Source organism: Gluconacetobacter dulcium (assembly GCF_014174165.1).
Classification (GTDB): domain Bacteria; phylum Pseudomonadota; class Alphaproteobacteria; order Acetobacterales; family Acetobacteraceae; genus Gluconacetobacter; species Gluconacetobacter dulcium.
Window position 1 is genome coordinate 170115 of the sequence record NZ_JABEQN010000005.1, and the last position, 57139, is coordinate 227253.

Here is a 57139-nt window from a genome sequence, read left to right on the forward strand (position 1 = left end):
TGTCCGCCACAGCTACCGGCCGCACAGCATGGTGCTGCGGGTGGACGACGCCACCGGCATGCTGGAGCCGGTGCCGGTGGGGCGGGGCATCCAGACCGAGGCCGGGCTGGTCATCTATCGTTTCGGCGCGGACCTGTTCTACGCCAACTGTTCCCGTTTCGCCGACGACGCACGGCTGCTGGTCAATAGCGCACCTACCCCCCTGCGCTGCCTGATCGTCGATGCCAGCGCGATCACCGATCTCGATTTCTCGGCCGCCGGCATGTTGCGCGACCTGCTGGCGGAACTGCGCGGGCAGGGCGTGCGTGTGCTGTTCGGCCGCGTTTCGCCCTATCTGCGCGCCGACATGGACCGGCACCGGATCACGGCGACGGCCGGCGCGGATTCCTATTTCACCGCGCTGCATCCCGCGATCCGCACCGGCCGCGCCATCGTCCAGGCAGAAGGATAGACCGTTCCATCATACGAACATGGCAGTCCCCCTGTTTCCGAGACGGATAAGGTCGGCTATGAGTGTGATGGGGGATATACGGGGTTTGATGGCGCGTGGTGGACGATTTTCATGACGTCATGGCACTGGCGATCGAAGGGAGCGGAACCGGCATCTGGGACCGCGACGTGGTTACCGGCACGATCAGGTATTCGACCGCATGGCTCGAAATATTGGGCTATGACCGTGGCGAGATCTCCCAGCAGATAGAAGACAGCTACGACCGCATTCACCCCGACGACCGGGCCTATGTCCAGACGACCATGCAGGACCATTTCGACGGGCGAACCTCGGTCTATGAGGTCGAGCACCGGCTGCGCTGCAAGGACGGCAGCTACAAATGGGTAATGAGCCGCGGCATGGTCATCAGCCGCGACCCGCAGGGCCGCGCGCTGCGCATGGTCGGCACGACCGCCGACATCACCTCGATCCGTCTCATGGCGGAACGGCTGCGGCAGAGCACCAATCTGGTCGCCAATCTGACCAACCAGATCCCGGGGATGATCTTCGAATCCCGGCGTGCGACCACCGGCGAGGCCCGCATGACCTATGTCAGTTCCGGTATCGGCGAGATCTTCGGACTCACGGCCGCGGACGTGGGGACCAGCACGGCTTCCATTCACGCGCGCATCTATCCCGACGACCGGGCGATGTACCATGCGTCGCTGGACGCGTCGCAACGCGACCTGGTGCCCTGGCAATGCATCTTCCGCGTCGATCTGCCGACGCGGGGATTGTGCTGGCGGCAGATCGATGCCCGGCCGGCCCGTCTGCCGAACGGCGACACGCTGTGGCACGGCCTGGTAACGGACGTGACCGAGCGCATGGAAATGGAGCAGCAGCTTCATGATCTGGCGCGACTGGATCATCTGAGCGGCCTGCCGAACCGGCGCGCATTCCTCGAACGGATGGAAAAGACGTGGTCCGGCCTGGTGCAGGCGCGGCTCGACCGGGTGGCGGTGATGATGATCGACGTCGATCACTTCAAGTCGATCAACGATCGCTACGGCCACGCGGCGGGCGACGAGGTGATCCGCCACGTCGCGGCGATGATGTCGTCCGTCCTGCGGTCCAATGACATCACGGGGCGCATGGGGGGCGAGGAGTTTGCCGTCTGCCTCCCCAATGTCGGTATGGCCGAAGCCGGCCGCATCGCCGACCGCCTGCGTGTCGAAATCGCGGAGACGCAGGCCTGGTTCGAGGAAATCGCCATTTCGCTGACGGTGAGCATCGGCATTGCCGCGATGCTGCCCACCGACAGGAATGGCGAGCAGGTTCTGGCGCAGGCCGACAAGGCTTTGTACATGGCCAAGCAGGCGGGCCGGAACAGGTTGGCCTTCGCTCAGGATTCAGACTGAGCGCCTGTCTGGAAACGGCCTCCGGCGCCGATCCGGCGCGCGCCGCCCGTGCTGCGCTCCGATGCGCGGAAACACACCATGGGCAGGGTCGTGAAGGGGCGCGCGCACGCACGGGGGCCGGGTACGGCTCATGACGGCCGGGCGGGCAGCGGGGCCGGGCGTGGGGCCGAGATTGGGGCTGGGTCTGGGATACGGCGTGGCGGCCGGCGCGTTCTGGGCGCTGGGGTTCCTCGCACCGGCACTGGCGGGCGATTTCACGCCATTGCAGATCTCGATCGGCCGTTATCTGGCCTATGGCGCATTCTCGCTGATCGCACTGGCGCCGCGCTGGCCGACGCTGCGCGCGACGATCGGGAGGCGGGATGTCCGCGCCCTGTTCATGCTCGGGCTGCTGGGCAACATCCTCTATTACGTCCTGCTGTCCTACGCGGTGCGGCTGGGCGGGATCGCCGCCACCTCGCTGATCATCGGCCTGCTGCCGGCGGTGCTGACGCTGATCGGCAGCCGTGATGACGGCGCGGTGCCGCTGTGGCGGCTGGCGCCTTCGCTGCTGTTCAGCCTCGCCGCCATCGTCTGTATCGGCTGGGGGGCGATCGGCACGGCCGCCCCGGCGGCGCGGGGGGCACCGCTGCTCGGCTGGCTGTGTGCCGTCGGTGCCATGCTGTCCTGGGCGGCCTTCGCCGTCATCAACCAGCGCTGGCTGGCCCGGCTGCACCATGTCTCGGCGCAGGAATGGAACCTGCTGACCGGTGGCGCCACCGGTATTCTGGCGGTGCTGGTCGCGGGGCCAGCCTTCCTGCTCGGGGCGCCGGGCACAGCCGGCGGGCGGGACTGGGCGCGCTTCGTGGCTGTGGTGGCCGGCACCGGCTTCCTGGTGTCGATCGTGGGCAATGTCTTCTGGAACCGCATGAGCCGCCTGCTGCCGCTGACGCTGGCGGGGCAGATGATCCTGTTCGAAACCCTGTTCGCGCTGCTCTATGGTTTTCTGTGGGAACGGCGCCTGCCGGGCACGATCGAAATCGCGGCGATCCTGCTGGTCTGCGCCAGCGTGCTGTCGGGCATGGCTGTCCACCGTCCGGTTGCCGTCACCCCGGCCCCAGAGCCTTCGTGATATTGTAAATATCTTGTTGCGGCCGGCGGTTTTTCAGGAAGCCTGGTCGTCGAGCGCGCGGAACATGACGTGGCAATCCACCGGCCCCAGCGTGGCGTGGCGATAGGCACCGGGCAGGGTGCCGACGATCAGGAACCCGGCCCGGCGCCAGAGCCGGATCGCGACCTGGTTGCTGGCCACCACCATGTTGAACTGCATGGCGGTAAATCCCAGCCGCCGGGCTTCGGTCAGCGCATGCGCGCACAGCGCGGCCGCCACGCCCTGCCCACGCGCCGCCGGTGCCACGATAAATCCGGCATTGCAGACATGATCGCCCGGCCCGGCGGCATTGGGCTTGATGTAGGAACTGCCCAGAATGGCCCCGTCGCGTTCGGCCACGAAGGTGGCGCGCGGCGCCTCGCCCCACAGGGCCCAGCCCGCCGCACGGTCCAGTTCGGGGTCCAGCGCATAGGTTTCGCGCGCGCGGGCGATGTCGCGGAGGATCGGCCAGACCGTCTCGAAATCGTCGGGCCTCATCGGACGGATCAGCATGCGGCATTCCTCTGGTGCGGGGCCGACAAGACAGGCCGGTCTGGCATCACCGACTGGGCATCACCGACCGGGCATCACGGAGAAGGGCATACGGCCTATCGCTGCGCGGGCTGCCCCGGCTGGCCGCATCGCGACAGCAGCGCGCGCAGGTGGTTGACCACGGGGAAGACCTCGCGGTTGCGGTCGCCGCCCTGGGCGTCCCACGCCTGCTGCTCCAGTTCCACCACCTCGCGGTCTTCCTCGAAGATCCGGTTGGTGAACACCGCCAGCGCCGGCCAGATCAGGTCGATCAGGAACGGAATCTTCGGCCGCCGCACCGACAGCAGGCCGAAGGCGCGGCTGGTGCGCTGGTCGGCGCTCTGCGGCACGTAGGCCACCCACAGATCCATCATCAGGTCGCCGTCCTTGTCGACGATATTCAGCGTCTGGTACGGATATTCGGTTCGTACCGTCACCACTTCCTCGACCGGCTGCTCCTTGCCCTTCAGGTCGCGATGGCGGCCGAAGATCAGGGCTTCGGCCAGCGGCTGGCGGGTGTCGGTACGGCCGAAGCTGTAGCGGGCCTCGACGAAATTCTCGCCCCGGTCCTGGCCCAGGAAGCGGGCGCGGATCTGCCCCATCTGGCGGCGATGCAGGAACTGATGGTTCATGTCCATCAGGTTCTCGTGCATGAAGGTGTAGTGGCAGGCCACGCGGGGGCCGAACTGCCGCGTGCGGTATTCCGGATCGCCGACATGCGCCAGCCTGGGCATCGGCACCGAATCGGCCAGCGCCGGGTCGCCGGGGAAGACGAAGATCAGGCCGCCCGCCTCGCGGCAGGGATAGGTGCGCACGCCGTTGGGCAGCTTGCCCTTGCCCAGATAGGGCACGTCGATGCACCGGCCCGAGCGGCCATAGGCCCAGCCGTGATAGCAGCACTGCACCGCCTGGCCCTTCACCGTACCCTTGCTCAGCGGCACCTGCCGGTGGGCGCAGCGATCCTCCAGCGCGAAGACCGCGCCTTCGGTGGGGCGGACGAGGGCGATCGGCAGGCCGGCATAGCGCACGCCGATGGTCTTGCCGGTCTTGAGTTCATGCGACCAGGCCACGGGGTACCAGAAATCGGGATCGCAATCGACCGTGCGCAGGTCGGGGCTCCCGAGGCTGATGTCCGTGTCACGCTCGGTGATGGTGATCTGGTCCATGCTCATGTCCGTTCCGGTTTCTTTCCTGATCGCGCATTGTCCTCCCTCGGCAACGTCCCTGTCTCGCCCCAGTTATGAAACCGAGCCTTGCAGGAAACGAAACGGCAGGCTCTTCCCCGCTTGACACGATGCATAGCTCTCAGGCGGTTTCCGTGGTCGCGGCCATGTCCTTGCCCTGGGGCCGCGCCAGGCCGGCCGCATGGTGCGCCATGACAGCCTCGCCCGTTCCGCCGGCATGATCAATCCCGTCTCTGTCAGGCCCGGCGCCATTTATCAGGTTTCGCCGTCGAAATACCATGCGCCGGCCATGCGCCGGAACGATGGGGCACGCAGGCCGTTGAAACCGTTGGCGCCGCCCGCTGCCCGGCGGGTGGTTCGCTATCAGGGGGCTGGTGCGCATTCCCGGTCTTTCGCCTGTTCCCGATCGGTTTTATGCTCTCGGGCAGGATCTTCCGGTTCCGCCTTCGCGCCTCCGGGAAGTTGACACAGGCGGCAGACCGGCTGCCGGCGCGCCATGGTGGCGCGGGTATGGAGAAACAAGGCATGGCCGTTCGCAGTCTTCTTCTGACCGTCATGGTGGGCGCGAGCGTCGCAGCCGCCGCCATCGCGCCGGCCTACGCCCAGTCGCCTCTCTATCAGGGCCGGCGCGGCGGTGCGGTCGGGATCGCCGCTGCCGTCGCCAGCAAGGATCGGCCGGACGAGGACGTGGCCAGCGACAAGAACCGCAAGCCCGCCAGCCTGCTGGCCTTCGCCGGCCTGAAGCGTGGTATGAACGTCGCCGACATCATGCCGGGCAAGGGCTATTTCACGCGCCTGTTCAGCAACGTGGTCGGTGGCGAGGGGCATGTCTGGGCCATCGTGCCAGCCGGGCTGGTGGCGAAGAAGCCCACGGCGGCGGATGCGGTGAAGGCCACCGCCGCGATGCCGGTATTCTCCAATGTCTCGGTCCTGATCCAGCCGCTGGACGCGATTCAGGTGCCCAAGCGGCTCGACCTCGTCTGGACGGCGCAGAATTATCACGATGTCTATTACGGCGCCGGCGTCGATGCCGCGTTGGCGTTCGACAAATCGGTATTCGCAGCATTGCGTCCGGGCGGCGTGTTCATCGTGATCGACCATGTGGCCAATCCGGGCGCGGATGCCGATGTGGCGAAGCTGCACCGGATCGATCCGGCGATCATCCGCCGGCAGGTCGAGGCGGCGGGTTTCCATTTCGAAAGTGAGAGCAAGGTGCTCGTCAATCCGGACGATAACCACGACCTGCCGGTGTTCGATCCCGCGATCCGGGGCCGTACCGATCAGGTCGTGCTGAAATTCCGCAAGCCGGCGCACTGATGCGTGCTCGGGCTTTCCTGCCAGAGCATTGCCACCGAAAACCGGTTCGGTGGAAATGTTCTGGTCCAAGCCCGAGCCCTGTCGGGCCGCCAAATTCTCGGTGCGTGGCTGCCGCAGTTTTTTGCGCGGTAGCGATATTGGCTTTTCGACGTTCGAATTACTGATTGGCTGTTCCACCTGGGCAGAGCTTTAGTCTGTCGACGAGCCAGCGGCCGGCAGGCCCCGGCGGCTCGGCCGTGGGATAAACGACCGTCATGGGCATATTGGCTCCCCCCTGGGAGATGTCCTCGACGCGGAGTTCGACCAGTCGGCCGCTTTCGATATCGGCGCGAACGGTATGAAAGGGCATGCCGCCCCAACCCAACCCCCCGAGCAGAAAGTGATGTTTGGCGTAGAGATCCGCGAGCCTCCATGTCAGGGGAGACATGACGCCGCGCTCCCGCCCCGCGGATAGCGTGGTCCGGTCGGCCAGCACGAGCTGGACGTGGCGTGCCAGTTCCTCGCGGGGAATGACACCGTCGAACTGTGCCAGAGGGTGGTCGCGAGAGGCCACCATCATGAAGCGGATACCCCCCAGCGCCTCGCTGGACATAGAGCTGGGAAGATCGGGGAGCGGGCCTGCAATGCCGATACCGGCCCTTCCATCGAGAAGAGGCTGAAAGACACCGCCAAGAGCTTCGACGTACAGCCGCAAGGGCGTGTGCGGAAATGTCTCGCGGAACCCGGTCGCCACGGCTGTCACACGGTCCATCGGGAAGAATACATCGACCACGACCGACAATTCGGGCTCCAGCCCCGATGACATGCCTTTGGCCCGCGCCTTCATGAAATCCACACCCGAAACCACGCCGCGCGCATCGGCCAGCAGCACCCGACCGGCGGCCGTCAGTTGCGGGTAACGGCCGGTCCGATCGAACAGCACGATCCCCATCTGCATCTCAAGAGTGGCGATCATCTCGCTGACCGCCGATTGCGACCGGTGCAGCAGCCGCGCCGCCGCCGAGAAGCTGCCTTCATCACTCGCGGCAATGAATGTGCGCAGTTGATCCAGCGATACACCATCCAGCATGGAGCCTCTCTTCGATCCATCGTTCTGTCCGATATTATATATCGGAATATAGCGGCTTTATAGGTGGGTTCATCCATGAGACACGCTGGATCATGTTCGGAGCAATCAGAGACCTGTTCTCAGGGCGCAACAGAAAATCCCTGTCCCCTTCTTCCACGGAGACGACCACGATGAAGATCCTGCATATTGATTCCAGCATTCTCGGACATTATTCGGTCAGCCGGCAGCTTTCCGCGGAAACCGTCGCGCGACACAAGGCAGCGCACCCGGATGCCACCGTCATCTATCGGGATCTCGCTATCGATCCAGTGCCTTATCTGACCGGCGCGCATATGGCGGCGCTACAGGGGAAGCCGGTCACGGATACCGCGCTCGCCGACGATCTGGCGATCGGCGACGGGCATATCAATGATCTCCTGGCAGCCGACATCGTCGTTATCGGCGTTCCGATGTATAATTTTTCCCTTCCCGCCCAGCTCAAATCCTGGATCGACCGTGTGGTCGTAGCGGGCAAGACGTTCCGGTACGGTGCGTCGGGGCCTGAAGGTCTCCTTCCGCAGGGCAAGAAGGCGTTCCTGATCTCGACGCGTGGCGGGATCTATACCGGGGACAGCCCGGCCGCGATGCTGGATCATCAGGAAAAATATCTCGCCGCCGTCCTGGCCTTCATCGGTCTCACAGATGTCACCTGGATACGTGCCGAAGGACTGGCTCTGGGGCAGGACGCAAAAGACGCCACCATCGTGCAGGCGCAGGGTGAAATCGCCCGTCTTCAGGGCTGAACAGCGTTTTATCCAACGGGAGGAATCTCTCCACGACCCAACGTCATTTCGCCCGTGGTGCTTCCATGGTGAAGCTGGCCGATAGCGCATCCTTCCACTCGCGTGAAAACAACGCACCGTCAAATCCCGCGCCTTAACAGGCGTGTCGGACGCTGGGTCACAAACCATCGGTCGATCTATCGCGTGCGCCGGGGCCGAACATAAGCCGGGGTCGAACAAAAAACGGGGCTCCGCAGGAGCCCCGCTTTTCGTATCGTGTTCCGCCGTTCGCGGGTCAGCGCGTCCTGCCAAGTTGTGACCACAGATAGGCGTAGCTGAGTGCCTGTGTCTGGGCGACTTCCTTCTGGCTGGCACCAAAGCCGTGACCACCCGCGACCTGCTCCCAGTAGTAGTAAGGCAGCTTCATCTCGCTCATCCGCCAGGCAAATCGCCGGGCATGGACCGGACCGACGCGGTCGTCCTTGGTGGTCGTCTCGATAAACGGCACCGGATACTTCACCCCTTCCTTCAGGTTCTGAAGCGGGGAAATGCTGCGCAGGAACGCCTTCTGTTCGGGAATGGAGACGGTGCCGTACTCCCCGACCCACGATGCCCCAGCCGACATGTGCTCGTAATTCATCATGTCCAGCAGCGGCACTTCGATATCGACGGCTTTCCAGTAATCGGGATGCTGGGTGAATTCCACGCCCATCAGCAGCCCGCCATTCGACCCACCCTGGATGGCAAGGTGCTGAGGCGACGTCACCTTGCGCTCCATCAGATCCTTCGCCACCGCGGCAAAATCGTCATAGATGCGCTGGCGGTTCGTCTTCAGGCCCGCGTCATGCCATGCCGGCCCGAACTCGCCACCGCCGCGGATATTGGCCAGCACATAGACCCCCCCGCGGGCGAGCCAGTTGTTGCCGATGCCCGCCGAGTAGAACGGAAACAGCGGAACCTCGAAACCACCATAGGCATAAAGCAGCGTCGGGTTCGTCCCATCCAGCGGCATAGTCTTGCGATGGACAATGAAATACGGAATGTCCGTCCCGTCCTTCGAGCGCGCTTCGTGCTGCTCGACCGTCATGTCCGAGGCATCGAACTGGGCGGGCAACGTGCGGATTTTCTGAACCGACGCCAGGTCGCTGTTGATCTCCCACAGCGTCGTGGGCGTCAGAAACCCCGACGAGGTGGCGTAAGCGAAGGGCGAGTCCTCATCCGTGCTGATCAGATCGACCGACATGTTCTGCGGTAACGGAAGATCCCGATGCGTAAAATCCGTGCCATTGGCGGCAGGCGTGTAGATGACGATCTTGCCGCGCACATTGTCATACAGCGTGACGATCAGATGACCACGGCTCGTGGACGCGCCTTCGATCACCTGCCCCGCCGTCGGGGCCAGCAGAAGCTGCGGCGCCGGATTCTTCGCCGCAGGGTCGACCAGTACGAGCGACCCCTTGGTGAATGTCTGGCCGTTTACCGCCCAGTCCTCATCCAGAAGAACGACAAGCCGCGCATTGAACAGCGCCGAAACGCTGGATTTCAGCGGCAGGGCAAGCGAAGTGGTCTGTCCGTCACGATAGAGGAACGTCCGCGAGGCGAACGCATCCAGCCCCTCACGGATCAGCACGACCTGATGGCCCGCGCCGTCATGCAGCACTTCGGGGCCGACCTCGACATCCTTCCTGTTTCCCGCAAAGACGGTCTGCGCCTGGTCGAGAGACTGGCCGCGCTTCAGGATTTTGACGATATACGGGTAAGAAGACTCCGTCAGGTCGTCCGCGCTCCAGGGATAGCTGACCAGCAAACTGTCGCGATCAAGCCAGGATGAATCCTGTTTGGCATGCGGCAGGGAAAACCCGCCTTCGACGAACTGGCCGGTTCTGAGGTCGAATTCGCGGACGGTGCTGGCATCCTCGCCGCCATCGGAGAGGTGCAGAAGGCAAAGGTTCTGCTGGGAATGCAGGCAATCAATACCCTTATAGACCCAGTTGCGCTTTTCTTTCGCCGCCAGCGCATCGAGGTCGAGGGCGACCGTCCATTCCGGATGATCGGTCGCAAAAGAGTCCGCCGTCGTGCGGCGCAGAATGCCCCGCAGATGGTGCTCGTCGCGCCAGAAATTATAAACCATCCCGTCCATCTGCATCGGCATGGCCAGACGGTCATGCGTCTGAAGCAGCTTCAGCGAGGTATCATACAGCCCCTTGTACAGCGGGCCATGACCCAGCAGGTCCAGCGTGCGGGCATTCTGGGCTTTCACCCAGCCCATGGCCCGCGCACCATTGATGTCGTTCAGCCATGCCGGAATGGTGTCGGGCAGATCGGCGGCATGCACGGGCATGGCCGAAGGCGTCAGCAGGCTTGCGCCCAGAAGTGCGACCAGCGTGCCGCGACCGAAAATCCTGAATGGTGCCACCACGAAGCGTCCCTGAATGTTACAGTGTAACTGTTTCATTGCAGCAGACAAACCGCAAGGGGCGCGGAGCGCGGAGACGAAATGGCGGCATCCCGCCCGCGCTCATAGCGGCGAGGGCGCCTGCACGGTGCGGTCGTTGATCACATTGCCCGTATTGAGGGTCGTATTCGGTTCCAGCAGGACGACATGGCATTCGTCGCCCAGGGCCTCGGGACAATGCTCCACGCCATGCGGCACGATCAGGAATTCGCCGACTGCGACATCGATGACACGATCCCGGAAATGCATGCGCAATGTCCCCGATACGACCAGGAACAGTTCGTCCTCATGTTCGTGATGATGCCAGTCGAACATTCCCTTGAATTTCGCCAGCTTGATCTGGGAGGCGTTGATGTCGCCCGCCACGCGGGGGCTCCAGTACTCGGAAAACGTCGCGAACGCCTGCGTCAGGTTTATCTTTTCCATCGGATGCGTCTCCATCATGCTTTGGACAGGATCGTTGTGGACAGGATAGTCTGGATACAGCCGATCTGCCCCGCCAGATCAGCCGATGCCGGAAACGCGCCGTCGAAGGCCGCCGTGCCGACCGTGAAGCCGGCGGCACCCGCCAAGGCCGCCGCCCTGATCCGCTCCGCCCGGTCGAGCGACCCGGCGACAATGACGGGCTTGTCCGCCACGGCGCGGCACACCCGCCGCATCAGGGCCGGCACGTCTCCCGCGAAGCGATAGGCCAGCAGATCCAGCCCATGCACGCCCGGTCGCGCTGCCAGGGCGACGGCGCTGCGCACGATCTCGGCTTCGGTCCCTTCGAGAACGCTCGGATGCCCGTTGATCCGGCCGGGAAACGGATAGTAGCGGATCGCCGTGCCATCCAGCAGCCGCAGCACGTCATCCACATGCGTGCCGCCCAGAAGATAATCGACACCCAGGGCGATCCCGGCCCGCACCGCACGAAGCTCGCTCTCGCGATCGCGCGAGACCACTTCAAGATAAATCCTGGCCCCCGCCTGCCGGATCGCGCGTGCAAGGACCTGGAGCCCCGCAAACGGCAGCCCGATATCCTTGAACCCGATATGGCGGACACCGGCGGTCCGGACGGTCTCCACCAGGTCGGCCGCGTTCTCCACCGTCCGGTCGTGGCGGGTCAGCATGAAGATGAAATCGGGCGGGATCATGCGGCGGCTCCGGTCAGGCGAAGGGCGTAATCGAACGCCGTTTCCAGGCTGGACGGATCGGCGACGCCCCGTCCCGCGATCGCGAAGGCGGTGCCGTGATCGGGGCTGGTGCGCACGAAGGGCAGGCCGAGCGTGATGTTCACCCCCTGCGCGAGACCCATATATTTCACCGGAATCAGTCCCTGGTCGTGATATTGCGCCACCACGACATCGAAATGCTTCGCGCGCGCCTGCATGAACACGGTGTCCCCCGGCCACGGGCCGGAGGCATCCAAGCCCTCGCTGCGCGCCTGCGCGATGGCGGGCGCGATGATGCGGGCTTCCTCGTCACCGAACAGACCGCCTTCCCCGGCATGGGGATTAAGGCCCGCCACCGCAATGCGCGGACAGGCGACGCCCAACGCCCGCGCGCCCGCATGGGCCAGCCGGATCGCCGTCATCTGCGCGGGAAAATCGGCGCGACGGATCGCCTCGCTCAGCGCACAATGGATGGTCACCAGCACGACGCGGATGTCCTCGTTCGCCAGCATCATGGCGACATCCGCGCCACCGGCCTGCGCGGCAAGGATTTCCGTATGGCCCGGATAGCGCACCCCGGCGGCGGCAAGGGCTTCCTTGTGGATCGGCGCGGTAACGACGCCGCCAACCACCCCCGCCTTCGCCAACCCGATCGCGGACAGGATCGCCGCATAGGCGGCCCGGCCGCTTTCGGCGCTGACCCGCCCCACGGGCGGCAGGGCCACGCAGTCCGAGGACGCCAGCACGTTCAACACCCCATCCCCGAACCGGGCCTCGTCCGGCCTGGCCACCCGGCGCACCCGCGCGGCCGGGTCCAGCGCGGTCAGCGCATGGTCCATCACCATCGGGTCACCGATGACGATCCAGCGCCGCCGCGCCGGTCGCCGCAGGAACATCCGGGCCACGATCTCCGGCCCGATGCCGGCGGGGTCGCCCATCGTGACGGCGAGCGGCCGGGCAGGGGAAGCATTCTCGATCATGATGGTGAGCATAACGGAACGCTCCGGCAGGAAAATCGATATGAACTGACCCGTTCCGGTGATAAAAACTGACCAATGAAGCGGTCCGACATCCCCTCGCTGGACGATCTGCGTGCGTTCGAGGCCGTCACGCGCCTCGGCGCGGTGCGGGCGGCGGCGGCGGAACTGGCCCTGACCCACGGCGCGGTCAGCCGCCGGGTTTCCAAACTCGCCGCCGAACTGCATGTGCGCCTGCTGGAGCCGGACGGACGCGGCGTGCGGCCGACCAGGGCGGGCGAGCGCCTGGCCCAGGCCACGAGCGACGCGCTGCGGGGGATCGCGGCGGCACTGGCCGAAATTCGCTCGGCCTCCGGCGCGCAGCCGATCGTCCTGTCCTGCGAGCGGTCATTGGCGATGCGCTGGCTGATCCCGCGCCTGTCCGACTTCCAGGATCGCCATCCCGGCATCGACGTGCATCTTTCAACGGGCGGCGGCGCGCTGGATTTCGCGCGGGAGCGCATCACGCTGGCGATCCGGCGCCTCGATTTCCCGCTCGCTCCCGACTGGACGGTGACGACGCTGGTGCCGGAAGCGGTCGGGCCGGTCATGCGCCCCGACATGGCGCGGCGGTTCGCGGACGCGGACTACCTGGCGCTCGGGTCGCGCACCCGTCCCGAGGCATGGAAGAACTGGCTGGCCTCCCGGCCCGACATGTCCGCGCCGCGCGAAATCCGCCTGTACGACCATCATTTCATGATGCTGGAAGCCGCCGCCAGCGGCCTGGGCGTCGCCCTGTCCCCCCGCATCATCGCGGTGGACGATGTCGCGAACGGGCGCCTGCTGGCACCGGCCGGGTTCACCGCCGACGGAACGGCGTACGGGCTGATCCGACCCAGGGACGCATTGGTAACGAACAGTCTGAAAATACTCGAACAATGGCTTGTGCGGCAGGCGGAGCACCCGATCCGGCCCGCCCCCTGACCCGCAACGCCGCCACAGCGCGCGGCCGGGGAGCACAAGCCCCCCTGAATCCCCCCGCGCGCCCCCGATCCGGCGCGATCAGGCGTCCTCGCGCACCGTCCCGGCCATTGCCGCCGCCCGCGCGGCGTTCTTCTCTTCCTCGGTCCAGACCTTGCGCTCGCGCTTCTGCTGCGGCTTGACCTGCTTGACCGGCCCACCCCCCAGCACGGGCGGCCGCATGGTCGAATGCCGTGCCTCTTCCGAATGCCACGGATGGTCGTCCCGCACGATCAGGGCGCGCCCGATCTCCCGCTCCACATCGCGCAGCCACGCCCGCTGCTCGGCATCGCACAGCGTGATGGCAAAGCCGTTGCGGCCGGCGCGGCCGGTGCGGCCGATGCGATGGACATAGCTTTCCGGCAGGCTCGGCAGGTCATGGTTGAACACATGCGTGACCGTATCGACATCGATGCCGCGCGCCGCGATATCCGTCGCCACCAGAACCTGCGCGGTGCCGGCGCGGAAGGCATCCAGCGCGCGTTCCCGCTGGCCCTGCGACTTGTTGCCGTGCAGCGCCTCGGCGGTGATGCCCGCCTCGGTGATGAAGGCGCAGACTTCGTTGGCGATGTTCTTCTGCAAGGTAAAGACCACGGCCTGGCCCATCCCCGGCGTCCGCAGCAATGCCAGCAGCGCCGCCTTCTTGTCGGCCGCATCGACGAACATGACCGACTGCTCGATCCGCTCGACGGTGGTCGAGGGCGGGGCGATCTCGACCTTCGCCGGATCGCGCAGCAGGCTTTCCGCCAGCGCGGCGATGGATTTCGGCATCGTCGCCGAAAACAGCACGGTATGCCGATCCTGCGGCAGCGTCGCGACGATCCGCTCGATCGGCTTGGCGAAGCCCATGTCGAGCATCTGGTCGGCCTCATCCAGCACCAGCGCCTCAAGCTGCGACAGGTCGCAGAGCCCCTGCGTGATCAGGTCCAGCAACCGCCCCGGCGTGGCCACGATGATATCCACGCCGGCCGCCAGCGCGTTGATCTGATGAAACTGGCTGACACCGCCGAAAATCGTCGTCACGCTGGGCTGCTGATAGCGCCCGAAGCTTCCGAACCCATCGGCGATCTGCGAAACGAGTTCGCGCGTGGGCGCCAGGACCAGCACGCGCGCACCCCCCTTGGGCGCGGGGCGCGGGTTCGCGGCAAGCCGATGCAGCAGCGGCAGCGCGAAAGAGGCGGTCTTGCCCGTGCCGGTCTGGGCCATGCCCAGCAGGTCCCGCCCTTCCAGCAGCAGCGGAATCGACTGCGCCTGGATCGGGGTCGGAGAGACATATCCTTCCTCGGCCAGCGCGCTCAGCAGGGTCGGCGCCAGGGAGAGATCGGCAAACGTCATGGACATGGTCGAGCGGCGCCTCCGGCGCTGAAGTAAGGCTGCGCCTGTTCGGGCATCGCTGGTTCGGGAAGCCGGAGTTTTACGGGCGATGCCCCATCGCGTCAACGCGCGGCGGCACAGCCCGCGTTTCGCCAGAACGCCCCCAATGGGCTAGATATGTCTCTCCACCCGCCGGAGAGCCGCATGTCCCAGACGCCATCGCCCCACGAGATGATTCGCGTTCGCGGCGCGCGGGAGCATAATCTCGATAATGTCGATGTGGACCTGCCGCGCGACCGGCTGGTCGTCGTCACGGGCGTCTCGGGCTCCGGCAAATCCTCGCTGGCCTTCGGGACGATCTATGCCGAGGCCCAGCGCCGCTATCTGGAATCCGTCTCGCCCTACGCGCGGCGACTGTTCGACCAGATGCCGGTGCCGGTCGTCGCCGCCATCGAAGGGCTTCCTCCGGCGGTCGCCCTCCAGCAGCAGCGGGGCGGCAGCAGCAGCCGGTCCAGCGTCGGCAGCCTGACCACGCTCTCCAACCTGCTGCGGATGCTCTATTCCCGCGCCGGCACCTACCCGCCCGGCCTGTCGCGGCTGGAAGCGGAATCCTTCTCCCCCAACACGCCCATGGGCGCCTGCCCGACCTGTCACGGTCTGGGCCGCGTCTATGATGTCACGGAAAAGACCCTGGTCCCCGACGACGGCCTGAGCATCCGCGATCGCGCCGTGGCCGCATGGCCCACCGCCTGGCAGGGGCAGAATCTGCGCGACATCCTGATCACGCGCGGCGTGGATGTCGATCGTCCGTGGCGCGACCTGCCGAAGGAAACCCGCGACTGGATTCTGTTCACCGAAGAAACCCCGACCGAGCCCGTCTATCCGGGGCGCACGCACGCGCAGGTGCAGGACGCCATCCGGCGCGGCATTCCGGCGGACTATAACGGCACGTTCAGCGGGGCGCGGCGCTACGTGCTGCACACCTTCACGCAATCGCAGAGCGAAAAGATGCGCCGGCGGGCCGCATCGTTCATGCTGTCCACCCCCTGTCCGTCCTGCCACGGCCAGCGGTTGAACCCCGATGCCCTGCGCGTGACATTCGACGGGCTGAACATCGCCGCCTTCGCGAACCGCCCGCTGGAAGACATCGCGTCCGCCCTGCGCACCTCCGCCAGAACATTGGAAAGCGGCCAGGACGCGACCGCGGTCGCTGCGCGAGGCATGGTCGAGGCCATGATCGAGCGCATCGGCGTGCTGCTCGATCTCGGGCTGGGCTATCTCCAGCTCGACCGGGGCGTGCAGACCCTCTCTCCCGGCGAATACCAGCGCCTCCGCCTGGGCACGCAGATCCGCTCCAACCTGTTCGGCGTGGTCTATGTGCTCGACGAGCCGAGTTCCGGCCTGCACCCCGCCGACACGCAGGCCCTCCTGCGCGCGCTGGACGGCCTGCGCGCGGCCGGCAATTCCCTGATCGTGGTGGAGCATAATCCCGATGTGATCCACCGGGCGGAATGGCTGGTCGATGTCGGCCCCGACGCGGGCGAGCGCGGCGGGCGCATCCTGTATAGCGGCCTCCCCGACGGCCTGCGGAACGTCAAGGCATCGCGCACCCGCCCCTATCTGTTCGATGCGGTGCCCCCCCGCACCACGCCGGTGCGCCAGCCGGGCGGACAGTTGAAACTGACCGATATCTGCTGGAACAATCTGGACCATTTGTCCCTCACGCTTCCCCTCGGCGTCCTGGTGTCGGTCACGGGCGTCTCGGGCTCGGGCAAATCCAGCCTCGTCGGGCAGGCGCTGGTGTCGATCATGGCGCGCGCCCTGGGCCAGACGATGGAGATCGACCCCGAGGAAGACAGCACGGACGACGCCCCCCCGCCGGAACGGCGCGAACCGACCGGCACGGTTTCCGGCGGCACCGGCCCGGTCAAACGCATGGTCATGATCGACCAGAAGCCGATCGGCCGCACCCCGCGCTCCAACCCGGCCACCTATACCGGCCTGTTCGATACGATCCGCCGCCTGTTCGCCGAAACGCCCGAAGCGAAACAGCAGAGTTTCGATGCGGGATGGTTCTCCTTCAACGTCGCCAAGGGACGATGCCCGCGCTGCGAGGGCGTGGGCACGGTGGATGTGGAACTGCTGTTCCTGCCCACGGTGCAGACGCCCTGTCCGGTCTGCCACGGCAGCCGGTACAAGGCCGAGGTGCTGGAAATCCGCTGGAACGGACACAGCATTGCGGATGTGCTGGGCCTGAGCATCGACGAAGCGTGCGCTGTTTTCGCCGATGTGCCGGCTCTGGCCAGGGGGTTCGAGACGCTGCGCCGGGGCGGCCTGGGCTATCTGCGGCTGGGCCAGTCGGCGACCACGCTGTCGGGCGGCGAGGCCCAGCGCATCAAGCTCGCGACCGAGCTTCAGAAACAGCGCGGCGGCCACATCCTGTATGTTCTCGACGAGCCGACCACCGGCCTGCACCCGGCGGATGTGGACCGGCTGATGCGCCAGCTTCAGGCGCTGGTCGACCAGGGCAATACGGTGGTGCTGGCCGAGCACGACATGCGGGTCGCGGCGGCCAGCGACTGGGTCATCGACCTCGGCCCCGGCGCCGGCCGCCGGGGCGGCACCATCGTCGCCGCCGGCCCCCCCGCGCAGATCGCGGCCTCGGAACGCAGCGTCACCGCGCCATTCCTGCGCCGCTATGCCCGCCCCGACGAACCATGAAGGGATCGGCAGGAAGAAATCAGGACAGATGCCGGCGAATGACGGACGACAGGCCCTCGACGGCGATGACCATCACCAGCGTCATCAGCAGCAGCAGCGAGGCGGTGCGGTACTGAAAAAGGCTGATGGCGGTATAAAGCTGGAACCCCAGCCCACCCGCGCCGACAAAACCCAGCACCAGAGACGAGCGAAGGTTTTCGTCGAACCGGTAGAGCACCAGCCCGAACATCGACGGGGCGAGCATCGGCACGACGCCATGCGCGAAAATCTGCAGGCGGTTGGCACCGGCCAGTTCCATCGCCTCCATCGGCATCACGTCCATGTCCTCGATCATTTCGGCCCCCAGCCGGCCCAGCATGCCCGCCGTGTGCAGCGTCAGCGACAGCACGCCGGGAAACGGCCCCAGACCGACCGCGGTGACGAAGATCAGCGCCCATACCAGGTCGGGCACGGCGCGCAGCAGCCCGACCACACAGCGCGCGGCCATCCGCACGGGGGCATGGCGCACGATGGTGCGCGAGGACAGCAGGGCCAGCGGGCAGGCCAGCAGGGCGCCCAACGCCGTGCCGACCAGCGCGATGTTGAAGGTTTCCCGCGCCGGCTTCCATTCCATGGGCAACTGGTGCCAGTCGGGCGGGCAGGCGCGCCGCACGATATCGACGATCCGCCCGGCGCCCGACAGCAGGTTGGCCGGACTGACCTGGGTTTCGCGCGCCGCCTGGACCAGCAGCAGGGCCAGAACGGCCATGCCGCCCCAGAACAGGAAGCGGCCGGAGCGGGGGAGGGCGAAGCGGGCGCGTTCCGGCGGGGCGGCGGTCATGGTGCGGGGCATCAGGCGGCCTCCCTCATCGTTTCCCTCGCATACAGGTCGGCCAGGGCCTCATCGGTAACGTCGGCCGGCGGCAGGTCGAAGGCCAGCCGCCCGGCCTTCAGCCCGGCCAGGCGCGTGGCGTGGCGCCGGGCCAGGTCGATCTGGTGCAGCACGCACAGGATCGCCAGATTCTGTTCGCGGGCCACCCGGCGCAGCAGCACCATGACCTCTTCGGCCGCATCCGGGTCCAGGCTGGCGACGGGTTCGTCCGCCAGGATGACGGCGGGCCGCTGGGCCAGCGCCCGGGCGATGGCGACCCGCTGGGCCTGCCCGCCGGAGAGGGTGGAGGCACGCTGGGCCGCCAGGTCGGCCAGCCCCACCTGTTCCAGACAGTCCATGGCCAGCCCCCGTTCGGACCGGGGCAGGATGCCGGCCATCGAGGCAAGGTCCTGATGACGGCCCAGCGTACCGCACAGCACGTTGGAGAGGACCGCCCGCCGCCCGACCAGACGCGGGCTCTGAAAGACCATGCCCAGCGCCATGCGCGACTGGCGCCGCATCTCGCCCTTCAGGCCGCCGATCGGGGTGTCCCCGATCCGGATTTCCCCGCTGGAGGGCGGAATCATCCCCGATGCGATCTTCAGCGTCGTCGATTTGCCGCTGCCGTTGGCGCCCAGCAGCACGACGATCTCGCCCGGACGGACGGCCAGGTCGATGCCATGCAGCACCATCCTGCGCCGCCCGGCGGTGTCGTAGGATTTGGTCACATCGCTCAGGACCAGGGACTCGCCGTTCATTGCGCACCTTGCATGTCGAGGCCGATCACCGGCGTCAGGCTGCGGATGCCGTCATAGGCGGCATCGGTCTGCGGGGTCAGACGGGTCGTGGGCTCGGTACCCGTCCCGACATCGTTGGCCCGGATGTGGCTGACATCGACCGCCATCAGGGCATCGACCAGCTTCTTGCGAAAGGCGGGCGGCAGGCCGGGCGCCACGGCGATCGGCCCCTGCGGAATGGGGGGCGATCGCCACAGCACGGTATAGTCCGCGGCATTGTATTCGCCCGCCGCCTGGGCATCGGCGATCGTCTCGCTGTTCAGTTCCGCCGCATCGACCTGCCCGTTGCGGATGGCTTCGAAGGACGCGGTATGGGTGCCGGCGAAGCGGGCGACGAGATCCTGCTTCGGGTCGATGCCGGCGTTCTTGAGCGCCGCCGCCGGCAGCAGATGGCCCGAGGTCGAGCCGGGATCGGAGAACGCGAAACTATGCCCGCGCAATCCGGCCAGATCGTGAATGCCGGTGGCCGGCCGCGTCACGATGCTGGCGGTGTACAGCCCGGCACCCCCCAGCCTGGTCGAGAGCACGGCGACGGCCTCGGCGCCCGCCAGCTTGTGGGCGATGACGTAACCCAGCGGGCCGAACAGCCCGAGTTCGGCATGACCGGAGCGCATCGCCTCGATCTCGGCGCTGTAGGACACGGTAATCATCATATGGACCGGACAGTGCAGCCGCCCGGACAGATCCTGCGCGATGGCGTTGAAGACCGGTTCGAGCGTATTGATCGGCTCGTAAGGCTCGATCACCAGCGTAATGCCGTCGGCATGGGGGCAGGGGATGTCACTGTCGGCCGGGGGCGCATCGGCCCGCGACGGGCTGGCCCAGGCCAGGCAGGCGATGGCGGCCCCCAACAGCATGGCAGATGAAGTTTTCATGACATGTCTAGACATGTTAGAGGCCCTTCCTGAAACTATGTCGCGGTGCGTGTCGTACCGTGCGTCGATCTCGAGGCTTTGGCAGATGACAGAAAAAGTTCCGCGCTGGCGGGAAGTGGCCACTGCGCTGACCGAGGGCATTCGCGGCGGGATCTACGAACCCGGCAAGAAGCTGCCGACCGAGCATGACCTGGCGCGGCATTTTCAGTTGAACCGCCACACCATCCGCCGCGCGCTGGAGGAACTGGCCAATGCCGGGCTGATCCGTACCGAGCAGGGGCGCGGCAGCTTCGTCAGCGACGATCCGGTGGAATACCGGATTCATGCCCGCCCCCGCTTCAGCGAATGGATGCAGGGCGTCAACCGCCACGCGGCCCGTCGCAAGCTCGTCCTGCGGCGCATGCCGGCCGACGAGGTCCCCGACCGCGCGCTCGTGCAGGCGGCCCTCGGCGCGCCGCGCGAGGTCATCCTGCTGGAACGGGTGGGATATGCCGACGAACGGCCGGTCTCCTACTCGCGGCATGTTTTCGACGCGGCGTTGCATGACGGGCTGCTGGCGGCGCTGGAGGCGCAGGATTCGATTACCGGCGCACTCAACGGCCTGGGTATCGAAAGCCTGCGCCAGCGCACGCAGGTCACGGCCCGCTGCCCGGACTCGCACGAGGCGTCGCTGCTGCGCATGGAGCCGACCGATCCGCTGCTGCGCACCGTCGGCTACAACGTCACCCCGGCGGGCCGCCCGATCGAACTGTCGATCGGCCACTACCCGGCCCGGCGGATGCAACTGGTCTTCGAACTGCTCCAGCCCGACATGACGGACATCATGCACGACGCCAGTCCTCGATAAGCGCGATCAGCCGTTCGCCCGCCTCGGCCAGTTCGCCCTCGTTGCGAATGGATATGTCGGGCAGGCAGGTCGCAGGCATCGCCCGTTTCAGCCGCCCGTCGATCGCGGCGGCCGTCTCGCGGCCGCGCGTCGCCAGCCGCGCGCGGCGCAGGTCGGCATCCGCGTCGATGCCGACCACGCAGCAGGGAAAGCGCGCGCGCAGTTCGGCAACGATCCCGCGTGAGACATTGGCGACAAGCTGCCGCCCCTGCGCGATATCCTGCGCCATCGACGCCGGCAGCGCGTAGGCCAGCCCATGCGCGCGCCAGGCGACCAGGAAATGCCCGTCGGCTTCCGCCCGGTCGAAGCGCGCGTCGTCCATCGTATCGGGCGTTTCGGTCGCATCGGCGGGCCGGGTGATGATGCGGCGGGGAAAGAGCACGTCGTCCCGGCCGTCCAGGCGGGCGCGGGCGTACCCGATCACGGCATCCTTGCCCACGCCGGAGGGGCCGGTGACCAGGACCAGGCGTCCCGTCCTCATGCCCTGCCCTCCAGCGCGCAGCGCGCCAGCAGGGTAAAGGGCGCGCCGGGCCGGGGCTCGTGAAAGACGCACAGCGAGGCGACCATGCGCTCCCGCGCCAGCGCGGGGGTGAACAGCGCCTCCATTTCGCCCCGGATATCCGGCGGTAGCACGCTGTCGGCCAGCGTCATGTGGAAATGCCATTCGTCGAACACATAGGGGTATCCCCACCGATGCAGCAGCGCCTTCTGCCGGTCGGTGCAGCGCCAGGCGCGCTCTGCGGTGCGCTGCGGGTCCTCGGGTCGCCGATGGGTATCGAAGACCCGCACGCAATCGTCGCCGAACGCCTGCAAGGCCGGGCAGGGCGCGGCCGGCCGCAGGGCGGTAAAGCCCCCTTCCTCCACGATACGCAGCGCCGGCAGAGCAAAAGGCGAGGACGAGGCGGCAAAGGCCGCCACATCGTCCAGAAAGGCCGTGACGGGGCCGTTCAGCGCCATCGGGGCCTTCAGCGTGGCATGGAAGCCGTAGCGGGTGGCCGACCGGGTCAGCGGGGCACGCCGCGCCAGACCCGGCATCTCGACCGGCAGGCCGGTCGCCGGGTCGCGCCCCAGCCAGGCACACCCCGCGCGCCACAGGGCGTCAGACGGCTCCGGCGCGTAATAGAGGGCGTAGCGGGCGCCGGTGTCAGACGACACGATGCCCTCCCACCCACACGCGGCGAATGACCGGCAGGCCGTCATATAGCCGGACCTGCACCAGGTCGGCCCGCCGCCCGGCCTCGATCCGCCCCCGATCATGCAGGCCGACGATGCGGGCCGGCCCATCGGTGACCAGCGCGATCGCTTCGGGCACCGGCAGAATGTCCTGCGCCACGCAGGCGAAGGCGGCCTCCAGCATCGCGGACGGGACGTAATCGGACGCCAGCGCCGTCACCAGGCCCGCGCGGATCAGGTCGATGGCATTGACGTTGCCCGAGTGCGACCCCCCGCGCACGATATTCGGCGCCCCGGCGATCACATCCATGCCCAGGGCATGGGCACCCCGCGCGGCGGCCAGCGAAACGGGAAATTCGGCAATCGTGATCCCGTCTTCGTGGTTGCGCGCAACCTCTTCCTCCAGCCGGTCGTCATGCGAGGCCAGGGTGATGCCGTGGGCGCGGCAGTATTCGATGACATAGGCGCGGTTGGCTTCCAGATGATGCGCGCGTTCGGCCGCGACGCGGGCCTGCATGGCGTCGATTTCGGCCTCGGTCATGCCCTCCTTGGCCCGGCCGGCCCGCCAGCGCGCGATATCGGCGTACTGGCCGACGCCGGGCGAATGGTCCATCAGGCTGGCCAGCCGCAGCAGGGCGGTCATGCGCGGATCGTGCAACGCCATCTCGAACAGCGGCTGCATGTCGGGCGCGATCAGCTCGCAGCGGAAATGCAGCAGATGGTCGGCGCGCAAGGCTCCCGCTTCCGACAACTCGACCAGATCGCGGATTCCGTCCTCGTAGGTCTGGATGCGGTCGCGGCCGTTGATGTCGCCCAGGCTGAGCGAGTCGAACACGGTCGTCACCCCGGCCACGGCGCATTGCGCGTCATGGGCCAGAAAGGCCGAGCGGGAGGGCCAGCGCGCATTGACGCGCGGCAGGACCTGGCGTTCCAGATTGTCGGTATGCAGGTCGATGATGCCGGGGATGATGTAATCGCCCGCGCAGTCGATGACGGTCGCATCCGTGCTGGCGGCCGGGACGAAGGCGCCCGGCGCGGACAGGCCGTCGGTGCTGAAATGCAGTTCGGTTTCGACGACCGAGCAGGGCAGGACGATCCGGGCGTTGGTCAGCAGGGTCATGGCTGGCTTTCTTCGATGGTCGCGCCGCGTTCCAGCAGCACGGTACGGTCGGCGATGCGCGCGCGCAGCGCATGGTCATGGACGATGGCGACGATCGCCGAGCCCCGCGCGCAGGCTTCGGCGATCAGGGTGCAGACGCAGTCGCGGCTGACGGGGTCGAGCGAGGCGGTCGGTTCGTCCAGCAGCAGCGTCGGCCAGTCGCAGATAAAGCTGCGGGCCAGGTTCACGCGCTGCTGCTCGCCGCCGGAAAAGGTAACGGGCGGCAACGCATGCAGGGCGGAGGGAATGCGCAGCCGCTCCAGCATCGCCGCCGCGTGGCGCCGGGCCTTTTCCAGGTTCATGCCGCGCGCCACGGCCGACCCGGCGACGACATCCAGCGCGCTCAGGCGCGGAATGGCCCGCAGGAATTGCGAGACATACCCTAAAGAGCGCTGGCGCACGTCCAGAATCGCGCCCGGCGACGCGGTGGCGATATCGACCATCGCGCCGTCATGACGAATGCGGACGGCGCCGGAATCGACGCGGTAATTGCCGTAGAGCGCGCGCATCAGGCTCGATTTGCCCGCTCCGGACGGACCGACCAGCGCGACGCACTCGCCGGGCCGCACCCGCAGGCTGGCCCCGCGCAGGACATCGAGCGCGAGCCCGCCTTGCAGATGCAGGACGAAACGCTTGTGCAGGCCGGATGCGTCGATGGCCCAGCCATTCTGGTGGGAGGTCATGAGGGCAGCACCGATGAGACGAGAAGTTGCGTGTAGGGGTGATGCGGGTCGTCCAGCACCTGGTCCGTCAGGCCCTGTTCGACGATCGCACCGCCCTGCATGACCACCGTGCGGTCGGCCAGCAGGCGCGCCACGCCCAGATCGTGCGTCACGATGATGGCGGCGACATGCAGCCGATGGACCAGCGTGCGGATCAGGTCGAGAATGCGCGCCTGCACCGAAACGTCCAGCCCGGTGGTCGGCTCGTCCATGAAGATCAGTTCGGGATTCGTGACCAGCGTGGCGGCGATCTGCAATCTTTGCAGCATCCCGCCCGAGAAATGCATCGGCAGGTCGTCGATCCGTTCGCGCCCGATCTCCACTTCATCCAGCCAGCGGGCGGCGGTCTCGCGGATCTCGCCATAATCGCGGGCGCCGTTCATCATCAGCCGCTCGCCGATATTGCCGCCGGCCGTCACATCCAGCCGCAGGGCGGCGCGGGCATTCTGGTGGATATAGCCCCAGCGCGTGCGTTGCAGCCGGCGCAGGCGCATCTCGTCCATCGCGGCGATATCGTGCGGCCCCTCCGCGTCGCGGTAGAGAACATGGCCGGAATCGGCGGGCGACAGGCCGGCCAGCGTGGCGAGCAGGGTGGATTTGCCCGACCCGCTCTCGCCGACGATCGCCAGGATCTCGCGCCGGTTGACGGTCAGCGAGACATTGTCGAGCGCATCGACATTGCTGAACCGCTTGTTCAGGAAACGGGCTTCCAGAAGAAGGCTCATCGTCCGCCCTCCTCGGCCCGGCGTTCGGCCTCTTCGATCCGGCCGGCGCAGTAATCGGTGTCCGAGCACAGGAAGCGGCGCGTGCCATGATCGTCGATGATGATCTCGTCCAGATAGCTCGACGTGCTGCCGCAGAAGGCGCAGGTGCCGTCCGCCCGGCCGGGATGGAACGGATGGTCGGTGAAATCGAGCGAGCGCACCGGCGTGTAGGGCGGCACGGCATACAGGCGCCGCTCGCGCCCCGCGCCGAAAAGCTGGAGGGCGGGCATGGCGTCCATCTTGGGATTGTCGAAGGCGGGAATGGGGCTGGGCGACATCAGGACCCGGCCATTGACCATCACCGGATGGTCGTAGGCGCTGGAGACACGGCCGAAGCGGGTGATGTCCTCGTACAGCTTCACATACATCATGCCGTAATCGTTCAGCGCATGGGCGCGCCGCGCGACCGGGCGTTCCGGGATCAGCTTCCACAGCGGCTCGGGCTGCGGAACCTGATAGACGATCACTTGATCTTCCGTCAGCGCCTGCTCGGGGATGCGGTGGCGCGTCTGGATGATCGTGGCCTCCGCCGTGCGGGTGGTGGTCTCCACCCCGGTCATGCGGCGGAAGAACGAGGCGATGGCGACCGCGTTGGTCGTGTCGTCCGCGCCCTGGTCGATCACCTTCAGCCGGTCGTCCTGCCCGATGATCGCGGCGGTCACCTGAATGCCGCCGGTGCCCCAGCCATAGGGCAGCGGCATTTCGCGGCTGGCGAAGGGCACCTGCCAGCCGGGGATCGCCACGGCCTTCAGCAGCGCCCGGCGGATGCCGCGTTTGGTCTGTTCGTCGAGATAGGCGAAATTATACGCGATCATCGCCATCCTCCTTCTTGCGGTCCGTCCCGTCTTCGGCACGCTGTTCGTCGGCCTGGCGGCGAATGGCGCGGATAATTTCCAGCTCACTCTGGAAATCGACGTAATGCGGAAGCTTGAGATGCTCCACGAAGCCAGTCGCCTGGATATTGTCGCAATGCGACAGCACGAATTCCGGGTCCTGCGCCGGGCTGCCGGTCGCCTCGCCCAGTTCGTCGGCGCGCAGGGCGCGTTCCACCAGCGCCATCGACATGGCGCGCCGGTCGGCATGGCCCACGCTCAGCCCATACCCGCGCGTGAATTGCGGCGGCACGGTCTTGGACCCGGTGAACTGGTTCACCATCTGGCATTCGGTCACGACGATGTCGCCGATCTCGATGGCGAAGCCCAGTTCGGGCGGCACGACCGAAACCGCGACCTCGCCCATGCGCAACTCGCCCACGAACGGGTGCGTGTTGCCGTAGCCGCGCTGGGTCGAATAGGCCAGCGAGAGCAGAAACCCCTCGTCGCCCCGCGCCAGGGCCTGGAGCCGGATCGGCCGGGAGGCCGGAAAATCCAGCGGCATCGTGGTCAGGTCGGCCGGCGGGGCGTCGTGCCCGGCGGCGGGAATGGCCTCCAGCAGCGTCTCGCCCCCCAGAATGCCCATCGCGCCGGGCAGCGGGGCAACGGGCTCGGCCGCCACCGGGGCGGGCGCGGATTCGGACTCGGGCGCCGTCTCCCCGGTATCGAACAGCCGGTGCGAATAATCGGCGGTCGGACCCAGCCGCTGCCCGCCGAGCACATCCTTGAAGATCGCCGACACCCGGCGCTGGACGCGCATCGCCGTGGTATCGATCGGCCGGGCATCGACCAGGCGCGGCTGGGTGGCCCGGTACGACCGCAGCAGGAAGGCGGCTTCAACCAGGTCGCCCTCGGCCTGCAACAGCGCCCGCGCGGCGAGGTCGGGGTCATAGAGCGCGCCTTCGGCCATCACGCGGTCGATGGCCCGGCCGAAGCTGGTGGTCGCCTGACGCAGCGTGCAGCCTTCGCCGTCGCCCCGCCGCCGGTCGGCGCGCCAGGCATGGGCGGCGGCGATCGCGTCCTCGCCGCCCTTGGTCGCGACAAATGCCATGGTCAGGCCTCCGTGATGCAGGTGCTGCGCGGCAGGCCGACGATCTCGGCGCCGCACAGAAGAAACACATCGACCCCGCGCGGAAACAGCGCACCCTGCTGCTGCCATTCCGCCACGAACGCGGCATCCAGGGTGGGGGCAATGGTCTGGGTATGCGCAATGCCCGGCCCCGACAGCGTCAGCGGCGCGCCGTCGGTCAAGGATGCGATGTCGAGCAGCAGGGTGGCGCTTGCCTCCGGCGCATCGAACGTGCCCTGGCGCAGCGACGCCAGCACGGGCCGGGCGGAACCATGGGCCGGCCCGGCCAGCACGAACGCCGCCGCCTCGGCCGGGGCCGCGGGCGCGCCGGTATGGAATGTCAGCCACGCCGCCGTATCGCGGTCGGCCTCGGGCAGCGCGACCGGCGTGGTCGCGTCCACCAGCGTCAGCAGCGTGATGGCGGCGGCCGGGGAAAGGCTGCCCGGCACCTGCGCCAGCCGTGGCAGGCCGTAGCGTCGGCCAGGATGGGCAATAGCGTCGAGAATGGCGCGGAAGGTGGCCTGGGCCATGTGCGAATCCGCAAGGCCCGGAAGAAGAACAGACATCAGCGCCCCGTTGCCATGGTAAAGAAGCGGACTTCCGTGCCGGCGGCGCGGGCTTCGATCGCCGCGCGCCGCCGCGTCTCGATCGCGGCCAGCGGATCGACGACCGAGGCCATCAGCGCCGCATGGCGGGTGTCGGACTGAAGCGCCGCATCCAGCCGGGCGATGGCGACGGCGCGGGCTTCGTCGCGGCCCAGCACATAGGCGTGGCCGGTATGGCCCTCGTCATCGACGATGCTGGCGCGGGTCAGCGTCGCCTCGATCAGGTTGAAGCCCTCGCCCTCCGCGCCGACGCGCCCCCGCACCATCGTCAGCCCGATTTCGGGCTGACGGAGATGAACGAACGACGGCAGCGGGTCGGTTTGCGAAAGATGCCGGTGCAGAAGCCCGGCGTCGGCACGGGCGAGAATGCCGAGCCAGGACTGGCGCGCGGAATGCGCGGATGAATCAGCGGTCATCGTGACCTCACGAAAAGCAGGTGCATGCCAGATGGCACGCAAAAAAATGGATCGGGTGTGAGGCCAATAAAACAGAACAAATGCCGGATTAAATAATTAAACTTATGTGAAAGAAGAGAGATTAGACAACATGCTCTTGTTGTCCGCAATAGACAACAAGGGAGATTTATATAGTAATAAATCCATATTAACAAAAGCTTCATGCACAACTTCATGCGCCCACGTATTTTCCGGTCGGTCCAAATCGAAATCCTTTCATTTATTACGTTATATATGGAGAGTTCTGATGCGCAGGGCCGTGTTTATGTTGGTCGCGACGTCTGCTTGTACACCTCTGCCATTGATGATCGGGGCGGCACGCGCGGCCACGCCCGCAACGGCATCACCCGCCCTGTCCGCGCCGTCGCCGGGCAAGGCGGCGGCGAAGGCGCGCGGCCGGCACCACGCTGCCCGCCCGGTGGCGGCATCGGCATCGGCGGCGGCGCCCCGTCCGGTCGCATCCGGCCATGCCGCCGCACCGGCGGCGCGCGGCGCGGTTGCCAACGCGGCCGACCGCTATGTCGCCCCGCCCCCGGCCAGGGACGAGCAGGTGATCGTCACCGGCACGCGTGCCTCCAACGTACGGGCACGCGAGAGCATCAGCCCGGTGGTGGTCCTGTCGGGAAAAACCCTGACGCAGTCAGGGTTCCTCAACCTGTCGGACGCGCTGACGCGCACCTACCCGTCGATCGAGGTCACGCCGCGCGGGCATAATACCAACGCCCTGACCTCGTTCGTCGAAATGCGCGGCCTCGGCCCCAACGAGGTCCTGGTGCTGGTCGATGGCAAGCGCCGCCACGGCACGGCCAACATCGTGCAGAAGGCGGGTCCGGAATTCGCCGCCTCCTCGGTCGATCTGAACATGATCCCCGCGAACATGATCGACCATATCGAGGTCCTGGAAGACGGCGCCGCGGCGATGTACGGGTCGGACGCCATCGCCGGCGTCGTCAACATCATCACCAAGAAGCAGGATCACGGGCTGACGCTGAGCAGCCAGACGGGCGCCAATGCCTATAGCGGCGATGGCTGGCAGTATCAGTTCGCCGCCGATGGCGGGTTGAAGCTGGGCCATGACGGCTTCATCCATCTCAGCGGCCAGATGTACCATAGCGACCATATGGTGGCCTATTCGCCCGATCACGGCATGCTGGGTTACTGGCCGGCCGGCGCCGATACCTCCGGCTACTATGCCGGCGTGGTGCCGGGCGCGAAGGCGAATACCGGCAAGGTCAACAACTACACCAACACGCCCGAGGAAACGCGCGAGAATCTCGGCATCGATTTCGAAAAGCCGCTGACGGACAACATCTCCCTCTACGGCCAGATCGTCTATGCCCACCGCCATGCCGAGATCCTGGAAGGCTACGAATACCCCGATCTCGACTGGGCGCCCGGCGCCGTGAACATGTATCCCAACGGCGTGGAGCCGATCACCCAGATCGACGAGAACGACTATTCCGCCACCATGGGCCTCAAGGGCGGCCATCTCTTCGGCTTCGACTGGGATCTGTCCTCGACCTGGGGCGCGGATTCCGATCGGATTTCGGAAAAAAGCTCGGTCAATCTCGGCATGTTCGCGTCGAACTGCAACGCGACCGACACGGCGTCTCCCCGCTATTCGGCCGATGGCTGCGGCTATTCGCCCAAGACATTCTGGGATTACACCGAAAAAAGCGCCGAGTGGACCAACAATCTCGATTTCCGCCGCCAGTTCATGGTCGGGCATTCCTTCCCCATCGGGCTCTCCTTCGGCGCCGAACAGCGGTATGACGAATATCAACTCGTGTCCGGCAACCCCGATTCCTACCAGACAGGCGGCGCGGAAGGGCATGCCGGCATCCCGCCGCAGAGTGCGGGAAAATGGTCGCGTGATGTCTGGGCCGGGTATGTCGACGTCAACCTGCATCCGATGAAGCGCCTGCAGATCGACCTGGCCGGACGCTACGAATATTATACCGACACCCAGGATACCGAGACCGGAAAGATCTCGGCCCGCTATGATTTTTCCCGGCGCATCGCCATCCGTGGCACGATCAGCAACGGCTTCCGCGCACCCACCTTGCAGGAAGAACATTTCAGCCGCATGAATGTCTATACCGACAGCGTGCGCGGCCTGCTGCCGGTCAATTCCGCCGCCGCGAAGATCCTCGGCGCGTCGCCGCTCAAGCCCGAGCGTTCGACCAGCATCAGCGCCGGCATCGTCACCGAACCGGTCGACGGTTTCCATGTCGAGGCCGATGTCTACCAGATCAACCTGCGCGACCGCTTCGTGCAGGGCGGAACGGTGTCCGGCGTCACCGCGCTGGAAGCGATCGAGAATTTCGGTTTCGCCATCCCGGCCGCCGCCACCAAGGTGTCGGATTTCAACGCCTATTACCTGTCCAACGGTGCGAGCACCCGTACGCAGGGCCTGGACATCAAGGCCGATTACACATTCAGGTTCCACGAATACGGCGATCTGAACCTGAGCATGGCGCTGAACCTGAACCGCACCCGCCTGCACCATAACGGCCTGTCGTCCCTGGGCAAGCCGCTGTTGAACGACCAGGCGATCGGCTATCTGACGACCGCCTACCCGCGCAGCAAGATCATCCTCGATGCCCGCTGGAATGTCGGCCGGTGGGATATCAATCTGCGGCAGACCCGCTACGGCCAGACCACCGACATGCTGGAATATCAGGACTGGACACCGGCTTCGGCGACCTGCGCGGGCGGCGGCGCCCTGCGCTATTCCAGCACCTGCTTCGCGCCGTTCAACAACACGCCGCGGTGGCTGACCGACCTGCAGGTCGGTTACCAGATCAACCAGCACCTGCATGTGGCCATCGGCGCCAACAACATCTTCAACATCCGGCCGCGAAAGGTCCCGCAGGAACTCAAGGTCGCCGAAGGCAGCCAGTACGATCAGGATTCGGTCCAGGTTCCGATCACCGGCGGATATTATTTCGGGCGGCTGGACGCCCGTTTCTAAAATCCGGCAGGCCGTCCGGCAGGCATCCACCCGCGCGGTGGCTGTCGCCGGCGGACTGGCGAAACAGGGAGGAGAGAAGAAAGCATGACACAGGATTCCACGGTACGGCCCAAGATCGCGGAAACAATCGTCCATCCCACGGTCCGGCTCAGGCAGGCGGTCATCGGCCAGTATTGCGAGATCCTGGAAGGCGCGTTTCTCGAATATTGCACAATCGGCGATTTCTCCTATCTGGGCGAGCGCAGCACGGTCGCGGATGCCGAAATCGGAAAATTCTGCGCCATCGCGGCGGATGTGCGCATCGGTGCGCCCAACCATCCGATCGGCCGCCCGTCGATGCATCGCTTCACCTATTGCCCGGAATATTACTGGCCCGAGGCCGAACGCGACCAGGAATTTTTTCGCCAGCGTCGCGAAAGCCGCGTGCATGTCGGCAACGATGTCTGGATCGGCCATGGCGTGGTGGTGCTGCCGGGCGTCACGATCGGCGACGGCGCGGTGCTGGCGGCCGGCGCCGTCGTCACCCGCGACGTTCCGTCCTACACGATCGTCGGCGGCGTGCCGGCCCGCCCGATCCGCGAGCGTTTCAGCCGCGACATCGCGGCGAGGCTGGAGCGGATCGCCTGGTGGAACTGGCCGGCCGCCGTGATCATGGACCGCCTGGACAGCTTCCAGTCGGAAGACATGGAGGCTTTCTGCGCCCGGTGGGACGACGCAGCCGAAGCGTGAGCCCGTCTGTCCGTCCCGTAGTCGGCCTTCGGAAAAGGCGGCAGCGGCTTCAGCCCGCCAGCGCCTGTTCGATAATCGCCAGCCCCTCGTCGATTATGCTGTCCGGCGCGGTCAGGGGCACGAGAATGCGCACCGTCTCGCCCAGCACGCCGCAGGACAGCAGGATCAGTCCCCGTTCGGCGGCGCGGGCACAAATGATGCCGGCGCCACCTTTGCACGGTGTCCTGCCGTCGGCTTCCAGAATATCGAAACCGACCATCGCGCCGGGGCCGCGCGGCGCGCTGAACGGCACCAGCCCCGGCTTGCCGCGCAGCGCGTCCAGCCGGTCGCGGATACGGTCGCCGATCACGTTGGCGCGCTCCACCAGCCCTTCCTCGGCAATCACGTCCAGCACCGCCAGCCCGGCGGCGCAGGCCAGCGGCGCGCCGGCATAGGTGCCGCCCAGCCCGCCGGGGCCAACGGCGTCCATCAGGTCCGCGCGGCCGATCACGCCGGAGAGCGGCAGGCCGCCGCCCAGCGACTTGGCCACGCACACCAGATCGGGCGCCACGCCGGAAAGCTCGATGCCGAACAGCCTGCCGGTGCGGGCGAAACCGGTCTGCACCTCGTCGGCGATCAGCTTGATCCCGTGCGTGTCGCAGATGGCGCGCAGGGCGTGCAGCAATTCGGTAGGGGCGGGGCGGAAGCCGCCTTCGCCCTGCACGGGCTCGATGATGATGGCGGCGACCTGCGCGGGGTCGATATCCGCCGCGAACAGCAGGGTCAGCGCGCGCAGGCTCTCGGCAACCGAAACGTCACCGGCCGGGAAGGGCAGGTGATAGACGCCGCCGGGCATGGTGCCGAACGGCGCCTTGTAGGGCTGCACCTTGCCCGTCAGGGCCGAGGCCAGCAGCGTGCGGCCGTGGAAGCCGCCGGTAAAAGCAACCACGCCGTTGCGGCCGGTGGCGGCGCGGGCGATCTTCACCGCGTTCTCGGTGGCTTCGGCACCGGTCGTGAACAGGATGGTCTTGGCCGGGCCGGGGAAGGGCGCCAGCGCATTCAACCGTTCGGCCAGCGCGATATAGGATTCGTAGGGCGCGACCTGGAACGCGGTATGGGTGAACAGGTCGAGCTGCCGCCGCACCGCCGCCATCACCTTCGGGTGACGGTGGCCGACATTCAGCACCGCGATGCCGCCGGCGAAATCGACATAGCGCCGGCCCTCGACATCCCACAATTCGGCATTGTCCGCGCGGGCGGCATGGATGGTGGTGGCCGAGCCGACGCCGCGCGGCACCGCCGCCTCGCGCCGCGCCTGAAGGGCGGAATTGGTGGATGACATGGTCGCCTGTCCTCGTTGTCTGAAAGGCTTGGGTCTGAAGGCTCGGGTCCGGAGGGCCTGGTCGCAGGCGAAGGGGGGCTGCCGACGCCGTACCGTGGGCGCTTGTATCGCCCGTTCCCCCGTCGCGGGAGACGCCTTGTCGGTCATCGGTGGTGCCTTTCTGTCACCATCCTGTCATGGCGGTTCAGGTGGCCAGCCTCTGGGGGGCTGTGTATGGTGCGCCCTCTTCGGACCGGGGGTGGTGCCTGCCTCGCGCGCCGAAAGGGGGGAACGAGTCCAAGACCGCCCATGCATGACGTTATCCTCAGCCTGATCCTGCTGTTCGTCGCGGCTTTCAGCAGTCTTGCCGTCCGCCTGTTGCCGGTGGCGATCCCCTTGCCGTTATTGCAGATCGCCCTGGGCGTTCTGGGGTCGATCGCCGGGCTGCATGTCACGCTGGACCCGGACATGTTCATGCTGCTGTTCATCCCGCCGCTGCTGTTCCGCGACGCGTTTCACATGCCGATGCGCGAATTCGGCCAGTTGCGCGGCATCATCTTCGCCCTGGCGGGGCCGATGGTGCTGGCGACGACCATCCTGTGCGGGTACGCGATTCACTTCATGTTGCCCCCCATGCCGCTGCCGGTCTGTTTTGCCCTGGCCGCGGTGCTGTCGCCGACCGACGCGGTGGCGGTGGGCGGCATGCTGGGCACCTCGGTGCCGCGCACCATCGTTCACATGCTCGAAGGCGAATCCCTGCTGAACGACGCCTCGGGCCTCGTCTGCTTCCGCTTCGCCGCCGTCGCCGCCATGACCGGTGCTTTCTCTCTGCGCGGCGCGCTGACCACCTTCAGCCTGCTGTCGCTGGGCGGCATCGCGATCGGCATCGCGGTCTGCCTGGCGGCGGCGCGGCTGGACAAGATCCTGCTCGCCCGCGGCTATGACGACCCGCCGACCCAGATCACCTTCATGCTGCTGCTGCCCTTCGCCGCCTACATGTCGGCCGAGGCGGTGGGCTGCTCGGGCATCCTGGCGGCGGTGGCCGGCGGCATGACCATCAAGCTGACGGGCGTGTTGCAGGAAACCCAGATCACCACCCGCCTCCAGGCCCGCACGATGTGGGACATGGTCGGGTTCATCTTCAATTCCGTCATCTTCCTGCTGCTGGGCCTGCAACTGCCGGCGCTGGCCACCAACGGCATGGCGCTGGTGCGCGCGGCCGACCGCTCGCCATGGATGCTGCTGCTGCTGATCGTCGCCATCCATGTGGCGATGTGCATCCTGCGCGTGGCCGGGCTGGCGCTGATCCTGGGTATCGCGGCGTGGCGGTCGCGGCACGATCACGGCGTGTTCCGCTGGCCCGGCTGGCGCGGCCTGCTGGTCGCCTCCGTCGCGGGGGTGCGCGGCGCCGTCACGCTGGCGGCGGTGCTGTCGCTGCCGCAGGCGGCCGAGGGCGTGGCGGGCTTTCCGGCGCGCGACGTGCTGGTCACGGTGTCGGTGGGGGTCATCCTGGTCTCGCTGCTCACGGCCAGCTTCTCGCTGCCATGGCTCACGAAGGGCCTGATGGACGGCACGGTCGATCCCCAGGCACGCGAGGTCAGTTGGGCGCGGCTGGTGCTGGTGCGCACCATGCTGCGCGCCATGCGGGAGGAACAGCAGGGCCTGGCCACACGCGGCAAGGGCCGCGACGAAACCGCCGAGATGCGGATCGAGATCATCGCCCGGCTGATGCAGGAATATGAAAACCGGCTGAACCAGCTCCGCCGCAACAGCGATGGCGAGGCCAGCGCGGCGCAGATCACCTCGATCCGCCGCATGCGCCTGGAACTGGCCCTGCGGCTGAACAACCTGCGCACCTCGCGGATCGAACTGCGCAACCTGCGCGACGCGCAATACATCAACGACGAGACCGAAGCCGCCCTGATGCAGGAGATGGATTACGAGGAGCAGGTGCTGAGGAACCGGGCCAGAAGCCTCCCCCGCGTCACCTAAAAGGGCGCCCGTCACCGCGCGCTGGCGGCGGTCCGACGCGCGTTTCCTGCGCTTCGCTGCTCACGGCCCATAAGGCCGCTCCGCTGCGATGCTCGGAAACACACGCCGGGCGCGGCCCTGTGGGCCGCTCCCACTCGCCAGCCCACGGTGCCGGGCACCCTTTTCCCATTGTCCGGGAGGGCGGCCGGCTAGCGTGCCGGCCCCGTTATTTTAGCTCAGATCGAAATTTTAACTCAGATCGAACGCGGGCGGCGGGGCGGGCCGCCGGCTGTGCGGGGGCCGCGGCCTTCGGGGCGCGGGTTGCGCGGGCCGGTGCCGGATTCTTTCAATACCGGGGCGGCGGCCAGTTCGGCTTCAAGCTGGCGGATGCGCTTCTGCACGCTCTCGCGCAGCGTGGGGGCGGTGTGCGACTTCATGGTCGCGAGCGTCTCGCGCAGGTCGCGCAGCTGCTTCTGCTTTTCCGCGTGCGTGCGGCGGATCGGCTGGTTGTCGGACATCTGGCCGTGAAATGCGCGCATGATGGTGGTGTCCATGTCAAAAATGAAAAAGGGCCGGGCAGGGCCGGACAGAGGTGAAGAAACGCGCGAGACGCACGAACGGCTACAAGCGGGTACAACAAGTCCCTGGCCGCACGGCGCCCCCACCGGGGGCCATGTGGCCCATATTCGGTGACGGATCGGCGGTCAGTCCGCGTTTCGGTTCAGGATGGCTTTCAACGCATCGGCCAGGCTCCGACAATCCTCGTCGGTGCCCACCGTAATGCGCAGCCATTCCGCGATCCGGGGCGTCCTGAAGTGGCGCACGATGATCGACCGCTCCCGCAGGGCGGCGGCCAGAGCCGCGGCGTCACGATCAGGGTGGCGGGCGAACACGAAATTCGCCTGCGAGGGCAGGACCTCGAACCCCAGATTCTTCAGGCTGGAGACCAGCCCGCTTCGCGTTTCTATGATCTTTCCCGTGGTTCGCGCAAGCCATTCCCGATCGGCGATCGCCGCTTCCGCGCCCGCCTGGGCCAGACGGTCCAGCGGATAGGAATTGAAGCTGTCCTTCACGCGGTTCAGCGCCTCGATCAGGTCCGGCTGGCCGATCGCATAGCCCACGCGCAGCCCCGCCAGCCCGTGCGATTTGGACAGGGTGCGCACCACCAGCAGGTTCGGGTACTGGCGCACCAGCCCGATCGCGGTATCGGCACCGAAATCGACATACGCCTCGTCGATCACCACCACCCGCTCGGGGTGCGCGCGCAGCAGGGTTGCAATCTCGTGCAGCCCCAGCGCAATGCCCGTCGGCGCGTTGGGGTTCGGCAGCACGATGCCGCCGCAGGGCCGGCGATAGGCGTCCACATCCACGCGCATCGCCTCGTCCAGCGGCACCGGCTCGTGCGCGATGCCGTACAGGCCGCAATAGACGGGGTAGAAGCTGTAGGTGATGTCGGGCGTCAGCAGCGGCGCGTCGTGTTGCAGCAGGGCCTGGAACGTATGGGCCAGCACTTCGTCCGAGCCGTTGCCGATGAAGACCTGCTCCATCTCCACCTCATGCGCCTGGGCGATGGCCGCGCGCAGCCGGTCCGACCCCGGATCGGGGTACAGGCGCAGCGTATCGTCGGCGGCGGCGCGAATCGCGGCCAGCGCGGCGGGCGAGGGGCCGTAGGGGGATTCGTTGGTATTGAGCTTGATCAGGTTCGCCAGCTTCGGCTGCTCGCCGGGGACGTAGGGCGTCAGGCTGTGGACGATCGGGCTCCAGAAACGGCTCATGACGGGTTCCGCTGACGCAAGATAAGGAATGGCCCGGCAAGACGCCGGGCATGTTCGTTCTAATCCAACCCGCGCCGGACGGAAACGCCCGTCCGGGAGCGGCCCTGGTGGCCGAGCGCACCGCAGCACAGGACGCGCGCGGCGGATCACCGCCGGCGCGCATATGCGCTCAGGCGGCCGGCATCAGGGCGGTGATGTCGGCCAGCCCCAACTGTGCGGCCAGCAGGCGCGCGCTGTTGCCCTCGCCGTCGCGCAGGTCGGGGTCCGCCCCGCTTTCCAGCAGGAAGGCGGCCATGGCGCCCCGGTTGAACATCACGGCGAAGATCAGCGGCGTGCGCCCCGCATGGTTCGGCGCGTCCAGCGCCGCCCCTGCCGCGATCAGTTGCCGCGCCACCGCCAGATCGCCCTTGAAGGCCACGCCGGCCAGGGCGGTCGCCCCCTTGTCGTCGCGCAGGTCCACGCTGGCGCCGCCGGCCAGCAGGGCGGCCACGGTGTCGGCATGGCTGTTATAGGCCGCCAGGATCAGCGCGGAATGCCCGCGCTCGTTGCGCGTGTCGGGGTCCATCCCGGCGGCCAGGAAGCTGGCCACCAGGTCGGTCTGGCCATCGCGCGCGGCATCCAGGAACAGGCGGCTGATCTGCTCGGGGGTGAAGGACGCGGCGTCTTCATCCACCGGGTGGGTCGGGGTATCGGGATCGGTGCTGGTCATCGCGGCCTCGCTGTCGGTCATCTGGATGCGGTTCTAGCCGCTGGCGTCCTGCCGCGCGAGGTCCTGCCGCGCAAGGTCGTGTCGCTCCGGCCGCCGGGGGGTCATGACACGGCACTCGCCATGGCCCAGCCCCACGAAACGCTCCGCCGCCACTCCGGCGGCGGCGCGGGCGGCGGCCAGCCGGCGCAGCGGCTCGTCATAGGGCTCGTCGGTCAGGCGGAAGGTACCGTAATGCATCCCGACCGCCAGCCCCGCATCCAGGTCGATCATGGCCGCAACCGCTTCCTCCGGGGTCACATGCACCGGCTCCATCAGAAAGCGCGGGTCATAGGCCCCCACCGGCAGCAGCGCGATATCCGGCGCCCCCAGCCGCGCGCCGATCTGCGCCCAGTGGCGCCCATGCCCGCTGTCCCCGGCAAAGAAGACCGAGGGCGAAGGCCCGTCGCCGGCCGGGCGGATATCGAATCCGCACCACAGCGCGCGGTTGGCATCGAAGGGCGTGCGGGCCGACCCATGCCGCGCCGGGGTGGCGGTCACGCGCATCCCGCCCACATCATGGTGCTGCCACCAGTCGCATTCCACGATCGCCCGCCCGCCCGCCTTGCGGATATGCCGCGCATTGCCCGGCGCGGTAATGAACAGGGGCGCATCCCGCCGACCCAGCGCGGCCAGGCTGGGCAGGTCCAGATGGTCGTAATGGCAGTGCGAGACCAGCACCACATCCACCCTGGGCAGGGCATCGAGGCTGCGCCCCGGCGGCAGCACCCGGCGCGGCCCGGCCCAGCTCACCGGCGAGCAGCGGTCGGAGAAGACCGGATCGGTCAGCACCGTCAGCGCCGTGCCGTCGGCACGCGGCAGGCGCAGCAGGAAGGTGCTGTGCCCGATGAAGGTGACATGGGCGGTGCCGGGGGCGGGCAGGGCCTGCGGGTCGCCTGCCGGCGGCGGCACCGTCGGGGTCGGCCATGCCGGCAGCCGCCGCCGGCGCCACTGCCAGCGCAGGATCTCCCCCACCCCCACACGCCGGCGCTGCGGGGACGCGGGCAGGATCGAGGACGGGTTGAAGAATCGGCGCCCGTCGCAATGATCCGACACCGGAAGGGAGGATGGCGGCATGGGCGGGGTCTCCTTGTGCTTTCTTCTTATGGCGCGTCCGGCCCCGCATGGAAAAGGCGCGTTTCGGAAAACCGGTCGAGGATTCGTGAATATCTGGGACTGGAAACCTGCGGCAACGAGGCGCTCTAATGGCGACGGCCGCCCCGGTGCGGCGTGGCGACTTGCCGAGGGCGGGGGACCGTGAGAAGGTCGCTCCCGGTTCTTCATCCGGCCCGACCATCAGGACCATAACCGGATGACAAAAATATGAAGAACAGGATCCCAGTGGGCGGGCCTTCCTCCGCCCACGCGTGATGAATCTTGCCCGTTGCCATGCGCGCTGTCGCATGGGCGGTTGTCGGGCGCCAGGCCCGGTCAGATGAGCGAGACGCGATCACCTCATACGGAGAAGATGGTTTAATGCGTTCTATGATCACCCAACCCGTCCGGGCGTTCGAAGGTGGGGCGGCTGGGCCGTCCGCCGAGGACCTGCTGTGCATCGACACCATTCGCACCCTGTCGATGGACGCCGTCCAGAAGGCCAATTCCGGGCATCCGGGCACGCCGATGGCGATGGCCGCGCCCGCGTTCGCGCTGTGGCAGAACGTGTTGCGCTACGACCCTGCCGACCCGCTCTGGCCGAATCGCGACCGTTTCGTGCTGTCGATCGGCCATGCGTCGATGCTCATCTACTCGCTCATCTATCTGGCCGGCGTCCGCGACGTAAAGAACGGCAAGGTGCTGGACGCCCCGGCGCTGACGCTGGAAGACCTCAAGCAGTTCCGCCAGCTCGATTCCCGCACCCCCGGCCATCCGGAATACCACCACACGGCAGGCGTCGAGACCACGACCGGCCCGCTGGGCCAGGGCTGCGGCAATTCGGTCGGCATGGCGATCGCCGAGAAATGGCTGGCCGCCCGCTTCAACAAGCCGGGCTTCGACCTGTTCGACTATCACACCTACACCTTCTGCGGTGACGGCGACATGATGGAAGGCGTGGCCAGCGAGGCCGCCTCCACCGCCGGCCACCTCAAGCTGGGCAACCTGACCTGGATCTACGACAGCAACCGGATCTCGATCGAAGGCTCGACCGACATCGCCTTCACCGAGAATGTCGGCAAGCGTTTCGAGGCTTATGGCTGGCATGTGCTGGAGGTCCGCGACGCCAACGACCAGAAGGCGTTCCTGGCGGCCCTGGCCGACGCGAAGGCCGAGACCACCCGCCCGACCCTGATCATCGTCCATTCCGTCATCGGCTTCGGCGCCCCCAAGAAGGCCGGCACCGCCGCCGCCCATGGCGAGCCCCTGGGCGACGCGGAAATCCTGGGCGCCAAGAAGGCGTACGGCTGGACCAACGACACGCCCTTCTTCGTCCCGGACGGCGTGCAGGACATCTTCAGCAAGGGCCTGGGTGCGCGTGGCGCCGAAGCCAGCGCGCAATGGAAGGCGCTGTACGCCGCCTACGCCAAGGAATATCCCGACCTGGCGAAGGAGGTGGACGACATCCTGACCGGCCGCCTGCCCGCCGGCTGGGACAAGGACATCCCGACCTACGACGCCAACCCCAAGGGCGTGGCCTCGCGCGCAAGCTCGGGCGAGGTGCTCAACGCCATCGCGCCCAACCTGCCGTGGCTGATCGGCGGCTCGGCCGACCTGTCGCCTTCCACCAAGACCAACCTGACCTTCCAGGGCGCGGGCGCGTTCCAGCCGCCGGAATGGAACGGCACCTATGGCGGGCGCAACCTGCATTTCGGCGTGCGCGAACACGCCATGGGCTCGATCTGCAACGGCATCTCGCTGTCGGGCATCCGCGCCTACTGCTCGGGCTTCCTGATCTTCTCGGATTACATGAAGCCGCCGATCCGCCTCTCGGCGCTGATGCACCAGCCGGTGGTCTATATCTTCACCCATGATTCGATCGGCGTGGGCGAAGACGGCCCGACCCACCAGCCGATCGAGCAGCTCGTGCAGCTCCGCGCGACGCCGGGCGTCACCACCATCCGCCCCGCCGACGCCAACGAGGTCGCCGAGGCGTGGCGCACGCTGATCCCGATGACCGACCGCCCGTCGGTGCTGATCCTCAGCCGCCAGAACCTGCCGACGCTCGACCGCACCGTCTACGCCCCGGCCTCCGGCCTGGCCAAGGGCGCCTACGTGCTGGCCGACAGCGACGGCACGCCCGATGTCATCCTGATGGCGACCGGCAGCGAAGTCGGCCTGGTGGTTTCGGCCTACGAGACGCTGAAGGCCGAGGGCGTGAAGGCCCGCGTGGTCTCCATGCCGTCGTGGGACCTGTTCGAGGCCCAGCCGCAGGACTACCGCGACAGCGTGCTGCCGCCGTCCGTCACCGCCCGCGTGGCGGTCGAAATGGCCTCGCCCATCGGCTGGGACCGTTATGTCGGCCTCCAGGGCGCGATCATCGCGATGCACGGCTTCGGCGCCTCCGCCCCGGCCGGCGCGTTGCTGAAGAAGTTCGGCTTCACGGTCGACGCCGTGCTGGCGCAGGCCCGCGCGCTGCTGGCCAAATGATCACCCGTGGCCGCCCCGGCAACGGAGCGGCCCCGGACCGGATTGATCGGAAAGAGACGGGGAGAGCCGGCCACAGACCGGCCTTCCCCGCCATGAAATCTGAAGGAGCAACACCATGAACGTCGTACACAAGGCGGGTGTGCAGGGCAGCGCCAATCCGCTCAAGGCGCTCGAATCATTCGGCCAGTCCCCCTGGCTGGACTTCATCCAGCGGTCGTACACCGAAAACGGCAGCCTCAAGAAGCTGGTGGACGAGGACGGCCTGAAGGGCGTCACCTCCAACCCCGCCATCTTCCAGAAGGCGATGGGCCAGGGCACGGATTACGACCCGCAATACAAGGCCATCCTGTCCCACCACATCGTCGATGCCGGCACGCTCTACGAGACCATGGCCATCGACGACATCAAGGCGGCGGCGAAGGTCCTGTATCCGGTCTACGAGGCCACCAAGGGCCTGGACGGCTATGTCAGCCTCGAAGTCTCGCCCTACCTGGCCCGCGACACCCACGGCACCGTCGACGAGGCGCGTCGCCTGTGGAAGGCGGTCGATGCCCGCAACCTGATGATCAAGATTCCCGGCACCGACGAGGGCGCGCCCGCCGTGCGCACCGTCATCGCCGACGGGCTGAACATCAACGTCACGCTGCTCTTCTCGCTCGACGCCTACAAGGCGGTGCTGGAAGCCTATATCGCGGGGCTGGAAGATCGCCACGCCAAGGGGCTGCCGGTTTCGGGCATCGCCAGCGTCGCGTCCTTCTTCGTCAGCCGCATCGACGGCAAGATCGACAAAAAGATCGACCAGCGCATCGCCGCCGGCGACAAGGACGCCGAGGCCCTGAAGGCCCTGCGCGGCAAGGTCGCCATCGCCAATGCCAAGATGGCCTATGTCCATTGGCAGGAGGTCACGAAGTCCGAGCGTTGGCAGAAGCTGGCGGCACTGGGCGCGCAGACGCAGCGCCTGCTGTGGGCCAGCACCGGCACCAAGGACAAGGCGTACAGCGACGTGCTGTATGTCGAGGAACTGATCGGCCCCGAGACGGTCAACACCATCCCGCCCGCGACGTTCGACGCCTTCCGCGACCACGGCAAGGTCCGCGCCTCGCTGACCGAGGATGTCGAGGGCGCGCGCCACGTCATGGCCGAAGCCGAGCGCCTGGGCCTGGACCTGGCCGGCGTCACCGTCACCCTGGTCGATGAAGGCGTCGCCTCGTTCGCCGATGCGTTCGACGACCTGCTGGGCTCGGTCGCGCGCAAGCAGAACGCGCTGCTGGGCGCGCATCTGACGGAAACGAAGCTGGACCTCCCCGCCGAGATCGACGCGGCGGTGCAGGCCAGCCTCGAAGACTGGCGCAAGGACGGCACCGTCCGCCGCCTCTGGGCGCGCGACGCCACGGTGTGGACCGGCAAGGACGAGGCCAAATGGCTGAAATGGCTCGGCATCGTCGATGACCGCCTGGCCGACCTCGCCGCGCTCGACGCCTTCCAGGCCGAGGTGAAGGCAAAGGGCTTCAAGGACATCCTGCTGCTGGGCATGGGCGGATCGAGCCTCGGGCCGGAAGTGCTGGCCGAGACTTTCGGCAAGCATGAGGGCTTCCCGCACCTCTACGTGCTGGACAGCACCGACCCGCAGCAGATACGCGCGTTCGAAAATAAGATCGATCTCGCGAAGACCCTGTTCATCGTTTCGTCCAAGTCGGGCGGCACGCTGGAGCCCAACATCCTCAAGGCGTATTTCTTCGAGGCCGCGAAGAAAGTCCTGGGCGACAAGGTCGGCAGCCATTTCGTGGCGGTGACCGACCCCGGCTCGCACATGGAAGATGTCGCGAAGAAGGACGGCTTCTGGAAGGTCTTCTACGGCGAGAAGGAAATCGGCGGCCGCTATTCGGTGCTGTCCAATTTCGGCATCGTCCCGGCCGCTGCCGCCGGCGTGGCGCTGAAGCCCTTCCTCGACAGCGCGCTCTATGGCGCCCGTGCCTCCGCCGCCTCGGTCCCGCCCGCGCTCAATCCGGGCGTGCAGTTGGGCACCGTGCTGGGCGTGGCCGCCACGCAGTTCGGCCGCGACAAGGTGACGATCGTCGCCTCGCCCGGCATCCACGACCTGGGCGCGTGGCTGGAACAGCTCATCGCGGAATCGACCGGCAAGATCGGCAAGGGCCTCGTCCCCATCGATCAGGAAACGCTGGGCGCCCCCGCGCTGTATGGCAAGGATCGCGTCTTCGCCTATCTGCGTCTGGCCTCGAAGCCAGACGCCGGGCAGGACGAGGCGATCAAGGCCCTGATCGCGGCCGGCGAACCGGTGGTCACGATCACGCTGCACCATCCGCGCCAGATCGCGCAGGAATTTTTCCATTGGGAATTCGCCACCGCCGTCGCCGGCTCGATCCTCGGCATCGACCCGTTCGACCAGCCGGATGTCGAAGCGTCCAAGATCGAAACCAAGAAGCTGACGACCGCCTATAACGAGACGGGCAAGCTGCCGCCGGAAACCCCGTTCGCGACCGACGGCGCCTTCGCCTTCTTCGCCGACGCCACCAACGCGGCGGCGCTCAAGGGCACGTCCACGGCCGAGATCCTCAAGGCCCATTTCGGCCGTGTGGGCGCGGGCGATTATGTCGGCCTGCTGGCCTATGTGCAGCGCGACGCCGCGACGATCGAATGGATTCAGGCCACCCGCCTGACCATCCGCGACGCGCTGAAGGTGGCCACGGCGGCCGAATTCGGGCCGCGTTTCCTGCATTCCACCGGGCAGGCTTACAAGGGCGGGCCGAACAGCGGCGTGTTCCTGCAAATCACGGCCGACGACGTGGCCGACCTGCCGGTTCCGGGCGAGAAATACACGTTCGGCATCGTCAAGGCCGCACAGGCGCGCGGCGATTTCGACGTGCTGGCCGAACGCGGCCGGCGCGCGCTGCGGGTGCATCTCTCGGGCGATCTGGCCTCGGGCCTGCGCGCCCTGGGCCAGGCGATCGCCGCCGCCCTCTGATCTGAACGGCCCCGCCCTCACGGGGCGGGGCCTCCCCCGGCATCACGCCAATCCGCCGGGGGCTGGCTTATGCGCGGCACGGTACCGCGTGATGGAGACATGACATTATGCAAATCGGCATCATCGGTCTGGGCCGCATGGGCGGCAACATCGCCGTCCGCCTTTCCCGCCACGGGCACGACGTGGTCCTGTTCGACCGCGACCCCGCCACGGTCGGCAAGGTCCGTGACCGGACAGAAGGCGGACGCGGCATCGCCGCCGACAGCGTCCCCGACCTGGTGAGCAAGCTGACGGCCGCGCGCAAGATCGTATGGGTCATGCTCCCCGCCGGCGAGATCACCGAAGCGGCGGTGCAGGAACTGTCCGGCCTGCTCGGCCGCGACGACATCCTGATCGACGGCGGCAACACCTATTACAAGGACGACATCCGCCGCGCCGCCCAGCTTGCGGAAAAGGGCATTCATTATATCGATGTCGGCACCTCCGGCGGCGTGTGGGGCCTGGAGCGCGGCTACTGCATGATGTACGGCGGCACCAAGGATTCGGCCGACCATATCGACCCGATCCTCGAAGCCCTGGCGCCGGGCAAGGGCGACGTGCCCCCCACGCCCGACCGCGACAAGCCGGACCTCGATCCCCGCGCCGAGAAGGGCTACCTGCATTGCGGCCCCGCCGGTTCCGGCCATTTCGTGAAAATGGTCCATAACGGCATCGAGTACGGCATGATGCAGGCTTTTGCCGAAGGCTTCGACATCATGAAGATGAAGAACTCGCCGGCCCTGCCCGAAAACCAGCGTTTCGACCTGAACATGGCCGACATCGCCGAAGTCTGGCGTCGCGGCAGCGTGGTGTCCTCGTGGCTGCTGGACCTGACGGCGGAAGCCCTGGCCAAGAACGCCTCGCTTTCCGAATTCACCGGCGAGGTCGCGGATTCCGGCGAAGGCCGCTGGACGCTCGAAGCCGCGATCGAGGAATCGGTGCCGGCTCCGGTCATCACCGCCTCGCTGTTCACGCGCTTCCGTTCGCGCACCGGCAACAATTATGCCGAGAAGATCCTCTCCGCCATGCGCTTCGGCTTCGGCGGACATGTCGAGAAAAAGTGAGAATAGCGCGTCGGGAACGATAAGGTCCTGCCTGCGGAATCCGTTCCGCGGGCAACCCTCGTTCTTTTTTGAAAAAAAAGGACCAAAAAACTTTTGATTCGCTCAGGAATTTTGTGCTGGGGACACGCGAGGTTCCGAAACGATTAAAAGTCTTTTTGCTTCTTTTTCTTCAGAAAAAGAAGAATCCTTTGCCCGTCACGACACCAGGCGGAAACAGTACAGGGAAACGTCCGACATGGATGGAATCATCGCGTCCGCGTCCTCCGAGGTCGAAGGGAGCAGCCATCCGCCACGGCGTGCGCCATCGTGCGTCTTCGTCATTTTCGGCGGCGGTGGCGACCTGACGAAGCGGCTGCTGGTGCCCGCCATCTATAATCTGGCCTGCGCCGGCCTGCTGGACGACGATTTCTCGATCATCGCGGTCGACTGGGCCGACCTGTCCGACGACGTGCTGCGCGCGCAGTTCAACGAGGCATTGCAGGAATTCGTGGCCAGGCGCGGCACGGCCGCCACAACCCTGCGCGAGGATATGTGGACCTGGCTCAGCCAGCGGATCACCTACCTGCGCGGCTCGTTCGAGGAAGCCTCGACCTATGCCAGCCTGACCGAACGGATCGGCTCGGGCAACGCGGTGTTCTACCTCGCCGTCGCCGCCCGTTTCTTCGGTTCCATCAGCGACCGTCTCGGCGAGTCCGGCCTGGTCACCGAAGCCAACAGCGCCTTCCGCCGTGTGATCGTCGAAAAACCCTTCGGCCACGATCTGGCCTCGGCGAAGGAACTCAACCGCCGCCTGCTGGGCGTGCTGCGCGAACGGCAGATTTATCGGATCGACCATTATCTGGGCAAGGAAACGGTCCAGAACATCCTGGCCCTGCGCTTCTCCAACGGTTTCTTCGAGCCTTTGTGGAACCGGCAGAATATCGACCACGTCCAGATCACGGCGGCCGAGACCGTGGGCGTGGAGCGGCGCGGCCGCTTCTACGAGGGCACGGGCGCCCTGCGCGACATGGTGCCCAATCACCTGATGCAGCTTCTGGCGATGACGGCGATGGAGGCCCCGGTCTCCTTCGACGCCGACGCGGTGCGCGACGAGAAATCCAAGGTGCTGAAGGCCGCCCATTGCGTGGGGTCCGACGACGTGGTGCGCGGCCAGTACGTCGCCGGCCTGCTGCATGGCGAGGACGTTCCCGCCTATCGCGACGAGCCCGACGTGGCGCGCGACTCCCAGACCGAAACCTATGTCGCGATGAAGCTGGCGGTCGATAACTGGCGCTGGGCGGGGGTGCCGTTCTACCTGCGCACCGGCAAGCGCCTGGCCGAGCGCCGGACCGAAATCGCGATCCATTTCCGCCACGCGCCCTACGCGCTGTTCCGCGACACGCCGGTCGAGCGCCTCACGCCCAACATCATGACCATGCACATCCAGCCCACCGAGGGCGTGACGTTGCAGTTCGGCGCGAAGGTTCCCGGCCCGACGGTGCGCCTGGGCGGGGTGCGCATGAAGTTCGATTATTCCGAATGGTTCAGCGACGGCCCCAGCACCGGTTATGAGACGCTGATCTATGACTGCCTGATCGGCGACGCCACCCTGTTCCAGCGCGCCGACAATATCGAGGCCGGGTGGCAGGTGGTCCAGCCGGCACTGGACTGGAGCATCCGTCCCGGCGCCGACCCGCTCTGCGCCTATGCCGCCGGCTCGTCCGGCCCGATCGAGGCCGACGCCCTGCTGGCCCGCGACGGCCGCCACTGGCTGGCATTGGGCGCATGAGCGTGCCGCAAGCGCAAACCCGCTCCGGCCCCTCGGGGCGCGTGCGGATGGTCGTCTCCGACATCGACGGCACCCTGGTCACGCCCGAAAAGCGCCTGACCCACGCGGTGCTGGACGCGGCAAAGGCCCTGCGCGCGGCCGGCATCACGCTGTGCCTCGTCAGCAGCCGCGCCCCGCGCGGCATGGAAATGTTCCTCGGCCCGCTGGGCATCGACACGCCCTATGCGGGGCTCAATGGCGGTCTGGTGGCGCGGCCCGACGGCACCATCCTCTCCCGCCTGTCGCTGGCGCCCGAGACGACGCGCGAAGCGGTCGGCACACTGCATGAGGATGATGTCAGCGCGTGGCTGTTCATCGGCCGCGACTGGCTGATCACCGATCCCCACGGCCCCTATGTGGCGCGCGAGCGCGAGACGGTGCAGACCGATCCGGTGGTGGTGCCCGATTTCACCGGCCATTATCATGATGTCGGCAAGATCATGGGCGCCTCGACCGATTTCCCTCGTCTGGCCCAGACCGAAGCCCGTCTTGCCACCCTGCTGGCCGGCCATGCCAGCGTCCACCGGTCGTCGGATTATTATCTCGATATCACCCACCCCCAGGCCAACAAGGGCTTTGCCGCGATGGAGCTGGCCCGGCTGATGGGGGTCGATATCGGCGAGGTGGCGTGCATCGGCGACATGAACAACGACGTGCCGATGCTCGACGAAGCCGGCGTCGCCATCGCCATGGGCAATGCGCCGGATGCCGTGAAAACCCACGCCCATTTCGTCACCGCCGCCAACACGGCCGACGGCTGGGCAAAGGCGATGCAGGACTATGTTCTGCCGCGAGCGTGAAACGCGGGGCTTTGCCCCGCACCCCACCAAAGGCAGTCGCCTTTGGAAACCAGTCGAACGATCAGGGGTGAAGGGGACGACTGTCCCCTTCCGGGTTCGGGCAAAGCCCGATCTCAAGGACGGAGGATAAACGAATGGGCACGGATCAGATCCGGCTGGTACTGGCCGATGTCGACGGAACCCTGGTCACGCGGGAGAAGATCCTGACCCCCCGCGCGATCCGCGCCGTAGAGCGCCTGCGCGAACGCGGCATCCTGTTCACCATCACCAGCGGCCGCCCGCCGATGGGCATGAAGATGGTCATCGACCCGCTGCATATCGACCAGCCGATCGCCGGCTTCAACGGCGGCATGATCGTGCGGCCGGATTACACGGTGATCGAATCCCACACCCTCACGCCCGAAGTGGCGCGCCGCACGCTGGAGATCCTGCGCGACCACAAGGTCGATCCCTGGGTCTATAACGGCAATGACTGGATCGTCTCCAACGCCGACGCCCCGCATGTGGCGCGCGAGCAATGGACGGTGAAATTCCCGCCGAAGGTCGCGGCCGATGTGGGTGCCACGCTGGACCAGGTGGTCAAGATCACCGGCGTCTCCGACGATCTGGACCTGATGAAGCGGGTCGAGCACGATCTGCAACAGGCGCTGGGCGACGCGGCGTCCGCCGCGCGGTCGCAGCCTTATTATGTCGATGTCACGCACCACGATGCCAACAAGGGCGGCGTGGTGGCGGCGCTGGAGCGGCTGCTGGGCATCCCGGCGGCGCAGATCGCCACATTGGGCGACCAGCCCAACGATGTGCTGATGTTCCGCCCCAGCGGCCTGTCCATCGCGATGGGGCAGGCGTCGGACGAGGTCAAGGCGCAGGCCACCCATGTCAGCACCTCCTCCGAGGAGGAAGGCTTCGCGGTGGGGGTCGAGCGTTATATTCTGGGGGAGAATGCCTGATGGGCCATGACGTAACGAGCGGCCGGCTGGTCGTGCTGGCCGATGGCGAGGCGATCGCCCGCCATATGGCCGAATGGCTGACCGAACTGGCGCTGGCCAAGACCGACGGCCCGTTCGTGGTCGCGCTGTCCGGCGGCTCCACGCCCAAGCGGCTGTACGAGATCCTGGGCTCGGCCGAGTACGCCACCCGCTTCCCATGGGCGCGCACCCACCTGTTCTTCGGCGACGAGCGGTTCGTGCCGCCGTCCGACCCGGCCAGCAATTACGCCATGACGCAGGCGGCCCTGCTGTCGCATGTCGCCATCCCCCCGGCGCAGGTGCACCCCATGCCCACCGACGGCGACCCGGTCCAGGCCGCCGCGCGCTACCAGGCGGAATTGCAGGCGCTCTATGGCGCTGCGGAATTGCAGCCCGGCCGGCCGCTGTTCGATGTCGTGCTGCTGGGGCTGGGCGATAACGGCCACACCGCGTCGCTGTTTCCCCGCCAGCCGGTGTTGCAGGAGCGCAGATTGTGGGTCTCCACCTGCGTGCCCGACGACGCGCCCCATACCCGCCTGACGCTGACCTACCCGGCGATCCATTCCAGTCGCCATGTGGTGTTCATGCTGGCCGGCGCGGCCAAGCGCGATGTCTTCGCCCGCGTCCGCGCCGGCGACCCGGTGGAACCCGCCAGCCACATCACCACCGAGGGCGGGCTTACCTGGCTGGTCGACAAGGCGGCTGCTGGCGTATGACGATCCCGGCACCCCGACGTTAACGGGGATGGTCGGATAAAGAGGAAGAGGGCCGTCGGCATACCCCGGCAGGTCCCGGAAAGGGAACAGGATGAGCGGCCAGAATTCCGACCCGATGGTCGAACTGAAACGCAGGGCGGCCGAGGAAGCCGCCGCGATGGTGCAGGACGGCATGGCTGTGGGCCTGGGCACGGGCAGCACGGCGGCGCTGATGATCGACGCGCTGGGCCGGCGCCGGGCGGAGGGCCTGCGCTTCGTCGGCATCCCCACCTCCGAACGCTCGGCGGAACAGGCCCGCGCCCTGGGCATCACGCTGGTCGATTTCGGCAGCCACCCCCAGCTCGATCTCGCGATCGACGGCGCGGACGAGGTCGAGCGCGGCTCGCTGGACCTGATCAAGGGCCTGGGCGGCGCCCTGCTGCGCGAGAAGATCGTGGCGGCGGCGGCCCGGCGCTTCGTCGTCATCGTCGATGAGGGCAAGCTGGTCGATCACCTGGGCAGCCGCTCGCCGGTCCCCGTCGAGGTCACACCCTTCGGCTGGGAGAGCACGGCCCGTCAGTTGGGCGAGCTCGGCGCGCGGGTGGCCCTGCGCACCAAGCGCGATGGCGAACTGTTCGTCACCGACGGCGGCAACCTGATCCTGGACTGCACCTTCGGCCCCATCGCCCACCCCAAGGCGCTGGAGGCGTCGATCGGCCAGATCGTCGGCGTCATCGAAAGCGGCCTGTTCACCAGCCGCACTTCCGAAGTCATCGTGGCCGGCCGCGACGGCCTGACCCGCCTGGTGGCGGCATGAGCGCCCCAGGGCAGGAGCGGCACCCGCCGCTGGCGGTGGCGGAGGGCATTCCCCCTCATGTCATCGTGCTGATGGGCGTTTCGGGCAGCGGCAAGACCTCGGTTGCCGAGGGGCTGCACAATCTGCTGGGCTGGCCGTTCCAGGAGGGCGACCTCCTGCACCCCGAGGCCAACGTCGAAAAGATGGCCGCCGGCATCCCGCTGACCGACGAGGACCGCCTGCCGTGGCTGGGGCTCTGCCACGACTGGATCGCGGAGCGCCTGGCCGATGGCGGCGGCGGCATCCTGACCTGCTCGGCGCTGAAACGCTCCTATCGCGATATTCTGCGGGGGGCGTCGCGCCGGGTGACGTTCATCTACCTGGATGTGCCGAAGACGATGCTGGAAACCCGGCTGGCCCGCCGCCAGGGCCATTACATGCCGCCCAGCCTGCTCCCCAGCCAGCTTGCGACCCTGGAAGTCCCGACGCCCGACGAGCATGCGCTGGTCGTGGAATGCGAAGGTCCGCCCGCCGAAGTCATCGCGCGCGTCCTCAGCGAGATCCGCTATCATATCGGCCGTCTGGGCCAGGAGTGAGAGGCAGCTTGCCGTGCGGCACGCGCCGCGCGGCAGGCCGACTGGGTAAACCGTCTCCGAGGCGCTGAAATCGTCGTTCCGACGGCTATCGGGAGGTCATGTCGGAATGATGAAGTCAGGGCGTGGCGCGCCGGCGCGGAACGCGGTGCGTTCCATCCTCATGCTGCTGCCGGCTGTCCCGCTGATGTTCCTGCCAGCGCCGATGGCCGCGGCACGCGGGCGGCACATTGCCCCTGTCGTCCCGCCACCGGCAGCACCGGTGGCCAGTGCGGCGGACGACACGCCGCCGGTCCCGCAGGCGGGTTCCTGTATCGCCCATGTCCTGTCGCTGCCGCTGCTGACGGGGGAGGGCAGTCCCGGCGTGGCGATCACATTCGGTGCGGCCAAGGGCATGGCCTTTCTCGGCATGTCGCAGGAGACGCTTGGCGTCTTCGAACGGCCGGGCCTCGAATATGATCACGGCCGGGCGGTGCATATGCAAACGATCACCGGCCCGGCCGAAACGTTCGAGACCACCGTCGATCGGCTGGAACTCGGTCGCGGCACGGCCCGGCAAGTCCCGGCCATCATTCTGGGCCGGATGGACGGCAAGGTGGCGGGCCTCCCGATCCTGGGCGTGGTGGGTTACGATATTCTGGGCAATTACGATGTCCTGATGGATTTCCCCCGCCACATCATCACCCTGTTCAAGGAGACCGGCGCCGCCGCATGTTCGCCCCTGCCGGCGCTGGTCGGTGCGCACGCCTATTCCGCGCTGCTGATGCCCAATGCGCAGGGCATGAATGTCACGGTGCAGGTTTCGCTCAATGGCGCGCTGGTGGGCATGGAGGTCGAACCCGGCTCCAACGCCTCGGTCCTGCGCGCGGCCGATGCGGCCGATATCGGGGTCGGGAAGGCAGAGCTCGCGGCCGATCCGCGCTCGCGCACCGATGCCGGCAATGCCATCATCGGCCGCCGCCACCGCTTTGCCCCCGTCGCGATCGGCACCTGGCACGGTGCATCGCTGTCGGCCGATGTCACCAATGCGCAGTTCAACATACTGGGCATGGATTTCCTCCGGGGGCGCCGGGTGCTGTTCGCCTTTCCCACCCGCATGTTCTATTTCTCCGATGTCCAGCCCGACGCGGCAGGCGCGGCTTCGGCCACCCTCAGCCTGGCCCAGTCGCGCCTGGCCGATGTCGAAGTGCAGCAGGATGACGGCGGCCCGCCCGCCGCACCCGCCCAAGCGCTCGCTCCAGCCCCCGCGCCCTGACGGGCACGGAAACTTCACGGGCTCGCGACGTTGTATCCCTACGAAAAACAAGGGGATTATCCATGCGTCTGTTCGTCCACGCCGCCCTGGCCGCCGCTCTGTGCTGCGTCGCCCTGACGGGGTGCAAGAAGAAGCCCGAGACCCTGGGCCAGAAGATCGACAATCTCGGCAACAAGGTACAGGACACCGTGGACCCGCCGAAGGGACCGGCCGAAAAGCTGGGCCGCAAGATCGACCGCGCCACGGAGTAACCGTGGCGGGGCCACGCCCTTTACACGGCGCGGCGGCCTTTTTAGGAAGGGATTCCACTCCCTGATCCCAGACCCATGGCCGCCATGCCCAGCCCGTCTTCCGGCGAATCCGCCGCCCTTCGTCATACAGTGTTCGAAGACGCCTACGCGCTGGTCATCGGCTGTTCGCTGATCGTGCTCGGGCTGGCCTGCCTGCATCATGCCGGTCTGGTCACGGGCGGCGTGGCGGGCGTGGCGCTGCTGCTGTCCTATGTCCTGCCGCTCTCGGCGGGCACGCTGTTCACGCTGATCAACATCCCCTTCCTCATTTTCGCCAGCCGTACCATGGGCTGGGCGTTCACGATCAAGACCTTCCTCGTCAGCAGCAGCATCACCCTGTTCGCGCTGCTTTTCCCCCACATCATGACCCTGGGCTTCATCGCCCCCCTCTGGGCCGCCTTCTTCGGCGGCACCGTCATCGGCATGGGCATCCTCTCCCTCGCCCGCCATCAGGCCGGCGTCGGCGGTACCGGCGTGGTCACGCTATGGCTCTACAAGAACCGGGGCTGGAACGTCGGCAAGGTCCAGCTCGCCATCGACTGCTTCATCCTGGCCATATCGACTCTTAAAATCGACCTCGCCCATGTCGGGCTGTCCGCCATCAGCGCCATCGCCATCAGCGGCGTGGTCGCCACCTTCCACCGGCCGGGGCGCTATACCGGCTATTGAAAGCATCGGGATTTTCATCCGGACAGGGCATCCGCGTCCGTGATGCCGGCGCTCTGACCGGGCATCAGGGGGCGGGCAGCCTTTCCCGAGACATCGACAATGGCGTGGATTTTCCAGGTCGGTCGGCCACCGGAGGGCCAGGGCTATCCGCCACCATCCTGCCGGAATAGCCCGCGAGACGCGGGAGAAGATCCTGTATCCACTCCCGCCGGCCGCACGCGAGCCAGGTAGACATATTGATGTTTCCCCTGAAAAACAGGGGAAACATCACAAATCAAATGGGCGTTCCGGGCTCGAAAGCCCAGCCCTTGACTGACGACACGCCTTAGTAATGGACGGACTGCGAGTCGATCGGCGTCATCTTCGGCGGAGCGAACGTGGTCAGATCGATCCCTTCGACGGCCGCCTTGTATTCCTCATTGCTCGGCATCCGGCCAAGGATCGCCGACAGCACCACGACCGGGGTCGAGGCCAGAAGCGATTCACCCTTCTTCTCGCCGGAATCTTCCACGACACGTCCCTGGAACAGACGGGTCGATGTCGCCAGAACGGTATCGCCCTTTTCCGCCTTCTCCTGGTTGCCCATGCACAGGTTGCAGCCGGGGCGCTCCAGATACAGGATGTTCTCGTATTCGGTCCGTGCCGTGGCCTTCGGCAGCAGGTCATTGAATTCGAAGCCCGAATAGCGTTCGAGGATTTCCCAGTCCCCCTCGCTCTTCAGTTCGTCGATGATGTTGTAGGTCGGCGCGGCGACGACCAGCGGTGCCTTGAACTCCACCTTTCCGGCAGCCTTCTCAAGGTTCTTGAGCATCTGGGCCACGATTTTCATATCGCCCTTGTGCACCATGCAGGAGCCCACGAAACCGAGGTCCACCTTCTTGGTGCCGCCATAGTACGAAACCGGGCGGATCGTGTCGTGGGTATAGCGCTTGGACACGTCGGGATTGTTCACATCGGGATCGGCGATCATCGGCTCGTCGATCTGATCGAGATCGACCACGACCTCGGCGAAATATTTCGCATTGTCATCGGGCGCCAGCGCGGGCTTCTCGCCCGAGCGGATCTCGGCGATGCGCTTGTCGGCTTTGGCGATCAGCCCCTTCAGCGTGCCCGCGGCATTGTCCATGCCCTTGTCGATCATGATCTGGATACGCGACTTGGCGATTTCCAGCGACTCGATCAGCGGTTCGTCCTGCGAGATGCAGATCGCCGCCTTGGCCTTCATCTCGGCCGTCCAGTCGGTGAAGGTGAAGGCCTGGTCGGCAAGCAGCGTGCCGATATGCACTTCGATGACGCGGCCCTGGAAGACGTTGTCGCCGCACTGCTTGAGCATCTGCGCCTGGGTCGCGTGCACCACGTCACGGAAGTCCATGTGCGGCTGCATCGTGCCTTTGAACGTGACCTTGACCGATTGCGGGATCGGCATCGTCGCCTCGCCCGTGGCCAGTGCCAGCGCCACGGTGCCGGAGTCGGCGCCGAAGGCCACGCCCTTGGACATGCGGGTATGGCTGTCACCGCCGATGATGATTGCCCAATCATCCACGGTAATGTCGTTCAGCACCTTGTGGATCACGTCCGTCATCGCGTGATAGACGCCCTTGGGGTCACGCGCGGTAATCAGGCCGAAATCGTTCATGAATTTCATGAGCTTCGGAATGTTCGCCTGGGCCTTCTTGTCCCAGACCGATGCCGTATGGCAGCCCGACTGGTATGCGCCGTCCACGAGCGGCGAGATGACGGTGGCCGCCATCGCCTCAAGCTCCTGCGCGGTCATCAGGCCGGTGGTGTCCTGGGAGCCGACGATATTCACCTTCACGCGAACATCCGACCCCGCATGCAGGACCTTGCCCGGCGTGACGCCGACGGCGTTGCGGTTGAAGATCTTCTCGACAGCGGTCAGGCCCTGGTCCTTGACCGTGATTTCCTTGTTCGGCGCGAAGACCGGGGTCGCCTCGACCCCCAGCGTCTGGGCCGCGAACGTCTGGAGCTTCTTGCCGAAGACGATGGCGTAGGAACTGCCGGCCTTCATGAACTCCATTTTCTGCGGCGTGAGCGCGGCGGCGATATCGACCAGTGCCTTGCCGTTCTCGTCGCGAAGCTGCTTGTTCTTCACGTCGATCTTCAGAACGGTGCCGGTCTCGACCGAGTATTTCTGCTCAAGGATGGGGTTGCCATCGTTATTGAGGATCGGCTTGCCGTTGTCGTCGGTCTTCTTGACCCAGTCCTTCAGGTTCAGGCCGATGCCGCCGGTCACGTCCACGGTGGTCGCGAAGATCGGCGAGATACCGTTGGTCCCCGCGACGATCGGCGCGAAGTTGACGAACGGCACGTACGGGCTGGCCTGCTTGCCGGTCCACAGCGCCACATTGTTCACGCCGGACATGCGCGACGAGCCGACGCCCATCGTGCCCTTTTCGGCGATCATCATCACCCGCTTGCCGGGGTGCTTCTTCTGGAGCGCGACGATTTCCTGCTGTGCTTCCGGCGAGATCATGCATTTGCCATGCAACTCGCGGTCCGAGCGCGAATGCGCCTGGTTGCCCGGCGACAGAAGGTCGGTCGAGATATCGCCTTCCGCCGCGATGAAGGTCACGACCTGGATCTCGTCCTCGACATCCGGAAGCTTGGTGAAGAACTCGGCTTTGGCATAGCTCTCCAGCACGTCCTTCGCGACGGCATTGCCGGCCTTGAAGGCGTCGCGCAGTCGGAACATGTCGGCGTCGTAGAGGAACACCTGGGTCTTCAGCACCTCACCTGCCTGCTTGGCGAGCGTGCTGTCGTCGCCGAGGGCGATGTCGAGCAGCACCTTGATCGACGGGCCACCCTTCATGTGCGAAAGCAGTTCGAGGGCAAAGGCGGGCGTGATCTCAGGGACGACCGTTTCACCCAGCACGATCTTCTTCAGGAAGGCGGCCTTGACATCGGCCGCGCTCGTGGTGCCGGGCAGCGTGTTGTAGATGAAGAATTTGAGGGCATCGGCCCGGTGCTCGTTCCCGGCGTCCTCGATCAATGTAATGATGTCACGGACGAGCGCACCGTCGTCGATCGGCTTGGGAGCGAGCCCTTGATTTTCTCTGTCCTTGATTTCGGTCAGGTAATCTGAATAGGCGTTCATCGCAATCCCAACTTCATTGATGTGTATGGACCTGAAGCGCAGCCCTGCAAACCGGGTACGGCTAAGTCGGCTCAAGGTTCTTATGGCTTCCAGTTACGCCAACCCCTGCCGACTGACAAGATATGCCATTTCAACAGAAAGAGTCCCTGAATGCAGTCTTGATGGCGTAAAAGTGGCGATCCACATGCTTATTGGATTAGAATATGCAAATCGCCTATTCTACCTCACCAGTCTTTTCTGATCTGATCGATTACGCAGCATTTGTCATTTCAATTTTTCGGCACTGACAATCTCAAGGTAAGACTCACAAAGAGGTTGAAAGCAGCCTGTCCGATCAGTTCGATTTCTTTGGAACGTTTATTTATTGGCATAGATAAAAAATGAAAAGAAGAATTTCGATCTTATATTTTAAATTTGAGATGGAAGGCTGATTTCAACGAAATAAACCAGATCAATATTGTGCAAGAGAAAAAGACCAGGATATTCCAGCGGATAGGGCAAGCAGGCGCGATCCGTCGCCCTTCGTCGCGGAACCCTCGGCCTGGTTCCGACAGCCTGTAGCGATGACCGAGCGGAACGCGACGAAGGGTTGCGGGCGACCCTATCTTGGAGTCTATCCTGAAAGCCGCTGACGGTACGCAAAAACATGGCACCAGCCATGCGTCTGGCGCTGGTATTCGCGCATCCGAGCGGCGGCCTGCCGCTGATGGGGCTTGCAAGGGTGTCTCGTCAGATCAGCCCGGCAGAGCCGGACCAGCTCAAATGCGTGCATTCAAACCAACAACCGGGCGCGTTTCCACCAGACCGGGTTAGAATTCTGACGAATGGGGGTGAAGGGGGCTCGGCCCCCTTCCGGGTGCAGGGCAGCGCCCTGCGCACCACGCCAAAAGCCCGGCCCCATGGGAGCCGGACAAGCCCTCAGAAGGCCGTCGAGACGGTCCCCGTCATGGTAAAGCGCGGTTCGACCATGAAGGAGTTGCCATAGCCCAGGGTGGGGGCGAAGCTGCTGCTGTAGACGTTGTGGCTGTTCAGGTCGTTGCGGCTATAGACCACGCCCATCGGCCCGGTGCGGACGATCGAGCCGGTCAGGTTGGTGAAGTTCAGGCGGAAGGTCGGCGACTTCGCGAACAGGAAAGCCGGGAAGTGATAGCCCAGCGACAGCGTGTTCGTCACAAAGCCCGGCATACGCTGGTCGCCGGCGATGCTGACCGATTGCGGGCCGGTGTAATGCAGGCTGCCGTTGGCGAAGAAGCCCTTGTAGGTATAGGTCAGGCCGAAATTGGCCATGACGCGCGGCGCC

General features: G+C 66.5%; 50 protein-coding genes (2 of these 50 only partly in view). 23 read left to right on the forward strand and 27 right to left on the reverse strand.

Annotation, left to right across the window (positions count from 1 at the left end; all coding sequences use genetic code 11):
- The 3 genes from HLH25_RS06120 to HLH25_RS06130 all read left to right on the forward strand — a co-directional run.
- Positions 1-451, forward strand: the end of a protein-coding gene (locus HLH25_RS06120; RefSeq protein ID WP_182973224.1) for a SulP family inorganic anion transporter. The gene continues 1253 nt to the left of window position 1, outside the view; only the last 451 of its 1704 coding nucleotides appear in the window; its start codon lies beyond the left edge, outside the window; the stop codon is at positions 449-451.
- 95 nt (positions 452-546) lie between these two features.
- Entirely contained in the window at positions 547-1848 is a 1302-nt protein-coding gene (locus HLH25_RS06125; protein WP_310889053.1) for a GGDEF domain-containing protein, read from the forward strand.
- 130 nt (positions 1849-1978) lie between these two features.
- Positions 1979-2959 carry a DMT family transporter gene (locus tag HLH25_RS06130; RefSeq protein ID WP_182973225.1) on the forward strand — a complete coding sequence of 327 codons (981 nt, stop codon included), beginning with the start codon at positions 1979-1981 and terminating at the stop codon, positions 2957-2959.
- Between the two features lie 33 nt (positions 2960-2992).
- Here HLH25_RS06130 and HLH25_RS06135 read toward each other — a convergent pair whose 3' ends face one another.
- A complete protein-coding gene (locus HLH25_RS06135; protein ID WP_182973226.1) occupies positions 2993-3490 on the reverse strand; it encodes a GNAT family N-acetyltransferase in 498 nt (165 codons plus the stop codon).
- Positions 3491-3585: 95 nt separating this feature from the next.
- A complete protein-coding gene (locus HLH25_RS06140) occupies positions 3586-4680 on the reverse strand; it encodes a Rieske 2Fe-2S domain-containing protein (RefSeq protein ID WP_375288957.1) in 1095 nt (364 codons plus the stop codon).
- Between the two features lie 537 nt (positions 4681-5217).
- Here HLH25_RS06140 and HLH25_RS06145 point away from each other — a divergent pair.
- A complete protein-coding gene (locus HLH25_RS06145) occupies positions 5218-6009 on the forward strand; it encodes a class I SAM-dependent methyltransferase (protein ID WP_220791703.1) in 792 nt (263 codons plus the stop codon).
- A 157-nt stretch (positions 6010-6166) separates the two neighbouring features.
- Here the strand turns inward: HLH25_RS06145 and HLH25_RS06150 are convergent, their stop codons facing one another.
- On the reverse strand, positions 6167-7078 hold the full coding sequence (locus tag HLH25_RS06150; RefSeq protein ID WP_182973227.1) for a LysR family transcriptional regulator: 912 nt from the start codon (positions 7076-7078) through the stop codon (positions 6167-6169).
- A gap of 170 nt (positions 7079-7248) precedes the next feature.
- Between HLH25_RS06150 and HLH25_RS06155 the strand changes: the two genes are divergently transcribed.
- The gene (locus tag HLH25_RS06155; RefSeq protein ID WP_182973228.1) at positions 7249-7860 is read left to right on the forward strand and encodes an FMN-dependent NADH-azoreductase; all 612 of its coding nucleotides are present in this window, start codon (positions 7249-7251) and stop codon (positions 7858-7860) included.
- Between the two features lie 274 nt (positions 7861-8134).
- Here HLH25_RS06155 and HLH25_RS06160 read toward each other — a convergent pair whose 3' ends face one another.
- From HLH25_RS06160 to pdxA, 4 genes are all read right to left on the reverse strand, one after another.
- Positions 8135-10258: a prolyl oligopeptidase family serine peptidase gene (locus HLH25_RS06160; RefSeq protein WP_343065489.1), complete on the reverse strand. Its 2124-nt coding sequence runs from the start codon at positions 10256-10258 to the stop codon at positions 8135-8137.
- Between the two features lie 99 nt (positions 10259-10357).
- Positions 10358-10720: a cupin domain-containing protein gene (locus HLH25_RS06165; RefSeq protein WP_182973229.1), complete on the reverse strand. Its 363-nt coding sequence runs from the start codon at positions 10718-10720 to the stop codon at positions 10358-10360.
- Positions 10721-10734: 14 nt separating this feature from the next.
- Positions 10735-11430: a 4-hydroxythreonine-4-phosphate dehydrogenase gene (locus HLH25_RS06170; protein WP_182973230.1), complete on the reverse strand. Its 696-nt coding sequence runs from the start codon at positions 11428-11430 to the stop codon at positions 10735-10737.
- A complete protein-coding gene (gene pdxA / locus HLH25_RS06175) occupies positions 11427-12440 on the reverse strand; it encodes a 4-hydroxythreonine-4-phosphate dehydrogenase PdxA (protein WP_246401509.1) in 1014 nt (337 codons plus the stop codon). The genes HLH25_RS06170 and pdxA overlap by 4 nt, the downstream gene beginning before the upstream one ends.
- A 63-nt stretch (positions 12441-12503) precedes the next feature.
- Between pdxA and HLH25_RS06180 the strand changes: the two genes are divergently transcribed.
- Positions 12504-13388 carry a LysR family transcriptional regulator gene (locus HLH25_RS06180; protein ID WP_182973231.1) on the forward strand — a complete coding sequence of 295 codons (885 nt, stop codon included), beginning with the start codon at positions 12504-12506 and terminating at the stop codon, positions 13386-13388.
- Positions 13389-13466: 78 nt separating this feature from the next.
- On the opposite strand, the gene HLH25_RS06185 is transcribed toward HLH25_RS06180, so the two are convergent.
- A complete protein-coding gene (locus HLH25_RS06185) occupies positions 13467-14765 on the reverse strand; it encodes a DEAD/DEAH box helicase (RefSeq protein ID WP_182973232.1) in 1299 nt (432 codons plus the stop codon).
- Between the two features lie 177 nt (positions 14766-14942).
- Between HLH25_RS06185 and HLH25_RS06190 the strand changes: the two genes are divergently transcribed.
- Complete coding sequence (locus HLH25_RS06190; RefSeq protein WP_182973233.1) at positions 14943-17459, forward strand: excinuclease ABC subunit UvrA; 2517 nt, start codon at positions 14943-14945, stop codon at positions 17457-17459.
- Positions 17460-17478: 19 nt separating this feature from the next.
- Here the strand turns inward: HLH25_RS06190 and phnE are convergent, their stop codons facing one another.
- The 3 genes from phnE to HLH25_RS06205 are packed head-to-tail and all read right to left on the reverse strand — an operon-like array spanning position 17479 to position 19981.
- Entirely contained in the window at positions 17479-18291 is an 813-nt protein-coding gene (phnE, locus tag HLH25_RS06195; RefSeq protein WP_220791704.1) for a phosphonate ABC transporter, permease protein PhnE, read from the reverse strand.
- Positions 18291-19067, reverse strand: a complete 777-nt coding sequence (locus tag HLH25_RS06200) for a phosphonate ABC transporter ATP-binding protein (protein WP_182973234.1) — start codon at positions 19065-19067, stop codon at positions 18291-18293. The genes phnE and HLH25_RS06200 overlap by 1 nt, the downstream gene beginning before the upstream one ends.
- Positions 19064-19981 carry a phosphate/phosphite/phosphonate ABC transporter substrate-binding protein gene (locus HLH25_RS06205; RefSeq protein ID WP_182973235.1) on the reverse strand — a complete coding sequence of 306 codons (918 nt, stop codon included), beginning with the start codon at positions 19979-19981 and terminating at the stop codon, positions 19064-19066. Before HLH25_RS06205 ends, HLH25_RS06200 begins: the two co-directional genes overlap by 4 nt.
- 85 nt (positions 19982-20066) lie before the next feature.
- On the opposite strand from HLH25_RS06205, the gene phnF reads away from it, so the two are divergent.
- Positions 20067-20828, forward strand: coding sequence for a phosphonate metabolism transcriptional regulator PhnF (gene phnF / locus HLH25_RS06210; RefSeq protein WP_182973236.1), 762 nt, complete (start codon positions 20067-20069; stop codon positions 20826-20828).
- Here the strand turns inward: phnF and phnN are convergent.
- The 9 genes from phnN to phnG are packed head-to-tail and all read right to left on the reverse strand — an operon-like array spanning position 20803 to position 27647.
- Positions 20803-21348 carry a phosphonate metabolism protein/1,5-bisphosphokinase (PRPP-forming) PhnN gene (gene phnN, locus HLH25_RS06215; RefSeq protein ID WP_182973237.1) on the reverse strand — a complete coding sequence of 182 codons (546 nt, stop codon included), beginning with the start codon at positions 21346-21348 and terminating at the stop codon, positions 20803-20805. The two genes, phnF and phnN, sit on opposite strands and share 26 nt — an antisense overlap.
- Positions 21345-22022, reverse strand: a complete 678-nt coding sequence (locus tag HLH25_RS06220; RefSeq protein ID WP_182973238.1) for a DUF1045 domain-containing protein — start codon at positions 22020-22022, stop codon at positions 21345-21347. The genes phnN and HLH25_RS06220 overlap by 4 nt, the downstream gene beginning before the upstream one ends.
- Positions 22012-23160: an alpha-D-ribose 1-methylphosphonate 5-triphosphate diphosphatase gene (locus HLH25_RS06225; protein WP_182973239.1), complete on the reverse strand. Its 1149-nt coding sequence runs from the start codon at positions 23158-23160 to the stop codon at positions 22012-22014. The genes HLH25_RS06220 and HLH25_RS06225 overlap by 11 nt, the downstream gene beginning before the upstream one ends.
- Positions 23157-23882: a phosphonate C-P lyase system protein PhnL gene (phnL, locus tag HLH25_RS06230; RefSeq protein ID WP_182973240.1), complete on the reverse strand. Its 726-nt coding sequence runs from the start codon at positions 23880-23882 to the stop codon at positions 23157-23159. Before phnL ends, HLH25_RS06225 begins: the two co-directional genes overlap by 4 nt.
- Positions 23879-24646: a phosphonate C-P lyase system protein PhnK gene (phnK, locus tag HLH25_RS06235; protein WP_182973241.1), complete on the reverse strand. Its 768-nt coding sequence runs from the start codon at positions 24644-24646 to the stop codon at positions 23879-23881. The genes phnL and phnK overlap by 4 nt, the downstream gene beginning before the upstream one ends.
- Complete coding sequence (locus tag HLH25_RS06240; protein ID WP_281376833.1) at positions 24643-25500, reverse strand: alpha-D-ribose 1-methylphosphonate 5-phosphate C-P-lyase PhnJ; 858 nt, start codon at positions 25498-25500, stop codon at positions 24643-24645. Before HLH25_RS06240 ends, phnK begins: the two co-directional genes overlap by 4 nt.
- A complete protein-coding gene (locus HLH25_RS06245) occupies positions 25487-26608 on the reverse strand; it encodes a carbon-phosphorus lyase complex subunit PhnI (protein ID WP_182973243.1) in 1122 nt (373 codons plus the stop codon). The genes HLH25_RS06240 and HLH25_RS06245 overlap by 14 nt, the downstream gene beginning before the upstream one ends.
- 2 nt (positions 26609-26610) lie before the next feature.
- Positions 26611-27156 carry a phosphonate C-P lyase system protein PhnH gene (gene phnH, locus HLH25_RS06250; protein WP_246401511.1) on the reverse strand — a complete coding sequence of 182 codons (546 nt, stop codon included), beginning with the start codon at positions 27154-27156 and terminating at the stop codon, positions 26611-26613.
- Positions 27157-27191: 35 nt separating this feature from the next.
- Complete coding sequence (phnG, locus tag HLH25_RS06255; protein ID WP_182973245.1) at positions 27192-27647, reverse strand: phosphonate C-P lyase system protein PhnG; 456 nt, start codon at positions 27645-27647, stop codon at positions 27192-27194.
- Positions 27648-27990: 343 nt separating this feature from the next.
- On the opposite strand from phnG, the gene HLH25_RS06260 reads away from it, so the two are divergent.
- Together HLH25_RS06260 and HLH25_RS06265 are read left to right on the forward strand one after the other, a co-directional pair.
- A complete protein-coding gene (locus tag HLH25_RS06260; protein WP_182973246.1) occupies positions 27991-30660 on the forward strand; it encodes a TonB-dependent receptor plug domain-containing protein in 2670 nt (889 codons plus the stop codon).
- An 84-nt stretch (positions 30661-30744) separates the two neighbouring features.
- Positions 30745-31389 (forward strand): DapH/DapD/GlmU-related protein, encoded by a 645-nt coding sequence (locus HLH25_RS06265; protein WP_182973247.1) that lies wholly within the window; start codon positions 30745-30747, stop codon positions 31387-31389.
- 49 nt (positions 31390-31438) lie between these two features.
- Here HLH25_RS06265 and gabT read toward each other — a convergent pair whose 3' ends face one another.
- Positions 31439-32710, reverse strand: a complete 1272-nt coding sequence (gabT, locus tag HLH25_RS06270) for a 4-aminobutyrate--2-oxoglutarate transaminase (RefSeq protein WP_182973248.1) — start codon at positions 32708-32710, stop codon at positions 31439-31441.
- A gap of 288 nt (positions 32711-32998) precedes the next feature.
- Here gabT and HLH25_RS06275 point away from each other — a divergent pair, with 288 nt between their 5' ends.
- Positions 32999-34681 carry a Na+/H+ antiporter gene (locus HLH25_RS06275; RefSeq protein WP_182973249.1) on the forward strand — a complete coding sequence of 561 codons (1683 nt, stop codon included), beginning with the start codon at positions 32999-33001 and terminating at the stop codon, positions 34679-34681.
- 233 nt (positions 34682-34914) lie between these two features.
- On the opposite strand, the gene HLH25_RS06280 is transcribed toward HLH25_RS06275, so the two are convergent.
- The 4 genes from HLH25_RS06280 to HLH25_RS06295 all read right to left on the reverse strand — a co-directional run bounded on the left by HLH25_RS06280 (position 34915) and on the right by HLH25_RS06295 (position 38257).
- A complete protein-coding gene (locus tag HLH25_RS06280; protein WP_114726080.1) occupies positions 34915-35199 on the reverse strand; it encodes a hypothetical protein in 285 nt (94 codons plus the stop codon).
- Between the two features lie 165 nt (positions 35200-35364).
- A complete protein-coding gene (hisC, locus tag HLH25_RS06285; protein WP_182973250.1) occupies positions 35365-36435 on the reverse strand; it encodes a histidinol-phosphate transaminase in 1071 nt (356 codons plus the stop codon).
- A 169-nt stretch (positions 36436-36604) separates the two neighbouring features.
- A complete protein-coding gene (locus HLH25_RS06290) occupies positions 36605-37144 on the reverse strand; it encodes an ankyrin repeat domain-containing protein (RefSeq protein ID WP_182973290.1) in 540 nt (179 codons plus the stop codon).
- A 33-nt stretch (positions 37145-37177) separates the two neighbouring features.
- Positions 37178-38257, reverse strand: a complete 1080-nt coding sequence (locus tag HLH25_RS06295) for an MBL fold metallo-hydrolase (RefSeq protein WP_182973251.1) — start codon at positions 38255-38257, stop codon at positions 37178-37180.
- A gap of 399 nt (positions 38258-38656) precedes the next feature.
- Between HLH25_RS06295 and tkt the strand changes: the two genes are divergently transcribed.
- The 12 genes from tkt (at position 38657) to HLH25_RS06355 (ending at position 52724) form a co-directional block, all read left to right on the forward strand.
- Entirely contained in the window at positions 38657-40765 is a 2109-nt protein-coding gene (gene tkt / locus HLH25_RS06300; RefSeq protein ID WP_182973252.1) for a transketolase, read from the forward strand.
- Between the two features lie 115 nt (positions 40766-40880).
- Entirely contained in the window at positions 40881-43748 is a 2868-nt protein-coding gene (locus HLH25_RS06305; protein WP_182973253.1) for a bifunctional transaldolase/phosoglucose isomerase, read from the forward strand.
- A gap of 107 nt (positions 43749-43855) precedes the next feature.
- Positions 43856-44851 carry a phosphogluconate dehydrogenase (NAD(+)-dependent, decarboxylating) gene (gene gnd, locus HLH25_RS06310; RefSeq protein WP_182973254.1) on the forward strand — a complete coding sequence of 332 codons (996 nt, stop codon included), beginning with the start codon at positions 43856-43858 and terminating at the stop codon, positions 44849-44851.
- Positions 44852-45086: 235 nt separating this feature from the next.
- Positions 45087-46619, forward strand: coding sequence for a glucose-6-phosphate dehydrogenase (gene zwf, locus HLH25_RS06315; protein WP_182973255.1), 1533 nt, complete (start codon positions 45087-45089; stop codon positions 46617-46619).
- Positions 46616-47458, forward strand: coding sequence for a Cof-type HAD-IIB family hydrolase (locus HLH25_RS06320; protein ID WP_182973256.1), 843 nt, complete (start codon positions 46616-46618; stop codon positions 47456-47458). Before zwf ends, HLH25_RS06320 begins: the two co-directional genes overlap by 4 nt.
- Positions 47459-47592: 134 nt before the next feature.
- Complete coding sequence (locus HLH25_RS06325; protein WP_182973257.1) at positions 47593-48408, forward strand: Cof-type HAD-IIB family hydrolase; 816 nt, start codon at positions 47593-47595, stop codon at positions 48406-48408.
- Positions 48408-49142, forward strand: coding sequence for a 6-phosphogluconolactonase (gene pgl, locus HLH25_RS06330; protein WP_182973258.1), 735 nt, complete (start codon positions 48408-48410; stop codon positions 49140-49142). Before HLH25_RS06325 ends, pgl begins: the two co-directional genes overlap by 1 nt.
- A 91-nt stretch (positions 49143-49233) precedes the next feature.
- Positions 49234-49938 (forward strand): ribose-5-phosphate isomerase RpiA, encoded by a 705-nt coding sequence (gene rpiA, locus HLH25_RS06335; RefSeq protein ID WP_182973259.1) that lies wholly within the window; start codon positions 49234-49236, stop codon positions 49936-49938.
- On the forward strand, positions 49935-50513 hold the full coding sequence (locus HLH25_RS06340; protein ID WP_182973260.1) for a gluconokinase: 579 nt from the start codon (positions 49935-49937) through the stop codon (positions 50511-50513). The genes rpiA and HLH25_RS06340 overlap by 4 nt, the downstream gene beginning before the upstream one ends.
- A 106-nt stretch (positions 50514-50619) precedes the next feature.
- Entirely contained in the window at positions 50620-51765 is a 1146-nt protein-coding gene (locus HLH25_RS06345; protein ID WP_182973261.1) for an aspartyl protease family protein, read from the forward strand.
- Between the two features lie 62 nt (positions 51766-51827).
- Positions 51828-52016, forward strand: a complete 189-nt coding sequence (locus HLH25_RS06350) for a hypothetical protein (RefSeq protein WP_182973262.1) — start codon at positions 51828-51830, stop codon at positions 52014-52016.
- A gap of 75 nt (positions 52017-52091) precedes the next feature.
- Complete coding sequence (locus HLH25_RS06355) at positions 52092-52724, forward strand: YitT family protein (protein ID WP_246401513.1); 633 nt, start codon at positions 52092-52094, stop codon at positions 52722-52724.
- A gap of 325 nt (positions 52725-53049) precedes the next feature.
- Here HLH25_RS06355 and HLH25_RS06360 read toward each other — a convergent pair whose 3' ends face one another.
- A complete protein-coding gene (locus tag HLH25_RS06360; RefSeq protein WP_182973263.1) occupies positions 53050-55839 on the reverse strand; it encodes a bifunctional aconitate hydratase 2/2-methylisocitrate dehydratase in 2790 nt (929 codons plus the stop codon).
- Between the two features lie 918 nt (positions 55840-56757).
- On the reverse strand, positions 56758-57139 hold the 3' portion of the coding sequence (locus HLH25_RS06365) for a TonB-dependent receptor (RefSeq protein ID WP_182973264.1). Its footprint extends 2018 nt past the window's final position; the window shows 382 of its 2400 coding nt (coding positions 2019-2400); its start codon lies beyond the right edge, outside the window; its stop codon occupies positions 56758-56760.

What these genes read in the sequence shown, in the direction of transcription:
- HLH25_RS06130 (WP_182973225.1), top strand. Translation starts at nt 1,979, where the DNA reads ATGACGGCCGGGCGGGCAGCGGGGCCGGGCGTGGGGCCGAGATTGGGG.
- HLH25_RS06135 (WP_182973226.1), bottom strand. Translation starts at nt 3,490, where the DNA reads ATGCTGATCCGTCCGATGAGGCCCGACGATTTCGAGACGGTCTGGCCG.
- HLH25_RS06140 (WP_375288957.1), bottom strand. Translation starts at nt 4,680, where the DNA reads ATGAGCATGGACCAGATCACCATCACCGAGCGTGACACGGACATCAGC.
- HLH25_RS06145 (WP_220791703.1), top strand. Translation starts at nt 5,218, where the DNA reads ATGGCCGTTCGCAGTCTTCTTCTGACCGTCATGGTGGGCGCGAGCGTC.
- HLH25_RS06150 (WP_182973227.1), bottom strand. Translation starts at nt 7,078, where the DNA reads ATGCTGGATGGTGTATCGCTGGATCAACTGCGCACATTCATTGCCGCG.
- HLH25_RS06155 (WP_182973228.1), top strand. Translation starts at nt 7,249, where the DNA reads ATGAAGATCCTGCATATTGATTCCAGCATTCTCGGACATTATTCGGTC.
- HLH25_RS06165 (WP_182973229.1), bottom strand. Translation starts at nt 10,720, where the DNA reads ATGGAAAAGATAAACCTGACGCAGGCGTTCGCGACGTTTTCCGAGTAC.
- HLH25_RS06170 (WP_182973230.1), bottom strand. Translation starts at nt 11,430, where the DNA reads ATGATCCCGCCCGATTTCATCTTCATGCTGACCCGCCACGACCGGACG.
- pdxA (WP_246401509.1), bottom strand. Translation starts at nt 12,440, where the DNA reads ATGCTCACCATCATGATCGAGAATGCTTCCCCTGCCCGGCCGCTCGCC.
- HLH25_RS06180 (WP_182973231.1), top strand. Translation starts at nt 12,504, where the DNA reads ATGAAGCGGTCCGACATCCCCTCGCTGGACGATCTGCGTGCGTTCGAG.
- HLH25_RS06185 (WP_182973232.1), bottom strand. Translation starts at nt 14,765, where the DNA reads ATGTCCATGACGTTTGCCGATCTCTCCCTGGCGCCGACCCTGCTGAGC.
- HLH25_RS06190 (WP_182973233.1), top strand. Translation starts at nt 14,943, where the DNA reads ATGTCCCAGACGCCATCGCCCCACGAGATGATTCGCGTTCGCGGCGCG.
- phnE (WP_220791704.1), bottom strand. Translation starts at nt 18,291, where the DNA reads ATGCCCCGCACCATGACCGCCGCCCCGCCGGAACGCGCCCGCTTCGCC.
- HLH25_RS06200 (WP_182973234.1), bottom strand. Translation starts at nt 19,067, where the DNA reads ATGAACGGCGAGTCCCTGGTCCTGAGCGATGTGACCAAATCCTACGAC.
- HLH25_RS06205 (WP_182973235.1), bottom strand. Translation starts at nt 19,981, where the DNA reads ATGAAAACTTCATCTGCCATGCTGTTGGGGGCCGCCATCGCCTGCCTG.
- phnF (WP_182973236.1), top strand. Translation starts at nt 20,067, where the DNA reads ATGACAGAAAAAGTTCCGCGCTGGCGGGAAGTGGCCACTGCGCTGACC.
- phnN (WP_182973237.1), bottom strand. Translation starts at nt 21,348, where the DNA reads ATGAGGACGGGACGCCTGGTCCTGGTCACCGGCCCCTCCGGCGTGGGC.
- HLH25_RS06225 (WP_182973239.1), bottom strand. Translation starts at nt 23,160, where the DNA reads ATGACCCTGCTGACCAACGCCCGGATCGTCCTGCCCTGCTCGGTCGTC.
- phnL (WP_182973240.1), bottom strand. Translation starts at nt 23,882, where the DNA reads ATGACCTCCCACCAGAATGGCTGGGCCATCGACGCATCCGGCCTGCAC.
- phnK (WP_182973241.1), bottom strand. Translation starts at nt 24,646, where the DNA reads ATGAGCCTTCTTCTGGAAGCCCGTTTCCTGAACAAGCGGTTCAGCAAT.
- HLH25_RS06240 (WP_281376833.1), bottom strand. Translation starts at nt 25,500, where the DNA reads ATGATCGCGTATAATTTCGCCTATCTCGACGAACAGACCAAACGCGGC.
- HLH25_RS06245 (WP_182973243.1), bottom strand. Translation starts at nt 26,608, where the DNA reads ATGGCATTTGTCGCGACCAAGGGCGGCGAGGACGCGATCGCCGCCGCC.
- phnH (WP_246401511.1), bottom strand. Translation starts at nt 27,156, where the DNA reads ATGGCCCAGGCCACCTTCCGCGCCATTCTCGACGCTATTGCCCATCCT.
- phnG (WP_182973245.1), bottom strand. Translation starts at nt 27,647, where the DNA reads ATGACCGCTGATTCATCCGCGCATTCCGCGCGCCAGTCCTGGCTCGGC.
- HLH25_RS06260 (WP_182973246.1), top strand. Translation starts at nt 27,991, where the DNA reads ATGATCGGGGCGGCACGCGCGGCCACGCCCGCAACGGCATCACCCGCC.
- HLH25_RS06265 (WP_182973247.1), top strand. Translation starts at nt 30,745, where the DNA reads ATGACACAGGATTCCACGGTACGGCCCAAGATCGCGGAAACAATCGTC.
- gabT (WP_182973248.1), bottom strand. Translation starts at nt 32,710, where the DNA reads ATGTCATCCACCAATTCCGCCCTTCAGGCGCGGCGCGAGGCGGCGGTG.
- HLH25_RS06275 (WP_182973249.1), top strand. Translation starts at nt 32,999, where the DNA reads ATGCATGACGTTATCCTCAGCCTGATCCTGCTGTTCGTCGCGGCTTTC.
- HLH25_RS06280 (WP_114726080.1), bottom strand. Translation starts at nt 35,199, where the DNA reads ATGCGCGCATTTCACGGCCAGATGTCCGACAACCAGCCGATCCGCCGC.
- hisC (WP_182973250.1), bottom strand. Translation starts at nt 36,435, where the DNA reads ATGAGCCGTTTCTGGAGCCCGATCGTCCACAGCCTGACGCCCTACGTC.
- HLH25_RS06290 (WP_182973290.1), bottom strand. Translation starts at nt 37,144, where the DNA reads ATGACCAGCACCGATCCCGATACCCCGACCCACCCGGTGGATGAAGAC.
- HLH25_RS06295 (WP_182973251.1), bottom strand. Translation starts at nt 38,257, where the DNA reads ATGCCGCCATCCTCCCTTCCGGTGTCGGATCATTGCGACGGGCGCCGA.
- tkt (WP_182973252.1), top strand. Translation starts at nt 38,657, where the DNA reads ATGCGTTCTATGATCACCCAACCCGTCCGGGCGTTCGAAGGTGGGGCG.
- HLH25_RS06305 (WP_182973253.1), top strand. Translation starts at nt 40,881, where the DNA reads ATGAACGTCGTACACAAGGCGGGTGTGCAGGGCAGCGCCAATCCGCTC.
- gnd (WP_182973254.1), top strand. Translation starts at nt 43,856, where the DNA reads ATGCAAATCGGCATCATCGGTCTGGGCCGCATGGGCGGCAACATCGCC.
- zwf (WP_182973255.1), top strand. Translation starts at nt 45,087, where the DNA reads ATGGATGGAATCATCGCGTCCGCGTCCTCCGAGGTCGAAGGGAGCAGC.
- HLH25_RS06320 (WP_182973256.1), top strand. Translation starts at nt 46,616, where the DNA reads ATGAGCGTGCCGCAAGCGCAAACCCGCTCCGGCCCCTCGGGGCGCGTG.
- HLH25_RS06325 (WP_182973257.1), top strand. Translation starts at nt 47,593, where the DNA reads ATGGGCACGGATCAGATCCGGCTGGTACTGGCCGATGTCGACGGAACC.
- pgl (WP_182973258.1), top strand. Translation starts at nt 48,408, where the DNA reads ATGGGCCATGACGTAACGAGCGGCCGGCTGGTCGTGCTGGCCGATGGC.
- rpiA (WP_182973259.1), top strand. Translation starts at nt 49,234, where the DNA reads ATGAGCGGCCAGAATTCCGACCCGATGGTCGAACTGAAACGCAGGGCG.
- HLH25_RS06340 (WP_182973260.1), top strand. Translation starts at nt 49,935, where the DNA reads ATGAGCGCCCCAGGGCAGGAGCGGCACCCGCCGCTGGCGGTGGCGGAG.
- HLH25_RS06345 (WP_182973261.1), top strand. Translation starts at nt 50,620, where the DNA reads ATGATGAAGTCAGGGCGTGGCGCGCCGGCGCGGAACGCGGTGCGTTCC.
- HLH25_RS06350 (WP_182973262.1), top strand. Translation starts at nt 51,828, where the DNA reads ATGCGTCTGTTCGTCCACGCCGCCCTGGCCGCCGCTCTGTGCTGCGTC.
- HLH25_RS06355 (WP_246401513.1), top strand. Translation starts at nt 52,092, where the DNA reads ATGGCCGCCATGCCCAGCCCGTCTTCCGGCGAATCCGCCGCCCTTCGT.
- HLH25_RS06360 (WP_182973263.1), bottom strand. Translation starts at nt 55,839, where the DNA reads ATGAACGCCTATTCAGATTACCTGACCGAAATCAAGGACAGAGAAAAT.